The sequence below is a fragment of the Streptomyces sp. NPDC054883 genome, from assembly GCF_053610645.1.
This window is the reverse complement of the sequence record NZ_JBSGYT010000046.1, coordinates 1-57671: the sequence shown is the minus strand read 5'-3', so window position 1 is coordinate 57671 and position 57671 is coordinate 1. Positions and strand designations below refer to the sequence as shown.

The window sequence follows — 57671 nt, the reverse complement described above, 5'->3', positions numbered from 1 at the left end:
GCGTGTCCCGGCAGGAGAGCCCCGCCGGGACCAGACCGACGCCCTCGCCGGCCTTCGTCAGCGCCTGCCACAGCTCCACGGCGTGCTCGGGGGCGACGAACAGCTCGAAGCCGTCCTCGCCGGTGTAGCCCGTACGCGCGATCAGCGCGGGCACGCCGGCGACCGTGCCGGGCAGGCCGGCGTAGTACTTGAGCCCGTCCAGGTCGGCGTCGGTGAGGGAACCCAGGATGCCGGGGGACTCCGGACCCTGGACGGCGATCAGCGCGTACGCGTCACGGTCGTCGCGGACCTCGGTGTCGAAACCGGCGGCGCGCTCGGTCAGGGCGTCCAGGACGATCTGCGCGTTGGAGGCGTTCGCGACGACCATGAACTCGTGCTCGCCGAGGCGGTAGACGATCAGGTCGTCGATGATCCCGCCGTCCTCCTGGCAGATGTGCGTGTAGCGGGCGCGGCCGACGCCGACGGTGGAGATGTTGCCGACCAGCGCGTGGTCCAGGGCCTTGACCGCCTCGGGGCCGGTCAGGGTGATCTCGCCCATGTGGGACAGGTCGAAGAGACCGGCCTTCGTGCGCACGGCGTTGTGCTCGTCGCGCTCACTGGCGTAGCGCAGCGGCATGTCCCAGCCCGCGAAGTCGGTCATGGTCGCACCGAGCGAGCGGTGCAGCGCGTCGAGCGCGGTCAGGCGGGGGGCAGTGCTCATGGGTGTGGCTCCCGGGTCCCAGGGCATGACATGACGAGGACGATCCTCCCCATCTGTCATCGGAACCTGAGAGGTTCGCCGAGAGTTCCCGCACCGGGCGGGCGCGTCATCGGCTTGCACCTTGGGTGGAGCTGTCGAGCAGCCCGCTTTTCAGATCTGCCTCATCCACGCGGTACGGGGCCTGAGAGATTCAAGGGAGGAACTTGCTCCTTCGGCGCCCGGGCACGGCCTTGCGGCCTGCCGGGACTCTCCCGCGCGGATTCAAGCGGCCGGTATGCAGTTGGTGTCCAGATGGCGCACATCATTGCACGAGGCGGGCGGGTGTGGGCGGGCGGGCTCGAAAGTCCGTGCGGGGCCGAGCGGGGCTCCAGCGGGCGCGGCGGAACCGGGCGGACCGGATTACCGTCCCTTTACATTCAGTGGGCACGGGCCCGGGGGCCTGGGGTCCGGTTCGGGGGAGGCGATCACTGTGCGGAGGTTCGGTATGCCGGCTTTGACGGGGGCCCTTGAGGGCGTTCCGGTGCAGCGGCGGGCGGCCGCGCCGGCGGGACAGGTGCGGGACCTGCGGGGGGCGGGGGGCCGGGGGCCGAGGTGGCTCGGCTTCGCCGAGGGGGACATCGTGGTGGTGTCCGGCCTGCCCGGGGGCGGCAAGAGCACGCTGATCAAGCGGGCCGCGGGGGTGGGCGCGATCGACTCGCAGGACACGCGGGAGCGGTGGGAGCGGCGGATGCGGGGGGCGCTGCCGTACGCCGCGTACCGGCCGGCGGTGCGGGCGGCGCACTACTGGGGCCTGTGGCGGGTGGTGCGGTCGGGGGCGTCGGTGGTGGTGCACGACTGCGGCAGCCAGGCGTGGGTGCGGTGGCTCCTGGCGGGGGCGGCGCGGCGGCGCGGCCGGGCGCTGCACCTGGTGCTGCTGGACACCACCGCGGAGGAGGCGCTGGCCGGGCAGGCGGAGCGGGGCCGGCGGGTGTCGGCGTACGCGTTCACCCGCCACCGGGCGGCGGTGGGCCGGCTGCTCCGCGCGGCGGAAGCGGGCCGGCCGCCGGCGGGGTGCGCGTCGGTCACCCTCCTCGACCGCCCCTCCGCTGCCGCGGTCACCCGGATCCACTTCCCCTGACGGCCCCGACGGGCCGCACTCCCCGCCCCGCGGGCGTTCGAGGCGCCGGCCAAGTCCGGCCGCCGGCGCGGCCGGGTTGCGCGGGGCTGGTTTGCCCGGGGGGCCGACCCCGGGTGTGGGGGGCCGGGGGGACGGAATAGGGTCAGCGTAGGAGCGCGGAGCGAGTGGCGGAGGCGGCAGATGCACGGCGGCGGGTGGCCCGACAACGAGCTGGAGCACGTGCTCGGCGCGGCCCTGGGGCAGGCCGACGCCGGGGCCAGGATCCTGGAGGTGCTCGGCCGCAGCCACGTCTGGGTGCCGCTGCCCGCCGGCGGCAGCCCCGAGCACACCGCCCTCAACCTCCCGACCATGCTCATCGGCGGCGACGCCTACGTCCCCGTCTACACCTCCGAGGCCCAGTTCCGCGTCTGCGCCGGCCCCGCCATGGACTTCGCCGTCGCCCCCGCCGTCGAGTTCGCCCGCGGCCTGCCCCCGCAGCTCGGCATCGCCCTCAACCCCGAGGGCGCCGTCGGCGTACCGCTCCCCCCGCCCGCCGTCGCGGAACTCTGCCGCACCGGCCGCACCCCCCTCGACGGCCCCGCCGCCGGCGGCCGGGTCCGCCTCTTCGAGCCCGACTGGCAGGACGACCCGGTCGACTTCCTCGCCGCCGCCTCCGAGGAGTTCCGCGCCATCGGCGTGGTCGCCGCCGCCCACCGCTGCCTCGCCAGCGTCGAGGGCGGGGCGCCCCAGCTGTACATCGGTGTCCAGTTGATGGGATGGGATCCCGAGGCGCGGGACGCCCCGCTGGAGGCCCTCGGCCGGGCCCTGACCCGCGTACCGCCGCCCTGGCCCGTGCAGTTGATCCTCCTCGACGCCGCCCAGGACCCGGTGGTCGACCACATCCGTGAGCGCGTACGCCCCTTCTACCTTCCCTAGGGCCGCTTAAGCTGGGGCCGATACGCGTGGATGACGGGCGGACGAAGAGGGGTACCGGGTGAGTGCGTCAGGCACGGCCGCGGCCGGACAGGTCGAGCACATGCTGCGCCAGGTGACTCCCGGGCGCTATGAGAGCTACGAGTCGCTCCTGCACGCCCTCGCCGAGGGCCGCCTGTGGATGCTGCTCTGGCAGGGGCAGCCGGGGTCCCCGGACGCCCAGTACGGCGGCATGGAGGTCGACGGCCTGGGCTACGCGCCCTGCGTGACCTCCCCGCAGGAGCTGGCCGCCAGCGGCTGGAACCGTGGCTACGAGGTGGTCACCGGCCGCGACATCGCCCGCGCCCTGTACCCGGACCGCTGGGGGCTGTGGCTCAACCCGCACGCCCAGGGCGGCGGCCTCGGCCTCCCCTGGGCGGACCTGCGCCGGATCGCGACCGGCCTCGACCGGATGCCGGCCGGTCCGCTGCGGCTGTCCGAGCCGGCCCTGGAGCTCCCGCAGTTCTACGGGCTGCTGACCCAGCACGCGCACCGTACGCCCGCCGTCCGCTCGCTCCGCCGCGCCTGGGTGCAGCCGTCGCTGGGGTCGGCCTACCTGGCGGTGGGGCTGGACCTGTACGACGCCTCCGCGCCCGCGCTGGAATCCGTACGCGAGATGATGCGGCAGTCGGTCGGGGCGGTCCCCGAGGGCGTACCGGTCTGCACCGTCGCGCTCGCGGACGAGCACGATCCGGTGGCGATGTGGCTGCGCTCGCAGACCCGTCCGTTCTACGACCGCGAGGGCCAGGCCCCCTCCTACTGAGCCCTGCCCGGGCCCCGCCGCACCGGAAGGGGCCCTTCCGCAACCTGCCCGTGTTTTGAGACAGCGATAACGAGCCATTTCGAGGCCGCCGGAACCCAGCGTTCCCGGCGGCCTTCGTCTTGTCCGGATTCCGCCGCTGTTGTGGCCCGGAAAAGCGCACCCCTCTTGCGAGTTGGGGCACATGTCCGTTTGCGTACCGAACGGACGGTCTTGCTCCGCTCAGGTGTGAGCGAAGTCCGGATAACGGGAATCGGGGCGTCAGATCACGGTTGCGCATCCATTCAACTGCGGGTCTGGCGGCTGGTCGAGCGCCCGATGAAGACTCCCCACCCAAGAGCCGCTCAGTCCTCCCGTACCCGGCTCGGCACGTGTTCCGCACCCGTGGTCCCGTGCCGCGGTTCCCGCAGCACTTCCCGCACTTCCTGCACCTCACACGCGTTCAGCGTGTCCCACGCACTCCGAGCGCCACTCCGCACCAACGCCGCCACAGCGGCGGGCATGGGCCGGCACACCCGTCGGCCGAGAGGGGTCCCCACCACGATGACGGCACCACTGCACGACACGAGCGCGGAGACGCCCGCACCCGTGTCCGTAGCCGACGTCCCTGCCAAGGCCATCGAAGGCCGCTCGCCCGGCCGCATCGCCTGGATGCGGCTCAAGCGCGACAAGGTCGCGCTGACCGGCGGCGTGGTCGTGATCTTCCTGATCCTGGTGGCGGTCTTCGCACCGCAGATCGTGAGCCTGCTGGGCCACCCGCCCAACGAGTTCCACGAGGACCTGATCGATCCCGACCTCGGCACGCCGATCGGTTCGTTCGGCGGCGCGAGTTCCGACTTCCTGCTGGGCGTCGAACCCACCAACGGCCGCGACGTGTTCAGCCGGATCGTCTACGGCGCCCGCATCTCCTTGATCGTCGCCTTCCTGGCGGCCTTCGTCTCGGTCATCGTCGGCAGCCTGCTGGGCGCGCTCGCCGGCTTCCTCGGCGGCTGGGTCGACGGCCTCATCAGCCGCCTGATGGACCTGCTGCTGGCCTTCCCGCAGCTGCTGTTCACCATCGCGCTCGTCTCCGTCGTGCCCAACAGCCTTCTGGGGCTGGAGGGTTCGAGCGTCCGCATGGCGGTGCTGATCCTCGTGATCGGCTTCTTCGGCTGGCCCTACATCGGCCGCATCGTCCGGGGCCAGACGATGTCCCTGCGGGAGCGCGAGTACGTGGAGGCGGCCCGCAGCCTCGGCGCGGGCCGCGGGTACATCCTGATCAAGGAACTGCTGCCGAACCTGGTCGCGCCGATCCTCGTCTACTCGACGCTGATCATCCCGACCAACATCCTGACGGAAGCGGCCCTCAGCTTCCTCGGCGCCGGCGTCAAGCCGCCCACCGCCTCCTGGGGAAAGATGCTGTCCGACGCCATCCCCATCTACCAGGACGACCCCATGTACATGGTGGTCCCCGGTATCACGATCTTCATCACCGTCCTGGCGTTCAACCTCTTCGGGGACGGGCTGCGCGACGCACTCGACCCCAAGGGCAGCTGAACCGCTCTTTCGATTCACCCACCTATGGAGGTTGGACAACCGTGATCCGCAGAAAGCAGGCACTCGCGATCACCGCCGTGATCGCCGCCCTGTCGCTGACCGCCGCGTGCGGTGGCGACGACACCAAGAAGGCGGAGGGCGACAAGGGCGACAAGGGCTACAGCGGTGCTGCCACCGGTGTCGTGAACGCCTCCGACGCCAAGGGCGGCGAGCTCAAGCTCTGGTCCCCCCAGGACGTCGACTTCCTCGACCCGGCGCGTGCCTACTACGGCTTCGTGTGGAACATGCAGCGCCTCTTCATACGCCAGCTCTACGCGTACGACAGCAAGCCGGGCGCCGCGGGCACCAAGCTGGTCCCGGACCTCGCCGAGGGCGAGCCGGTCCTGAGCAACGACGGCAAGACGTACACGGTCAAGATCAAGGACGGCGTGAAGTTCGAGGACGGCGCGCCGATCACCTCGAAGGACTTCAAGTACGGCATCGAGCGCGTCTTCGCGCAGGACGTGCTGGCCGGCGGTCCCACCTACCTGATCGACCAGCTCGACCAGGGCCAGAAGTACGAGGGTCCCTACAAGGACACCGACCCCGACAAGATGGGCCTGAAGTCCGTCCAGACGCCGGACGACCACACGATCGTCTTCAACCTGGCGAGCGCGAACTCCGACTTCAAGTACCTGCTCGCCATGCCGTCCTCCTCGCCCGTCCCGGCGGGCAAGGACACGGGTGCCACGTACACCAACAAGCCCGTCTCCACCGGCCCGTACAAGGTCGAGAGCTTCGCCTCCGGCAAGGGCGCGACCTTCGTCCGCAACGAGAACTGGGACTCGAAGACCGACACGGTCCGCAAGGGTCTGCCGGACAAGGTCACCTTCACGGTCACCACCAACCCGGACGACATGGACCAGCGCCTGCTCTCGGGCGACATCGACCTCGCCGTCGACGGCACCGGAGTCCAGCAGGCCGCGAAGAACAAGATCCTCAAGGACGCGAACCTCAAGAAGAACGCGGACAACCCGTTCACGGGCTACATCCGCTACTTCGCCTTCCCGCAGACGGTCGCGCCGTTCGACAACGTCGAGTGCCGCAAGGCCGTCATCTACGCGGCCGACCCGAAGTCGCTGCAGAACGCCCGCGGCGGCCCGACCAGCGGTGACCTCGGCGCGAACATGCTGCCGCCCGGTGTCCCCGGCGCCGACAAGTCCTACGACCCGTGGAACCTGACCGCGGGCAAGCCGCAGGAGGACAAGGCGAAGGCCGCCCTCAAGGCGTGCGGCAAGCCCGACGGGTTCGAGACCACCATCGCGGTCCGCAACAACAAGGCCCCCGAGGTCAAGTCCGCCGAGTCCCTCCAGGCCGCGCTCGCCAAGGTCGGCATCAAGGCGACGATCGACCAGTACGACGGCAAGCTCTCCTCCTCCACCATCGGTTCGCCCGAGAACGTGAAGAAGAAGAACTACGGAATCATCGTCATGGGCTGGGGCGCCGACTACAACTCCGGCGCGGGCTTCCTCCAGCCGCTGGTCGACGGTTCGTTCATCGCCCAGACCGGCAACAACAACTACACGATGCTCGACGACCCCGAGGTCAACGGGCTGTTCGACAAGGCCGCCGCCGCCCCCACGCCGGACGCCGCCGCGCCGTTCTACACCGACATCAACAAGAAGATCATGGAGAAGGCGCTCTACCTGCCGATCAACTTCGACAAGGCGCTGGTCTACCACAACCCGCGTCTGACGAACGTCTACTTCAACGACTCCCTGGGCAAGATCGACCTCGCGGTCGTCGGCGTCGCCAAGTAGCCCCCGGGCACGGCAGCCAGTAGTCGGCGCCCAGTCGCCCGACCGTCCGGCGGTCCCGCGAGGCGGCCGCCGGACACCAGCAGGTCAGCAAGTACGTAAGTAAGTGCCTTCACCGCACGTGCGCTAGTCCGAAGGGCAGGTGAAGGCCGCAGGCGGCGGTCGTCGTCCCCACGAGGGGCGGCGACCGCCCGCCCCGGGCGGCCGACTGCAGTGCTCGTCTACCTCATACGGCGGCTGTTCAACGTCGCCGCCACGCTGCTGGTGGTCTCCGTGGTCACCTTCGGCATCTTCTTCGCGGTCCCGAAACTGACCGGCAGCGATCCCGCGCTCATGTACGCCGGCCGCGAGACCAACCCGACCGCCCTGGCGGGCATCCGCGTGAAGATGGGCTTCGACAAGCCCATCTCCGAGCAGTACTGGGTGTTCCTCAAGGGCATCTTCGTCGGCCGCGACTACGACGCCGGCACCGAGGTCACGCACTGTGCGGCGCCGTGCTTCGGCTACTCCTTCAAGAGCGAGGCCCCCGTCTGGGAGACCATGCTCGACCGCATGCCGGTCACCCTCTCGCTCGCCCTCGGCGCGGCCGTGATCTGGGTGATCGCCGGTGTGGCAACCGGAGTGGTCTCCGCGCTCAAACGCAGGACCGCCATCGACCGGACCGTGATGATCGGAGCGCTCGCCGGCGTCTCCCTGCCGATCTTCTTCACCGGCATGGTGGCCCCCGCGATCTTCGTCTACGGCCTCGGCTGGCTGGACGTGTCCAACTACAAACCCCTGACCGAGGATCCACTGGCCTGGCTCAACAGCCTGATCCTGCCCTGGGTCACCCTGGCCTTCCTGTTCGCCGCCACCTACGCCCGCATCACCCGCGCCACCATGCTGGAGGTCCTCGGCGAGGACTACATCCGCACGGCCCGCGCGAAGGGTCTCAAGGAGGGCGTGGTCATCCGCAAGCACGCCCTCCGCTCCACCCTCACCCCGGTCGTCACGATGTTCGGCCTCGACCTCGGCGGTCTCCTCGGCGGCGCCGTCCTCACCGAGACGACCTTCAACTTCCAGGGGCTGGGAACGGCGGCCGTCGCCGCCATCAGCCAGGGCGACCTGCCCGTCATCATGGGCGTGACCCTGCTCGCCGCGCTGTTCGTGGTCCTGGCCAACCTGATCGTGGACCTGCTGTACGCCGTCATCGACCCGCGCGTGAGGCTGACGTGACCGACAACCCCTCCAGCTCCGGCGGACCCGTGTTCGTACCCGAGCAGGCGAAGCCCGGATCCCGCGCCGCGGCGTCGTCCTTCCTGTCCGTACGCGACCTCCAGGTCCACTTCCCGACCGACGACGGGCTGGTCAAGTCCGTCGACGGACTCTCCTTCGACCTCGAACGCGGCAAGACGCTCGGCATCGTCGGCGAGTCCGGCTCGGGCAAGTCGGTCACCTCGCTGGCCATCATGGGCCTGCACCGCACCGGCCAGGCCCGCAGCCGCCCGCACATCTCCGGCGAGGTCGTGCTCGACGGCGAGGACCTGGTCCGGGCGGACGCCGACCACGTGCGCAAGCTCCGCGGCCGGAAGATGGCGATGGTCTTCCAGGACCCGCTGTCCGCGATGCACCCGTACTACTCGGTCGGCAAGCAGATCGTCGAGGCGTACCGGACCCACAACGACGTCGACAAGAAGGCGGCCCGCACCCGGGCCGTCGAGATGCTCGACCGCGTGGGCATCCCGGAACCCCACCGGCGGGTGGACGCCTACCCCCACGAGTTCTCCGGCGGCATGCGTCAGCGCGCGATGATCGCGATGGCGCTGGTCAACAACCCCGAACTGCTCATCGCGGACGAGCCCACGACCGCCCTGGACGTCACCGTCCAGGCGCAGATCCTGGACCTGATCCGCGACCTCCAGAAGGAGTTCGGCTCCGCCGTCATCATGATCACGCACGACCTCGGCGTGGTCGCCGAGATGGCCGACGACATCCTCGTGATGTACGGCGGCCGGTGCGTCGAGCGCGGCACCGCCGAAAAGGTCTTCTACGAGCCCCGCCACCCCTACACCTGGGGTCTGCTCGGCTCCATGCCGCGCATCGACCGCGACCAGACCGAGCGCCTGATCCCGGTCAAGGGCTCCCCGCCCAGCCTCATCAACATCCCGAGCGGCTGCGCCTTCAACCCCCGGTGCCCTTACGCCGACGTACCCAAGGGCGGCATCACCCGCACCCAGCGCCCCGAGCTGACCCAGGACGACAGCCGGCACTGGTCCGCCTGCCACATGTCGCAGGAGGAGCGGACCCGGATCTGGACCGAAGAGATTGCGCCGAAGCTGTGAGCGACATGAACGAGACGGGCGCGCAGGCAGGTGCGCGGACAGCCGCGCAGACGGTTGCGCCGCAGGCCTCCGGCGCCGAGGAGCCACTCCTCAAGGTGACCGGCCTGGTCAAGCACTTCCCCATCAACAAGGGGCTGCTGCGCCGCCAGGCCGGAGCGGTCAAGGCCGTCGACGGAATCGACTTCGACGTCCGCCGGGGCGAGACCCTCGGCGTCGTCGGCGAGTCCGGCTGCGGCAAGTCCACGATGGGCCGGCTGATCACGCGGCTGCTCGAACCGAGCGGCGGCAAGGTGGAGTTCGAGGGCCGGGACATCACCCACCTCGGGGTGGGCGGTATGCGGCCGCTGCGCCGTGACGTCCAGATGATCTTCCAGGACCCGTACGGCTCGCTGAACCCCCGCCACACGGTCGGCACGATCGTCGGAGCCCCCTTCAAGCTCCAGAAGGTCACCCCCGAGGGCGGCGTCAAGGCGGAGGTGCAGCGACTGCTGTCGCTGGTGGGCCTCAACCCCGAGCACTACAACCGCTACCCGCACGAGTTCTCCGGCGGCCAGCGCCAGCGCATCGGCATCGCCCGGGCGCTGGCCCTCAAGCCGAAGCTGGTCGTCGCGGACGAGCCGGTGTCGGCGCTGGACGTCTCGATCCAGGCCCAGGTGGTGAACCTGCTGGACGACCTCCAGGAGGAGCTCGGCCTGACCTACGTGATCATCGCGCACGACCTGTCGGTCATCCGGCACGTCTCCGACCGGATCGCGGTGATGTACCTCGGCAAGATCGTCGAGCTGGCGGACCGCAAGTCGCTGTACGAGGCGCCGATGCACCCGTACACGACCGCGCTGATGTCGGCCGTGCCGGTGCCGGACCCGAGGCGGCGCGGCGCGAAGAGCGGCCGCATCCTGCTCAAGGGAGACGTGCCCTCGCCCATCTCCCCGCCGAGCGGCTGCCGGTTCCACACCCGCTGCTGGAAGGCGACGGAGCTCTGCTCGACGCAGGAGCCGCCGCTGGTCGCCCTCAAGACCGGGCACCAGGTCGCCTGCCACCACCCGGAGAACGCCCCCGACCAGGCGCCGGGCGACAAGGCCCTGCCGGGCGCGGCGGAAGCGGTGGAGACGCCCACCGTCTAGCCGGAGGTGTGTCCCCCCCGGTGCGGACGGCCGGGGGCGGATGCGGTGCCGGGGTCCCGGGGTGGCCACGCCCGGGGGCCCCGTCACGGCGGGGTGCCGGGGCCGGGGGCCGTCAGGGCCGCGGGTTCCGTCGCCGCCGAGCCGGGGCCGGGGTCTTTGTCGGGGCCGCCGCCGAAAGCCCGCACAATGGGGGCGTGTCCCACGATCTCTTCCCGCCGGAGGTCCAGCACGCCCTGGACCTCGCGGGCATTTTTGTCTTCGCCACCGCCGGCGCGCTGCTCGCCGTCCGCAAGAACTTCGACGTCTTCGGCATCTGCGTGCTCGCGCTCGTCACCGCGCTCGGCGGGGGACTGCTGCGCGACCTGGTGATCGGCGCCGTCCCGCCGGCCGCGTTCGGTGAGCTCAGCTTCTTCCTGACCCCCCTGGTCGCCGCCGCGATCGTCTTCTTCCTGCACCCCGAGGTCCAGCGGATCAACCGCGCCATCAACGTCTTCGACGCCGCCGGACTCGGGCTGTTCTGCGTCTCGGGCACCACCAAGGCCTACGAGTACGGGCTGGGGCTGACCGCGTCGGCCGCGCTGGGCCTGGCCACTGCGGTCGGCGGCGGCGTCATGCGCGACGTGCTCGCCAACGAAGTGCCGTCGCTGCTGCGCGACCGGGAGATGTACGCGGTCCCGGCCGTGGTCGGAGCCTCGATGGTGGCCCTGTTCATCGGCTTCGACGTGCTCAACGGGGTCACCACGGGCATCGCCATCATCACCGCCTTCGTGCTCCGGCTGCTCGCGATCCGCTACCACTGGCGGGCGCCGCTGGCCTGGAACCGCCGCTCCGGCGTGACCGAAGAGCCGTGACGGGGCCGTAGCAGAACAAAGCTACCGCTTAGTAGCTTGCCGGTGTACGGTCGCCCCATGTCACACACAGCGGCCCAGGCGGCCATCGGAGACAGCGAGTTCGACCGCGACACCGCCATCGCCCCGCGCGCGGGCGAGCCCGGCGTGTACGACACGGAACTCTCGGCGGGCTGGACGATCATCAGTGCCGTCAACGGCGGATACCTGCTGGCCCTGGTCGGCCGGGCACTGGCGGCGGCGCTGCCGCACCCGGACCCGTTCACCGTCTCCGCCCACTACCTGACCTCCTCCGTGCCCGGCCCCGCCGTGATCCGCACCGAGGTGGTCCGGACCGGCCGCACCCTCTCCACCGGGCAGGCCTCGCTCTTCCAGTACGACGAGAGCGGCGCGGAGATCGAGCGCATCCGGGTCCTCGCCTCCTACGGCGACCTCGACTCGCTCCCCGACTCCGTCCACACCACGGCCCGGCCCCCGGCCATCCCGGCGTACGAGGACTGCCTCGGCACGGAAGCCGGTCCGGCGCCGATCCCGGGCAGCTCCGAGATCGTCGACCGGCTGCGGCTGCGGCTGGACCCGGCGACGGCCGGCTGGGCCGTCGGCGCGCCGTCCGGCAAGGGCGAGATGCGGGCCTGGTTCGAGCTGGCCGACGGCCGTGCCGCGGACCCGCTGTCCCTGCTGCTCGCGGTGGACGCACTGCCGCCGACCGCGTTCGACCTCGGCCTGATGGGCTGGACCCCGACCGTCGAGCTCACCGCGCACATCCGCCACCGCCCGGCGCCGGGACCGCTGCGGGTCGCCATCACCACGCGCAACCTGGCCGGCGGCTTCCTGGAGGAAGACGCCGAGGTGTGGGACTCGGCGGACCGCCTGGTGGCCCAGTCCCGCCAACTGGCCCGCGCCCCGCGCGCCGCTTCTTGACGCGGCTCTCGCGCCGCTCGGCCCTGGAGGGCCTCCCGGGCTTCGGGCCGCTGCACCGGACTCCGTCCGGCGGTGGCCGTACCCGAGGTGTACCCGTCGCGTGACACCAGGCATGGCCGGCCCCGCGAGAGGGCCCGCCAGGGGGGCGGGGGCGCGGCAGCTCGGGCGGAGCGCCTGGCGGCCTGGCGGCCCGCGGAACGGTGGAAGGGCGGGTCGCGGGGCGGCTCGGGGGCCGGAGGGGTCGGGGGTGGCGGGGGGCTCGTAGAATCGGGGGATCATGGCCTACCTCGATCACGCCGCAACCACGCCGATGCTGCCGGAGGCGGCTGCGGCGATGACCGCGCAGTTCGCCGCCACAGGTAACGCGTCCTCCCTGCACGCCGCCGGCCGCCGCGCCCGCCGCACCGTCGAGGAGGCGCGCGAGGCACTCGCCGAAGCCCTCGGCGCGCGCCCGAGCGAGGTGGTCTTCACCGCCGGCGGCACCGAGGCCGACAACCTCGCCGTCAAGGGCCTCTACTGGGCCCGCCGCGGCCAGGACCCCGCCCGCACCCGCGTCCTCGCCAGCCCCGTCGAGCACCACGCCGTCCTCGACGCCGTCCACTGGCTCGCCGAGCACGAGGGCGCCCGCGTCGAGTACCTGCCCGTGGACCGGTACGGGCGGGTACACCCCGAGGCCTTCCGGGAAGCGGTGGAACGCAACCCCGACGACATCGCCCTCGCCACGGTCATGTGGGCCAACAACGAGATCGGCACCGTCCTGCCGGTCCGCGAACTGGCCGCCATCGCCGCCGAGTTCGGGATCCCCATGCACTCCGACGCGGTCCAGGCCCTCGGGCAGCTCGACGTCCGCTTCGGCGACAGCGGCCTCGCCGCCATGACGGTCAGCGGCCACAAGGTCGGCGGCCCCTACGGCATCGGCGCGCTGCTGCTCGGCCGCGACCAGAGCCCCGTACCCGTCCTGCACGGCGGAGGCCAGGAGCGGCACGTCCGTTCCGGCACCCTCGACGTGCCCGCCATCGCCGCCTTCGCGGTCGCCGCCGTCCTCGCCGCCGAGCGGCGCGAGGAATTCGCCGCCCGGATCGGCGCCCTGCGCGACGAGCTGATCACCGCCGTGCTGCGGGAAGTGCCGGACGCCGTCCTCGGCGGAGACCCCGCCCAGCGGCTCCCCGCCAACGCCCACTTCAGCTTCCCCGGCTGCGAGGGCGACTCCCTGCTGCTCCTCCTCGACGCCCAGGGCATCGAATGCTCCACCGGATCCGCCTGCACCGCGGGCGTGGCCCAGCCCAGCCACGTCCTGCTCGCCACCGGCACCGATCCCGAGCTGGCCCGCGGCACCCTGCGGTTCTCCCTCGGCCACACCTCCACCAAGGAGGACATCAGCGCCGTGGCCGCCGCCATCGGTCCCGCCGTGGCCCGCGCCCGCACGGCAGGCCTCAGCTAGGCCTGGCCGTCTCCTCCCGCAGGGCCTCGCCGACCATGCGCAGGTACCGGTCCCAGTCCCACAGGGGGCCGGGATCGGTGTGGTCGGTGCCCGGGACCTCCGAGTGGCCCAGGATGTGCTTGCGGTCGACGGGTATGCCGTACCGACGGCAGACGTCCGCCGCCAGCCGGGCGGACGCCGCGTACATGGCGTCCGTGAAGTCCTGCGGGCGGTCGACGAAGCCCTCGTGCTCGATGCCGACGCTGCGCTCGTTCATCGAGCGGCTGCCGGAGTGGAAGGCCACGTCAAGCTCGCGGACCATCTGCTCCACATGTCCGTCCTGGCGGACTATGTAGTGCGCCGACGCCTTGTGCCAGGGGTTCTTGAAGGCGTCCACCGAGGTTTCGAAACTGCCCTGTGTGACATGGACGACTATCCGGTCCACCCGGTAGTCGTCCGGCCGGTCCGCCATCCGCCAGTTCGCCGGCGAGGCCGCCGTCCAGCTCGCGCCCGCGTGGTCCAGCTCTCCCTCCTCGCGCGGCTTGGACACCCCCGGCACCAGCCACCGCGCCCGGGCGAGCTCCTCCCGCCCGGCGACCGCCGCGACCGCGAAGAGCCCCAGCCCGCCGAACAGCACCGCCCGGCGGGTCCTGCCCCGGCCCTTGTTCCCGGGCCCGCTCCCGTCCCCGCTCCCCATGTGATCCACCCCCCGTATCCCAGAACGCGCTGGGACCCCGCCCGGTTCCCCCGTACTCTGGACGGTGCTATGACTGAGAACCTGCCGCGCACCGCCCGCCCACTTCGCGTCCTGGCCGCCATGTCCGGCGGCGTGGACTCCGCCGTCGCCGCCGCCCGCGCGGTCGAAGCCGGGCACGACGTGACCGGCGTCCACCTCGCGCTCTCCGCGAACCCGCAGTCCTTCCGGACCGGTGCCCGCGGCTGCTGCACCATCGAGGACTCCCGCGACGCCCGGCGCGCCGCCGACGTCATCGGCATCCCCTTCTACGTCTGGGACCTCGCCGAGCGCTTCCGCGAGGACGTCGTGGAGGACTTCATCTCCGAGTACGAGGCCGGGCGCACCCCGAACCCCTGCCTGCGCTGCAACGAGAAGATCAAGTTCGCGGCGCTGCTCGACAAGGCCCTCGCCCTTGGCTTCGACGCCGTGTGCACCGGCCACTACGCCACCGTCGTGCTGAACGAGGACGGGACCCGCGAGCTGCACCGCGCCTCCGACATGGCCAAGGATCAGTCGTACGTCCTCGGCGTCCTCGACGAGAAGCAGCTGGCCCACGCCCTCTTCCCGCTCGGCGACACCCTCACCACCAAGGACGAGATCCGCGCGGAGGCCGAGCGCCGGGGCCTGGCCGTCGCGAAGAAGCCCGACAGCCACGACATCTGCTTCATCGCCGACGGCGACACCCAGGGCTTCCTCGCGAGCCGGCTGGGCAAGGCCGAGGGCGACATCGTGGACGGCGCGACCGGCGAGAAGATCGGCAGTCACGAGGGCGCCTTCGGCTTCACCATCGGCCAGCGCAAGGGCCTGCGCATCGGGCACCCGGCCGCCGACGGCAAGCCGCGCTACGTCCTGGACATCTCGCCGGTGAACAACACCGTGACCGTCGGCCCCGTCGAGGCCCTCGACGTCAGTGCCCTCACCGCCATCCGCCCCCGCTGGTGCGGCTCCACCCCGGCCGCCCCGGGGACGTACACCGCGCAGCTGCGCGCCCACGGCGGCGAGACCGAGGTCTTCGCCGAGGTCGTGGACGACGAGCTGCGCGTCTCCTTCACGGAGCCGGTGCGCGGCGTGGCCCCCGGCCAGGCGATCGTGCTCTACGACGGCACGCGCGTGGTCGGCTCCGCCACCATCGCCACCACCGCCCGGGCCGCCGCGGGCGTCTGAGCCGGCTCGGGCCGCCGCTCGGTGTGCGGCCCGCCGGACCGGCTCGGCCGGCTGCTCAGGCCACCGTCAGGACGATCTTGCCGGTGGTCCGGCCCTGCTCGCCGATCTCGTGGGCCTTGGCCGCCTGCTCCAGCGGCAGCACCGTGTCGACCACCACGCGGAGCTCGCCCGCCTCGACGAGCGCGGCGATCTCCAGCAGGCCGCGGTGGTCCGGCTCCACGAGCATCCAGGCGGCGTGCACGCCCTCCGGGTCCTCCGGGAGGCCGTCCGGGCCCGGCAGGGTGATCAGGTGTCCGCCCTGCTTGAGTACCTTCAGCGAGCGCTGCCCGTGGTCCCCGCCGACCGCGTCGAGCACGACGTCCACATCGGAGACGGCGTCCTCGAAGGCGGTGGACCGGTAGTCGATCACCTCGTCGGCGCCGAGGTCGCGCAGCAGCTCGTGCTTGCCGGCGCTCGCGGTGCCGATCACGTACGCGCCGCGGGCCTTGGCGATCTGCACGGCCAGGTGGCCGACCCCGCCGGCCGCCGCGTGCACCAGGACCCGCTGTCCGGCGCGCAGCCCGGCCGTGTCCACCAGTGCCTGCCAGGCGGTCAGCGCCGCCAGCGGCAGCGCGGCCGCCTGTACGTGGTCGAGCGAGGCCGGCTTGGGCGCGAAGTGGCGCGCCGGGCCGGTCACGTACTCGGCGTAGGCGCCGGCCTGGCGCGGGAAGTGCGGCATCCCGTACACCTCGTCGCCCGGGCGGTACACCGTCACGCCCGGCCCGACCGCCTCGACGGTGCCCGAGACGTCCCAGCCGACCGCCGGGACCTCGGCCCAGTCGATCAGGGCGCCGGAGGCCCGGGTCTTGAAGTCGACGGGGTTCACACCGGCCGCGTGGACCCGTACGAGGATCTCGTTCAGACCCGGCTCGGGCCGCTCGGCCTCGACCTCGGTGAGAACCTCGGGTCCACCCCACTGGCTGACGACGACGGCACGCATGAATGTCTCCTCGGTTGCGCTCTGTGCCGGTTTTCCCGGCCGATGGCGCCAGCTTGGCCGCTCGGGGGCCCGCGTGGTGGTGGCCGGACGGCCACCATGTGACAGAATCTGGCCATGCACCGTGTAGCCGTACTCGCCCTCGACGGCGTGGCCCCCTTCGAGCTCGGCATGCCGTCCCGCGTCTTCGGCAACGCCCTGACCGAGGACGGCGGCGCCCTCTACGAGGTCACCGTCTGCACCGCGGACGGCCTCCCCGTCGCCAGCGACGCGGGCTTCACCGTCGGCGTCGGCGCGGGCCCCGAGGCCCTCGCCACGGCCGACACCGTGATCGTCCCGCCGACCCACGCGATGCCCGGACTGCTGCGCGGCGAACCCCTGCCGGACGCCCTCGCCGACGCGCTCGCGGCCATCCGCCCCGGCACCCGCATCGTGTCCATCTGCACCGGCTCCGAGGTGCTCGCCGCCGCCGGACTGCTCGACGGCCGGCCCGCCACCACCCACTGGGTGCACGCCCCCGCGTTCCAGCGGGCCTTCCCGCGCGTCAAGCTCGACGAGGACGTGCTGTTCATCGACGACGGCGACATCCTCACCTCCGCCGGGGTCGCCGCCGGCATCGACCTCTGCCTCTACCTGGTGCGCGCCGACCACGGCACCGCCGTCGCCAACCGGGCCGCGCGACTGTGCGTCGTACCCCCGTGGCGCGACGGCGGACAGGCGCAGTACATCGACCGGCCGGTGCCGGAACCCACCGTCGCCACCACCACCGCCACCCGGGCCTGGGCCCTGGAGCGGCTCGCCCAGCCGCTCACCCTCGCCGAGCTGGCCGCGCACGCGAGGATGAGCCTGCGCACCTTCACCCGGCGCTTCCGCGACGAGGTCGGCATGACCCCCGTCCAGTGGCTCACCGGCCAGCGCCTCGACCTGGCCCGGCAGTTGCTGGAATCCAGCGACCTGCCCGTCGACCTCGTCGCCCACCGCTCCGGCTTCGGCTCCGCCAACTCCCTGCGCCAGCACATGCGGGCCACCCTGGGCATCTCCCCGATCGCCTACCGGCGCACCTACCGCCCGGTCCTCATGGAGGCATGACCTCGGAGGTAATCGCCGTACCGGCCGCGGCTTGGCAGGATCGAGCCAACGGCCCGGACCACCGGGGCGGCCGAGAGGGGAAAGAGCCATGACCGCGTACGCCATCGGCCACATACGTCCCGAGACCATGAACGAGGAGATCCTGCGCTACATCGAGGAGATCCAGGCCACCATGGATCCCTTCGACGGCCGCTTCCTCGTCCACGGGGCGCAGGTCGAGGTCATGGAAGGCACGTTCCCCGGCACGCTCGTCGTGATCGGCTTCCCGGACATCGAGCGGGCCCGCGCCTGGTACGCGTCCCCCGCCTACCAGGCCCTCATCCCGCTCCGCACCCGCCACATCCCCGGCGAGATCATCCTGGTCGACGGCGTCCCGCCGGGCTACGACGCCCGCAAGACCGCCGCCGGCCTGCGCGAGGGCGCCGGCCTCTGACCGGGCGGCCCCCCCCGGCGGACCCCGGCGAGGACGACGGCTCCCTCCGGGGTGCGAGCATGGCCACATGGCTACTCACCTGATCACCGGTGCCGGATCCGGCATCGGCGCCGCCGTCGCCGCCCGCCTCCACGCGCGCGGCGACGACCTCGTCCTGCTCGCCCGCGACGCCGGCCGCGCCAGGCAGCTCACCGACCGCTACCCCGGCGCCCGCGCACTCGTCGGTGACCTCGCCGACCCCGACCGGCTCTCCTGGGCGTTCTCCAAGCAGGCGATCCCCGAGCGGATCGACTCCCTCCTGCACATCGCCGGCATCGTCGACCTCGGACCGGTCGGGGACCTGCGCCCCAAGACCTGGCACCAGCAGCTCAACGTCAACCTCATCGCCCCCGCCGAGGTGACCCGCCTGCTGCTGCCCACCCTGCGCGCCTCGCACGCCACGGTCGTCTTCGTGAACTCCGGCGCCGGACTCAACGCGCACGCGGACTGGAGCGCCTACGCCGCCTCCAAGCACGGCCTCAAGGCCCTCGCCGACTCCCTGCGCGCCGAGGAGAAGCCGCACGGCATCCGCGTCACCTCCGTCTACCCCGGCCGCACCGCCAGCCCCATGCAGGCCAAGGTGCACTCGCAGGAGGGCAAGGAGTACGACCCCGCCGCCTGGATCGACCCCGAGTCGGTGGCCACCACCATCGTCATGGCCGTCGACCTGCCCCGCGACGCCGAGGTCTACGACCTGTCCGTGAGGCCCGGCCGATGACCGCGAACGCCACCGGCGTCGGCTCGCTGCCCGGCGGCGACGCCCGCGAAGCCGCCAGGACCGCCACCGGCTCCTTCGAGGACTTCCCGTACCTCCCCGAACTGCCCGCCCGCGGGCCCGGCGCGGACATGATCGGCCGCACCCTGGGGCTGCTCGTGGACATGTACGCCCACGTCGAACCCAGCGGCTGGCGCATCAGCGACCGCCCCGGCCGCGACACCAAGCGCTCCCGGTCCTGGCTCGGGGAGGACCTCGACGCCCTGGAGGAGTTCACCCAGGGCTACCGGGGCAAGCTCAAGGTCCAGGCCGTCGGGCCGTGGACCCTGGCCGCCGCCCTGGAACTGCACGGCGGCGAGGCGATGCTCCAGGACGCCGGTGCCTGCCGTGACCTCGCCGGATCCCTCGCCGAAGGCCTGCGCGAGCACCTCGCCGACGTACGCAGGCGGGTGCCCGGCGCCGACATCGTGCTCCAGTTCGACGAGCCGTCGCTGACCGCCGTGCTGCTCGGCCGGGTCCGTTCCGCGAGCGGCTACCGCACCTACCGGGCGGTCGACCGGCAGGTGGTCGAGGGCACGCTGCGCGAGCTGTTCGCCGTCACGGAGTCCGTCGGGGGCGGAGAGGTGATCGTCCACTCCTGCGCCCCCGAGGTGCCCTTCGCCCTCCTGCGGCGGGCCGGCGCCACGGGCGCTTCGTTCGATTTCTCCTTGCTCACCGAGCGCGAGGACGACGCCATCGGGGAAGCGGTCGAAGACGGCCTGAAACTCTTCGCCGGAGTGGTGCCGGGCACCGACACCCCGTTGTCAGACCCGGGCGGTAGCGTCATGGGTGTCAGGAAGCTTTGGCGCAGGCTGGGGCTGGCTCCGGGGACTCTGGCCGAGTCCGTCGTGGTCACCCCGTCGTGCGGTCTGGCGGGTGCCTCGCCCGCCTACGCCCGTGCGGCACAGGCGCACTGCGTCAGAGCGGCGAGGTCGCTCGCCGACAACCCTGAGTGACGGTCGAGACGGGCCACGGGAGGACACGGCATGGCAGCCGAACAGAAGCAGGCAAGCGACACGACGGTACCGGCGGCGGTGCGCGAACAGCACGCTCTGCTCGCCGAGCAGGTCGAGGAGCACCGCTTCCGGTACTACGTGAACGACCAGCCGGTCGTCAGTGACGCCGAGTTCGACCAGCTGCTGCGTTCGCTGGAGGCGCTGGAGGAGGAGTACCCGGAGCTGCGCACCCCCGACTCGCCCACCCAGAAGGTGGCCGGGGCGTACGAGACGGACTTCGCCTCCGTCCGGCACCGCGAGCGCATGCTCTCGCTCGACAACGCCTTCGACGACGAGGAACTGGCCACCTGGGCCGAGCGGGTCGCCCGGGACGTGAACACCGGCGACTACCACTACCTGTGCGAACTCAAGGTGGACGGGCTCGCCGTCAACCTCACCTACGAGAACGGCCGCCTCACCCGCGCCGCAACCCGCGGCGACGGCCGCGCCGGCGAGGACATCACGCCCAACGTCCGCACCATCGCCGAGATCCCCGACCGCCTCAAGGGCGAGCGGATCCCGAAGCTGGTGGAGATCCGCGGCGAGGTCTTCTTCCCGATGGAGAAGTTCGAGGAGCTCAACGCCCGCCTCGTCGAGGCGGGCGACAAGCCTTTCGCGAACCCGCGCAACGCCGCGGCCGGTTCGCTGCGCCAGAAGGACCCGAAGGTCACCGCGACGCGTCCGCTGCACATGGTCGTGCACGGCATCGGCGCCCGCGAGGGCTTCGACATCGACAAGCTCTCGCAGGCGTACGGACTGCTCAGCGAGTGGGGCCTGCCGACCGCCCGGCACAACAAGGTGGTCTCGTCGCTCGAAGAGGTCCGCGAGTTCATCGCCTACTTCGGCGAGAACCGGCACTCCGTGGAGCACGAGATCGACGGCGTGGTCGTCAAACTCGACGAGATCCCGCTGCAGGGGCGGCTCGGCTCCACCGCGCGCGCCCCGCGCTGGGCCATCGCCTGGAAGTACGCCCCCGAAGAGGTCAACACCAAGCTGATCGACATCAAGGTCGGCGTCGGCCGAACCGGGCGCGTCACCCCGTACGCCCAGGTCGAGCCGGTGACCGTGGCCGGCTCTGAGGTCGAGTTCGCGACCCTGCACAACCAGGAGGTCGTCAAGGCCAAGGGCGTACTCATCGGCGACACCGTCGTCCTGCGCAAGGCGGGCGACGTCATTCCCGAGATCCTCGGCCCGGTCGTGGACCTGCGCGACGGCACCGAGCGCGAGTTCGTGATGCCGGCCGAGTGCCCCGAGTGCGGCACGCCGCTGCGGCCGATGAAGGAAGGCGACATCGACCTGCGCTGCCCCAACGGGCAGACCTGCCCCGCGCAGCTGCGCGAGCGGCTCTTCTACCTGGTCGGCCGGCAGTGCCTGGACATCGAGAACTTCGGCAAGGTCGCCGCGGCCGCGCTGACCAGACCGCTGGAGCCGGCCTCCCCGCCGATGCTGGACGAGGGAGACCTGTTCACTCTCACCATCGAGGACCTGCTGCCCATCAAGGCGTACGTGCTCGACCAGGACAGCGGACTGCCCAAGCGGGACCCGAAGACGGGCGAGGAGAAGATCGTCAGGGTCTTCGCCAACCAGAAGGGCGAACCGAAGAAGAACGCCCTGGCGATGCTCCAGAACATCGAGGCCGCCAAGGACCGGCCCCTGGCCCGCATCATCAATGGGCTGTCCATCCGCCACGTCGGGCCCGTCGCGGCCGAAGCCCTGGCCCGCGAGTTCCGGTCGATCGAGCGCATCGAGCAGGCCACCGAGGAGGAACTGGCCGCCACCGACGGGGTCGGCGCGATCATCGCCGCCTCCCTCAAGGAGTGGTTCGCCGTCGACTGGCACCAGGAGATCCTGCGCAAGTGGCGCGAAGCCGGTGTCCGGATGCAGGAGGAGGGTTCCGGCGAACAGGAGGGGCCGCGTCCGCTGGAGGGCATGACCGTCGTGGTCACCGGCACCCTGCAGAGCCACACCCGCGACGGCGCCAAGGAGGCCCTGCAGAGCCGGGGCGCCAAGGTCACCGGCTCGGTCTCGAAGAAGACCTCCTTCGTCGTCGTCGGCGAGAACCCGGGCTCGAAGTACGACAAGGCCGTCCAGTTGAAGCTGCCCATCCTCGACGACGCGGGATTCGCGGTGCTGCTGGAGCAGGGGCCCGACGCCGCGCGCGCCGTAGCCCTCCCGGTGGACGGCGCCACCGAAGCGGAGTAACAACCGGACGAACCCCCTGCCGGGGCAGCGGCGAAGACGAACCGAAGCGTGACGTGCGGCCGTACGGGCGGGCGCACGCCCGGCGCGGGACCGAGTGGCAAACGGCCGGTACAAGGCTGGTGGCAGGGCCGTGAGCTGTCGGATCATCGGATGGGTGACCCCGATGTCCTGGTCCAAACTCACCCGTTCGGCGGATACCGTACTGATGAGGATGGCTGGGTCGCATTCGGGCAACCACCGCCGACCGCTGCCCCTGGGACCCTCTCGCGTCCTACTGTTGAGGGGTGCACCTGTCGTGCACGGCTGCCTGATGCACTCTCAGCCGTGATGGCATGACACAGGGGCCATCGCGTGACATCGGCATCGCCGGCTGTGAGAGGGACGGGCATGAAACCCACCGAAAGCGCCGACCCGTCACCTGAATTCGGCGGGGAACCCCCGTCCATGCGGACGGGCCGGCCCGGTGTCCTGAGCGCCAGGACACCGGACACCCGCCCGCCCGACACCGGGGCGGGCACGAGCGGCGCGCGAGAGCGCACCGTGCTGCCCTTCGCCGTCGTCGGCCTGGCCGTCGCCGTACTGGCCGCAGGAGTTGTCAGCTCACTGACCGACCGTCACGCCCTGTTCCCCGGGGGCCCGGTAGGCTGGGCGCTCGCCCTGCTCACCGGTGTCATCGTCGGCCACCTCGTGGCACTCGGCCGCGACCGCTGGTGGGGTGGAACCGGCTCGGGGGCCGCGCTCACCCTCGGCGTGCTCCTCCTCTACGGATGGGTCCCCGCCGGACTCGTCTCGCTGGCGGTGGTCTCCCTCGTCGGGGCCGCCCGCCGCCACCGCTGGCGCCAGGGCCTGCTGCACGGCTCCGCCGACATCCTCGGCATCGGCGCGGGCGCCCTCGTACTGGCGGTCTTCGGCGAGACACCGACCGTGGAGGTCCCCTGGCTGCCCGCCACCTGGGGCCTGGCGGCGATCCCCGAGGTGGTCCTGGTCGCTCTCGCCTACCTGCTGGTGACCCGGACCGTGCTGTGGTTCGCCCTCGCCCCGCGCGGCGCCGGGCTGCCCACCATCGCCCGCACCGCCCTGCTGCGGCAGGCCCTGGTCGCCGCCGCGCTGCTCGGCATCGCCCCGCTGATCTGCGTCGTCGCCGGCAACCAGCCCGTACTGCTGCCGCTGTTCGCCGTACCGCTCATCGCACTGGACTCCACCCTGTGGATCGCCCGCGCCCGCGCCGAGGAACAGCTGCGCGACCCGCTGACCGGTCTGCCCAACCGGCAGTGGCTGCTGGAGCGCACCTGGTCGGCGTTGGACGAGGCTGAACGTTTGGGCACCCGCTCCGCCCTCGTCCTCATCGACCTGGACCGCTTCCGCGCCGTCAACGACACCCTCGGCCACCTCGCCGGGGACCGGCTGCTCCTCCAGATCGCCGAACGGCTGCGGCAGGCGCTCCCGCCGCACGCCGAGGCGGCCCGCCTCGGCGGCGACGAGTTCGCCGTCCTGCTGCCCCTCGCCGACTCCACCACCAGCGCCCAGCGGGTCGCCCGCCACCTGGTCTCCGAGCTCAGCTCGCCGCTCGACCTGGACGGCCTCACCCTCGTCCTGGAGGCCAGCGCCGGCCTCGCCGTCTTCCCCGACCACGCCCTGGACGCCGAAGGCCTGCTGCGGCGGGCCGACGTCGCCATGTACCAGGCCAAGCGGGACCGCACCGGCGTCGAGGTGTACGAGTCCAAGCGCGACAGCAACACGCCCGACCGGCTCGGCCTCCTCGGAGACCTCCGGCGGGCGCTCGACGCGGGCGAGGTCGAACTCCACTACCAGCCCAAGGTCCGCTTCGACGGAAAGGTGGCCGGCCTCGAAGCGCTCGTGCGCTGGGTCCACCCCGAGCGCGGCCGGGTCTCCCCGGACGAGTTCATCGCCATCGCGGAGACCTCCGGCCTCATGCCGCACCTCACGGAGTACGTCCTGGAGACGGCCCTCGCCCAAGTGGCCCGCTGGCGGGCGCAGGGCCTGGAGGTACCGGTCGCCGTCAACGTGTCACCGCGCGACGTCCACACCCCCGGCTTCGCCGGAGCCGTGGCCGCCAGACTGGCCCGGCACGGGGTCCCGGCGAGCGGCCTCCAGCTGGAGATAACGGAACACGTGCTGCTGGAGGACCCCCAGCGGGCGGCGGACACCATGGCCGGGCTGACCGGCCACGGGGTGAAGATGTCCCTGGACGACTTCGGCACCGGCTACTCCTCGCTGGTGCACCTGCGGCGGCTGCCGGTCAGCGAGCTCAAGATCGACCGCTCGTTCGTGGCGCGGCTGGCCGTGGACGCCCAGGACGCCGAGATCGTCCGCTGCACCGTGGACCTCGCGCATTCGCTGGGCCTGCTGGTCGTCGCCGAGGGCGTCGAGGACGACGAGACCTGGGAGCGGCTGCGGGACCTGGGCTGCGACGCCGTCCAGGGCTGGCTGGTCGCCGCCGCGATGCCGCCGCAGGAGGCCACGGCCTGGCTGCTGGCCCGCGGCGAACGCGGCTGGCGCCGCCCGGCGGACATCACGGCCGAACTCGCCGCCGCGGCGAGCCAGGAACCCCAGGCCTCCTGACCACCGGGGCTCCGCCCCGACCCCGGCGCCGCAAGCGCCGGCGGAGCTGGTTTTGCCCGGCGCGTCCCGGTAGGGAGAGCCGAGGGCCCGGGGCGGTAGCCGGCTTCGCCGGGAACACCGGCCCGGCGCACCCCACGGGCCGCCGGGCAGCTCAGCCGCGCCGGCGTTCGAGGCGTCGGGGGCGGAGCCCCGGGGTCTTCGGGCCCCACCGGTCAACCGCACACCCCGGCTTCGGGGGCGAGACCAGCCCCGCCGGCGATCGCGGCGCAGGGCCCGGGGCGGAGCCCCGCGCGGGCCCGGGCAGCGCCCGGCGCCGCACCGCGCAGCGGCCCGCGGGCCCCCCGGACGCCAAACCGTTTAGTGGCTCCGGCCCCCCGCCCCATAGGATTGGCAGCGAAACCTACACACTCACCACCCCCAGAGGATCGCTGCATGCCTGGCATCACGCGCGAGGAGGTCGCCCACCTCGCTCGGCTGGCACGTCTGGAGCTCAAGGCCGAAGAGCTGGACCACTTCGCCGGACAGCTCGACGACATCATCGGCGCGGTCGCCCGCGTATCCGAGGTCGCCGACCAAGACGTCCCGCCGACCTCCCACCCGCTGCCGCTGACCAACGTCATGCGCGCGGACGAGGTCCGTCCGTCGCTCACCCCCGAGCAGGCGCTTTCCGGCGCTCCCGCCCAGGAGCAGCAGCGTTTCAAGGTGCCGCAGATCCTGGGGGAGGACTAACAACCATGGCTGACACCATCATCACCAAGCTCACCGCCGCCGAGACCGCCGAGAAGATCGCCTCCGGCGAGCTCACGGCCGTCGAGGTCACCGAGGCCCACCTGGCCCGCATCGAGGCGACCGACGAGAAGGTCCACGCCTTCCTCCACGTCGACCGCGAAGGCGCCCTGGCCCAGGCCCGCGCCGTCGACGCCAAGCGCGAGCGCGGCGAGAGGCTCGGCCCGCTGGCCGGCGTACCGCTCGCCCTCAAGGACATCTTCACGACCGTCGGGATCCCGACCACCGTCGGTTCGAAGATGCTCGAAGGGTGGATCCCGCCCTACGACGCCACCCTGACGCGCAAGCTCAAGGAAGCCGACGTCGTCATCCTCGGCAAGACCAACATGGACGAGTTCGCCATGGGGTCCTCCACCGAGAACAGCGCGTACGGCCCCACCGGCAACCCCTGGGACCTCACCCGCATCCCCGGCGGCTCCGGCGGCGGCTCCGCCGCGGCCCTCGCCGCCTTCCAGGCGCCCCTCGCCATCGGCACGGACACCGGCGGCTCCATCCGCCAGCCCGCCGCCGTCACGGCCACCGTCGGCGTGAAGCCCACGTACGGCTCGGTCTCCCGGTACGGCATGGTCGCCTTCTCCTCCTCCCTCGACCAGGGCGGCCCCTGCGCCCGTACGGTCCTGGACGCCGCGCTCCTCCACGAGGTGATCGCCGGCCACGACCCGATGGACTCCACCTCCATCGACGCCCCGGTCCCGCCGGTCGTCGAAGCGGCCCGCAACGGCTCCGTCGCCGGCATGCGCGTCGGCGTGGTCAAGCAGTTCGCGGGCGAGGGCTACCAGGCCGGTGTCGTCCAGCGCTTCAACGAGTCGGTCGAGCTCCTCAAGGAGCTCGGCGCCGAGATCGTCGAGCTGGACTGCCCGTCCTTCGACCTCGCCATGGCCGCGTACTACCTGATCGCCCCGTCCGAGGCCTCCTCGAACCTGGCCCGCTTCGACGGCCTGCGCTACGGCCTGCGCGTCGGCGACGACGGCACCCTGTCCGCCGAGGACGTCACCGCCCTGACCCGCGAAGCCGGCTTCGGCGACGAGGTCAAGCGCCGCATCATCCTCGGCACGTACGCGCTCAGCTCCGGCTACTACGACGCGTACTACGGCTCCGCCCAGAAGGTCCGCACGCTGATCTCGAAGGACTTCGAGAAGTCCTTCGAGCAGGTCGACGTGATCGTCTCCCCGACGACCCCGACCACCGCCTTCCCGATCGGCGAGCGCACCGACGACCCCCTGGCGATGTACCTCGCCGACCTGTGCACCATCCCGACCAACCTGGCCGGCAATTCCGCCATGTCGCTCCCCTGCGGCCTGGCACCGGAGGACGGCCTGCCGGTCGGACTGCAGATCATCGCCCCCGCCATGAAGGACGACCGGCTGTACAAGGTCGGTGCCGCCGTCGAGGCCGCCTTCACGGAGCGCTGGGGTCACCCGCTGCTTGAGGAGGCTCCGTCGCTGTGAGTGGTAGCGCACTGTCCAAGGCCAAGGGCTTCAAGAAGTCCAAGTCCGGTACGTACCTGTCGATCGGCACCACCGCCTTCGGTGCCATCAGCGTGATCAAGCAGGCCAGGAAGGCCCGCACCGAGAACGACACGCTGAAGCTGGTCGACGCCGTTGTGTCCGCCGCCGCCATCGTCACCGGCCTCGCGATCCTGTACCGCGAGCTGAAGCGCCTCGGCGACGACGACGTCCTGCTGGGCTGAGAGGGAAGTTTCACTGTGACCGTCACCGAACTGCTGTCGTACGAGGACGCCCTCGCGTCGTACGACCCCGTCATGGGCCTGGAGGTCCATGTCGAGCTCGGCACCAAGACCAAGATGTTCTGCGGCTGCTCGACCGAGCTGGGCGCCGAGCCCAACTCGCAGACCTGCCCCGTCTGCCTCGGCATGCCCGGCGCGCTCCCGGTCGTCAACGCGATCGGCGTCGAGTCCGCCGTCAAGATCGGCCTCGCGCTGAACTGCGAGATCGCGGAGTGGTGCCGCTTCGCCCGGAAGAACTACTTCTATCCGGACATGCCGAAGAACTTCCAGACCTCCCAGTACGACGAGCCCATCGCCTTCAACGGCTTCCTGGACGTCCAGCTGGAGGACGGCGAGATCTTCCGCGTGGAGATCGAGCGCGCCCACATGGAGGAGGACACCGGCAAGTCGCTGCACGTCGGCGGCGCCACCGGCCGTATCCACGGCGCGTCCCACTCCCTGCTGGACTACAACCGCGCCGGCATCCCGCTCATCGAGATCGTCACCAAGCCCATCGAGGGCGCGGGCGAGCGGGCCCCCGAGGTCGCGAAGGCGTACGTCGCCGAGCTGCGCGAGGTCATCAAGGCCCTCGGCGTGTCCGAGGCCCGGATGGACAAGGGCCAGATGCGCTGCGACGTGAACCTGTCGCTGCGCCCGAACGGCACCGAGAAGTTCGGCACCCGCTCGGAGACGAAGAACGTCAACTCCCTGCGCTCCGTGGAGCGCGCGGCGCGCTTCGAGATCCAGCGCCACGCGGCGGTCCTCTCCTCCGGCGGCACGATCATCCAGGAGACCCGGCACTTCCACGAGGAGGACGGCTCCACCACGGCCGGCCGCATCAAGGACAACGCCGAGGACTACCGGTACTTCCCGGAGCCCGACCTGGTCCCCGTCGCCCCGGCCCGCGACTGGGTCGAGGAACTGCGCGGCACCCTGCCGGAGATGCCGCGCGTGCGCCGCAACCGGCTCCGCGAGGAGTGGGGCGTCAGCGAGCACGACATGCAGTCGATCCTCAACGCGGGCGCGGTGGACTCCATCGTCGCCACGGTCGAGGCCGGCGCCGACTCGGCGGCCGCGCGCAAGTGGTGGATGGGCGAGCTGGCCCGCAACGCCAACGAGCAGGGCGTCTCCGTCGACGAGCTGCCCATCACCCCGGCGCAGGTGGCCCGGGTCGCGGCGCTGGTCGCCGAGGGCTCGCTCAACGACAAGCTGGCCCGCCAGGTCATCGAGGGCGTCCTCGCCGGCGAGGGCACCCCGGACGAGGTCGTCGACAAGCGCGGCCTCAAGGTCGTCTCGGACGAGGGCGCGCTTGGCGCGGCCGTGGACGAGGCCATCGCGGGCAACGCCGCCATCGCGGACAAGATCCGCGGCGGCAAGATCGCCGCGGTGGGCGCCCTGGTCGGCGCGGTCATGAAGACCACCCGGGGCCAGGCGGACGCGGCGCGTGTCAAGGAGCTCATCCTGGAGCGGCTGGGCGTCTCGGAGTAGACCCCGTACGCGGACCCGCGAGGGAAGGCGGCCCCGCACCGGAACCTCCGGTGCGGGCCGCCTTTTCGGTTCAGCGCGTCAGCTGCGGGGCGGCGATCACCACGGTGCCGTTGTCGCAGCCCATGTCCACCTTGACGCGCAGCCGCAGGGCCCCGTTCACGTCCACCGATTTGGTGATCGGCTTCCCGAGCTCCACCAGCTCGGAGAAGGCGGCCGGCCGGCCGTCGAGCGAGATGGTGACCCGCCCCTTCTGCTGCAAGGAGCCGTCATCGATACCGGCGGTGAAGTCCAGGTGCTTCCACTCCCGGTTGAGGTCGAACTCCGTGACGGCCTCGTCGTTGCAGTCGGGCTGCGCGATGAAGGCGGCCCCGTACTGCTTGGTGTTGATCTTCGCCGAGCCGACCTTGAAGTTGCCCAGGTCCGATACGGGCGTCATGACGGTCAGATCGGCCGCCTTGACGTTCGCCGCGATGCCCGCCGGCGCGGTGCCGGAGGCGGTGGGGTCGGCCGTGGGCTCCGTGCTCTCGCTCTCCGACGGGGTGGGCGTCGGGGTCTCCTGCGGGGTGGTCTCGTCGGAGGCGGTGCTCTCCGCCTTGCCGGTCGAGGCCGTCTGGTCCCGCCGCTTGTCGTCGTCCCTGTTCAGCAGCTGTACGCCGATCACCGCGAGCGCGGCGATGACCAGCACGGCGGCCACCGAGCCCAGGACCAGCCCGGCCCGTCTCCTCTTCTCCGGTCGGCTGTCCGTCGGCTCCGGGGGCGGGGTGGCGTGCAGGGCGTACGCGGGCGCGGCCGCGGCGGGCACGGGAGGCGGGCTCGCGGGCTGCGGCGGGACGACCGGCGCCACCACCGGCCTGGGCGGGACCGCGTCCTGCGGGGCCGTGGCGCGCTGGGAGGTCGAGCTGGTCGTGGACACCACCGCGTGCCGGACGTCCTTCATCCAGCCGGCCAGGCTCACCGGCCGCTCGGCCGGGTCGTAGGCGTGGATCGCGGTGATCCGGCTCCGCTGGTCGGCGTCCAGCACCGCGATCTGCGGCAGCGCCTGCATGGCCCGCGCCAGCTGCTCCGGCGATGAGGGCGGCGACTCCCCGCTCAGCAGGAAGTACGCGATGGCCCCGAAGGCGTACCGGTCGGCGCCCGGGGTCCGCTTGCCGTCGAAGACCTCGGGAGCCGCATAGCCCGGGGTGAACCAGACCTCGGCCGTCTGGTGGTCGGCGGTGAGCTTGCTCAGGCCGAAGTCCACCAGGGTCGCCTGCCCGTGGGCGTCGACCATGACGTTGCCGGGGGAGAGGTCACCGTGGATGACCTGCCGCCCGGACGGGGTCGCCTTCCCCGAGTGCAGCCAGTCCAGTACGTCGGCCAGCTGCTCCAGCGTGCGCATGACCTCGCGCCGCTCGGCGGCGTTGGTGAGGGTCCGCTCGGCCCGCCAGTCGCGCAGGTCGAGCCCGTCGACGTGGTTCATGACGAGCACGAGGGCCCGCCCGGTCAGGGTCCCGGACTCCCCGGGGCGGTGGATCGGCGGCCCTTCGAAGTGTTCCCGGACGCCGACGACGCCGGGCCGGTGGACGAAGCGGAGCAGCTCGGCCTGCTCGTTCCACTTCTGGCTGATCCGGTCGAAGACGTCGGGCGTGATGGTCGTCTTGGAGTCGAGCACCTTGACGACCACCGGTTCACGGCCACCCGCGAGCTCGATCTCGGCGAGGTAGAGCACGGCCTCCCCGCCGCGCCCGATGGACCGGAGCAGCCGATAGCGGTCGGCTGCGGAATCCGGTCCGATGTGCAGATCCTGGCTGGTCAATTTCCCCCCAGCGGCACTGGTTTGCGTGGGGAGCAGTCTGGCGTGGCCTGAATCACACGGTCAATCGGAACGGTGAGTTTGCCACCGAGATGAGGCCGGTCCGGTTCCCGATTTACGTAGCGAACGCTAGTGAAACCGGGTACGGTTTAATTTGTAACGACCGCTACAGAAATTGTGAGGTGTCATCACCATGTCCGCCGTCATGCCTGTCACCGCCCCCTACGCCCGCACCGTCCGCACGGAGAGCGGTGGTCCCGGGCTGCTGCTCGCCCACGGCGGCGGGGGATCCGTCGAGTCCAACTTCGGAACGATCCTGGACGAGCTGGCCGCCGGGTACAGCGTCGTCGGGGTCGACTACCCCGGGACCGGCGGGACGCCGCGAGCCACCGAGCCGCTGGAACTCGACGTACTCGCCGATCAGCTGGTGGCGGCGGCCGACGCGGAAGGGCTGGAGCGGTTCGCCGTGCTCGGCTACTCGCTCGGCGGCAACGTCGCCATCCGGCTCGCCGCCCGCTACCCCGAGCGGGTCACCGCGCTCGTCCTCACCGCGACCTTCGCCCGCGCCGGGAACCGGCTGGGACTGGTCGCCGACCTCTGGTCGGCGTTGGCCGCGCGGGGCGAGAGCGATTCGCTCGCACGCTTCCTGACCCCGCTCGCCCTCGGTGCGCGGACGCTGGAGGCGCTCAGCCCCGAGCGGCTCGAAGAGCTGGTGCAGGCCACCGCGGCAGCCGTCCCGCCCGGCAGCGGGGATCACGTCGAGCTGATCAAGGGCGCCGATCTGCGCGCCGACCTCGCGCGGATCGACGTACCCGCCCTCGTCATCGCGACGACCGAGGACGGGCTCGTACCGCTCGGCCTCCAGCGGGAACTGGCCGACTCCCTCCCGGGCTCGCGGTACGCGGAACTCCCCACCGGCCACCTCCCCTTCGCCGAACGGCCGGCCGAGTGGGCGGCATTGATCACCGGGTTCCTGGGATCGCGTTGAGGAAGACGAGCCGGGCCTTCTTCGCGGGAAGGCAGACCTCCGGCAGGTCGATCTCGGGCAGCTCGATCTCGGGACCGAGGACGAAGCCGGAGCGCCGGAGGAAGGCGATGACCTTGGTGTTGCGGACGTCCGGCTCGCCGACCACACGACGGGCGCCCCCGTCGGAGAACAGGTACGCCGTGAACACGCCCACCAGGGCCGCGCTGAAACCGTGCTCCGGCGCGCCCTGGGCCGGACCGAGCAGCAGGTGGATGCCTACGTCGCCGGGCCGCACCTCGTAGCACTCGCTGATCCGGTCCTCGGCGCAGTCGTACGTCTGGAACAGCGCGACCGGTACCCCGTCGCGGCGGACGAGGAAGGCGTGGTGGGTGGTGCGGCGGTCCACGTCCTCGTAGATCTCCCGGACCAGTTCGCGGCTCGCCTCGGCCATGCCCCAGAAACGGGCCCGCTCCTCGGTGACCCAGCTGTGGATCAGGGCGGAGTCCGCGGCCGGGTCGAGCGGGGTGAGGGTGACGGTGCCGAAGCCCTCGACGGAGCGGGTGAACACGGGCTGCCGGGTGGAGGCGGTCATACGGATTCCTTGGTGAGGCGGGCCCAGTCGGTGACGACGGGGAGGAGGTCGCAGCGCACCCAGAAGGGGAGCTGATCGCGGTGGTGGGGAGCGCCGGTGACACCGTCCGCGCCCAGCGGGACCGCCCAGAGGCTGTCCTCGCGCCGGGCCAGGTCCCAGACGTAACGGGCGGCTGACGCGCGGGCGGTGAGGTCGGTGAGACCGGGGACGGAGGAGGTGGCGTTCACGCAGTCGTGGTCGCCGCCGAGGCCGGGCCACTCGGCGTCCGGGTCCGCGAGCGCCGCCCACGGGGTCAGCCGGTGGACCTCCGACCAGGGCGTGTCGGCGGTGTGCCCGGCCGCCGTCTCCTCCAGGGCGGCGCGGACGTGCGCGGCGCGGTCCAGCCCGGGGAGGAGCGTGGTGGTCAGCAGGCCTTCCAGGGCGTAGCCGACCCGCGGGACGAGGTAAAGCCAGGGGTGGAACACCTCGGGGCCGGCGGGCGCGCCGGCCAGGCCGGCGAAGACCGGGTCGGCGGCGAAGCGGCATACGGTCGCGGTCCGGAAGGCCGAGAAGGCGGTGGCGTCGGTGGAGTCGGCCGCCATGTGGCGGTCCCAGGCGAGGAGGCGTGCGCGCAGCCGCGCCGCGTCGGGGGAGAGGCCGTCGAGCCCCGGCAGCATGGCCAGCAGCGGTTCGGCCGAGGCCAGGTGGGTGTCCCGGTGTACGTCGGCCATCGCCGGCGGGGACCAGTCGGCCGAGCCGGAGAGCAGCTCGCGGATGCGGTTCGCCCGGTGCGGGGGTGCGAACTCCACGCCGAGCGGGGAGGCGATGCCGCGCGCGTTCGCCATGACGGCGAAGCCCCGGACCGGCTCGGCGGGGGTCGCGGCCCAGCCCTGCCAGGCGTACCGCGCGTCCCAGGCGGGCACGGGGCGCAACCGGTTGGCGGGGTCGCGCTGCGGGACGGCTCCGGCGACGCGGTGCAGCAGCCCGCCCTCGGTGTCGGCGGCGTGGACGACGTTGACAGGCTCGGCCCAGCCGTCGAGGGCGCGGTCGATGTCGGCGACGGTGCGGGCGCGCAGCAGCGCGGGGAGGGCGGCGAAACCGAGGTCGCGGCGGACGCGGGGCGGGTAGCGCAGGGAAAGGGTCTGCTCCGCCGTGGCGCTGTGGGTGATGACCGGGCCGCGTGCGGTTTCGAGCACCTCGACGGTGACGGGGTCGGCGCCGGCGACCGTGATGGTCTCGGTGTGCCGGTGGACGGCCTCCCAGGCACCGTCCGGGCCCAGCGCCTCGACGGGGGCGCCGTCGGTGCCGTCGGCGCCATCGGTGTGGGCTGCTGGCCGCAACTGCTCGACGTACAGGTCCTGGTAGTCGGCCATGGCGTTGGTGATGGCCCACGCGGCGCCGCCGGTGTGGCCGAAGTGGGCGAGGCCGGGGACGCCGGGGACGGCGAGGCCGAGGACGTCGTACTCGGGGCAGGAGAGACGTATCTGCTGGTAGACCCCGGGGTCCTCGATGAACCGGTGGGGGTCGCCGGCGATGATCGCCGCGCCGGTGGAGGTGCGCTCCCCGGGGACGAGCCAGCCGTTGCTGCCGGCGGTGCCGGGGCCGTCGGTGGCGAAGAGGGTGACGGCGTCGTCGCCGAGGGCGCGGGCGACGCGCTCGCGCCAGAGCTTGGTGGCGAAGCCGGCGAAGAGGATGTGCGTGGCGATCCAGATGGAGAGCGGTACCCAGGGCTCCCAGGGGGTCGGGCGGTGCCCGGTGCGCGCGAACCGCTCGTCGCGGGCGGCGCCTGCGGCGAGGGCTTCGTTGACGCCGTCGACGTACGCCCGTACCCAGGCGGAGGTCTGCGGGTCGAGGGCCTCGTGGCAGCCGCGCGCGGTGTCGTCGAGCCGGGCCTGGCGCGCGAACCGGTCCCAGGCGACGGCCCCGGGCCCGAGGAACGCGGCGCTCGAACCCTGGGCGCGGTGCCGCTCCACCTCCACCTGCCAGGCCCGGTCGAGGGCGGTGACGCGGCCCTGGGCGTGGGCGAGGCGGAGGTGGTCGGGGGCGCGGAGGTGGGGGACGCCCCAGGCATCGCGGTAGACGCCATGGGGGGTGGAGTCGGTGGGGGAGCCGTCTGCGGCGGTCGGGCTGGTCATGCTGGGGCTCCCCCGTGAGTGACTTAGGTAAGGCTGTCCTAACTGTCGAGCCAACTATAGGGGGTGGGGCCGGGCGCCGGGAGCGGGGAGCTGGGAGCGGGGAGCCGCAGCCGGGCCGGGTTCAGTCGCCGACGGTGCCGTCGATCGCCTCGCGGAGGAAGTCGGCGTGGCCGTTGTGGCGGGCGTACTCGTGGATCATGTGCAGCATCACGAACCTGAGCGAGACCTCCTCCTCCCACTTGGCGACGTACGCCCTGACGTCGAGGGACTCTGCGGCGGCTTCGACGGCGCGGGAGTGCTCGACCTCTGCCTCCCAGGCTCCGAAGGCTTCGGCGCGGGTGGCGGCGGAGGCGTCGTAGGCGGCCTGGAAGTCATGCCGGTCGGACCATACGTGCGGGACGTCGGTGGCACCGATCGTGCGACGGAACCAATGCCGCTCGACCTCGGCCATGTGCCGCACGAGACCGAGCAGGGACAGGGTCGAGGGCGGCGATGCCTGCCGGCGCAGGTCTTCGTCGGAGAGGTCGCGGCACTTCCCGGCGAGGATGGCGCGGTGGTAATCGAGGTAGCTGCGGAGGCTCTCGCGCTCGCCGCCGGTGAGGGGAGGATCGATGGGTTCCATGTACGGATCTTGCGGCGCGGGGGGTGGGGGGCGGAAGGGGTTTTTGGGGCTGGGGGTTGGGAGGCGGGCTTGGTGAGGTGCGCGGGGCCAGGGGGCGGGGTCCCGCTGGGCGGGGGGTGGTGGGGTGCGGGGGTCTGGGGCGCCGGGGCCAGGGCGCGGTCCCGCTGGGCGGGGGCGTTGGTGGGGTGCGGGGGGTCTGGGGCGGGGTCCCCTTGGGCGGGGTGGGGGAGGTGCTGGGGGTTTCCCGTCAGTCCACTGTCCTTTCGTGTCGTGCCGGCCCGTCAAGGGCGCTCGCTGCGCTCGCGTCGCTTCGCGATGGCCTTCGGCCACCCTTGACTGACCGTCCCGCCCCGAAAAGCCAAAGACTGCCGGGAAGCCCCCGAAGAGCGGCCGGGCCGTTCGGGTCCCATATGCAGGTTCCTCAGTGACCTCGATCCGAAGCCCCTGAACAGCCATGTCCCCTACGGGGCCCCGCCATATCCAGCGGCTACCTCCGCCAAGCCCCTCGATACCGCCCAGCGCATCCAGCCTCGCCGGCGATTGAGGCGCGGGGTCTGGGGCGGAGCCCCAGAAAGCCCCGAGCGCAGCGAGGGGGCCCACCCACCACGCCGCAGATCGCTACGCGCTCCCCCGACACGGCGTCCGCGGCCCGCCACGGGCTGGACACAAGTCGCCACCGATCGCTACACAGCTGACCTCATCTGGCGTCGACCAGCCCGTCATCCGCTGGGAATGGGCCGCCACGGCGACTGCGGCCCGTCCGGCGGCGGCACGCATTGGGCTTTCCGCCGACGGGATCCGGCCCCCATGGGTCGGAAAGCCCATTGCCGCCATGGAAGTTGACGGCTTGGACTGCCCCGGCGCCGGCAACGCACCCGGGCGCCACCGAAGCCGCGCAGAAGGAAGCGAATACCCCCCATGCTCGACGGAGCACGGACCACGGACCGCGCTGGTGCACGGCGCCAACCGGCTCACCTACGCGGCCCTGAACCGGCGCGTCGACCGCATGGCAGCCGGCCTCCGGCTGCGCGGCCTTCGGCCCGGGCGGCGGGTCGTGGTCCAGCTGCCGAACGTGCCGAGTTCGTCATCACGGTCTGGTCCCCGTGTTCTGCCCGGTCTCGCACCGTGCGTCCGAGGTGTCCCACATGGTGCAGGTCACCCAGGCGGTCGGCTACGTCGGCCCCTCGACGCACCACGGCTTCGACCACACCGCGATGGCCGCGGACATCGCGGCCCGAGTGCCTTTCCTGCGGCGGGTGTTCACCTATGAGGCGCCGGGCACCTCGTCCCCGTACGGGGGTCTCACGACGGACCCGGCGGGCTGCCAGTACAGCTCGCTGGGCGCCCTCGACGCGGCGCCCGAACCGCCGCTCGCGCAGCGCGCCGACCAGGTGGCGTTCCTCCTGCCCGGCGGCACCGCGGAGCTCCGGCTCGTCCCGCGCACCCACAACGACTACGCCTACCAGGCGCGGGCGGCCGCCGAGTCCAACCTCACCTTCGGCAGCCCCGGCATCGTCGGCACCCTCTCCGCCGGTGGTACCCGCCGTCGCCCGGCTCTGGCTCGACGCGCTTCCCAACGCCCGGGCGTCCAGCTCGGCGGCGCGACCGGGGACCGTGCGCTCGCCGAGCGGACGGGTCCCGCGTTGGGCTGCCGTTCGCAGCAGGTCTTCGGCACGGCGGAGGGGCTGCTCGTGCTCACCCGGCCGGACGAGACCGTGCCCACCACGCAGGGCCGCCCGCTCTCACCCGACGACGAGATCCGCCTCGTCGGCCCCGACGGCAAGGACGTACCCGACGGGCAGCCCGGTGAACTCCTCGTCCGCGGTCCCTGCACCCCGCGCGGCTACTACCGGGCGCCCGACCACAACGCACGCTCCTTCACCGCTGACGGCTACTTCCGCACCGGCGCCCTCGCCCGGCGCACCCCGGACGACAACCTCGTGGTGACCGGCCGGATCAAGGTCTGAGCCGGTCGGCGCGTTGACGATTCGCCTTGTTTAGGTAAACCTAACCTTGCTGGTCGCGTCCGCGTCCGTCCTGCCCCCGGAGTCTTCTCATGCTGTCCGCTGCCCCGACCGCGGTTCTGCCGTCCCGTCCCGTACGTCTGTACGACTCCTGGTGGAGCGTGGCGGCCGGGGCGTTGGTCGCACTGCTGGCGCTGACAGCGGGGCTGTGGGTATCGGTCCACGTGCACACCGATGCGACCCTGCACACCGCCGCGCTCTTCGTCCACCTCGCCTCTCTCGTACTCGGCTTCGGTGCGGTGCTCTCGGCCGACTACCACGGTCTTCTCTGGGCGACCGGCCGGTGCGACCTCTCCGAAGTGCTCGGTGCCACGTCCCGGCTCCACGTGCCCATCTGGGCCGGACTGGGCGGGCTGGTCGCGAGCGGGATGATGCTGCACCCCGACCTCGGTTCCCCGCTGACCCTGACCAAGCTCGCCCTGGTCTTCCTGCTCACCCTCAACGGTCTCCAGGCCGGCCTCCTCGGCCGCCGCCTCACGGCGGCCCGCCAGGTCGGGCGCGGGCTGCTGGTCTGGGGCGGTGCGACCGCTCTGATGTCCCAGGTCTGCTGGTGGGGTGCCGTGGTCATCGGCTTCCTCAACACCAACAGCTGACAGGCCGGCGGAACCGTGCGACGCGCCGGGGCGTCTGTCGCGGGTATGAAGGCAACGACCGGCCGCCTCATCGGCGGCCTCGGAGCGGCGACCGCGATGGTGGTGTGGGCGCCGCGGGCGGCGTTCAGTATCGACGGCGGGTTCGAGGGTCATGCGCGTGACCTGAGCGTGCTCTTCGTCGACCTGCCGCTGATCGTGCTCGGCTGCACGCTGGTTCCGTTCTCGGTCTGGAGCCTGACCACGCGGTGGGGCCAGCGCCCTTGGGTCGCGGTGTTCGCCGCCGTGGGCGCGCTCGCGCTCGGGACCTGGGGAATCACCGAGTGGTGGACCCCTCGCCAGCACCCGGACCCGGGCTACGCACCCCCCCTCTGACCCGTCCCGGCGGTCTGTTCCTGCCGCAGGAGCGTGCGGTGGTCTTGCCCGGCACATGCCGACGGTTTCGACGCCGGCGCCCGTCAGCCAGGTAGCGATCGCTGGCGCCCTACGCGCAGCCGATGACGGGCTGTTCGACGCCAGCGCCCGTCAGCCGGGTAGCGATCGCTGGCGCCCTACGCCCAGCCGATGTCGGGCTGTTCGACGCCAGATGAGGTCAGCTGTGTAGCGATCGCTGGCGGCTATGTCCAGCCCGTGGCGGGCCGCAGTCGCTGTCCTGGAGAACCGGGTAGCGATCTGCGGCGCCGTGGCCGGGCCCCCTTGCTGCGCTCGGGGCGTTCTGGGGCTCCGCCGCAGAGTCCCCGCTTCCATCGCCGGCGGGGCTGGGTCGTGAGCCCGAACGGCCCGGCCGTTCTTCGGGGGTTTCCCGGCAGTCTTTGGCTTTTCGGGGCGGGGCGGTCCGTCAAGGGTGGCCGAAGGCCATCGCGAAGCGACGCGACGAAGGAGCGCCCTTGACGGGCCGGCACGACACGAAAGGACAGTGGACTGACGGGAAACCCCCAGCACATCCCCCACACCGCCCAAGGGGACCCCGCTCCCCGAAGCCCCCGCCCCACCCCCTCACCCCTCCCACACGTACGGCACCGTCACCCCCAGTACCTGGAACCCCAGTCGCTCCAAAATGGGCCGGCTGTCGGACGATGCGTCCACCTGGAGGTACGGGATGCCGCGTTGCGCCGCCAGGCGGGCGCGGTGCGCGACCAGGAGGCGGTAGATGCCGCGGCCGCGCCACTCCGGGGCCGTACCGCCGCCCCACAGGCCGGCGAAGGAGACGCCCGGGGGCATCTCCATCCGGGCCGCGCTGACCGGGGTTTCGCCCGCCATCGCGAGTACGGCTTCGACGGTATCCGGCCGCTCCCGCAGCAGGCCGAGGATCTGCTCACGGATGCGGGGGCGCTCGGTGCCGAAGGCCCGGGCATGGGCCTCCATCATCAGGTCCACCCCCGCCTCGTCCCGCACCACCCGCAGGGTGATCCCCTCCGGCGGTTCCACCGGCAGCGCGGCGAGCCCGGCCGTCCGGGCCACCAGCAGGGTCTCCGGCGGCTCCGGCACGAAGCCCGCCGCGCGCAGTCGCTCCGCCAAGTCCGCCGGGCGGTCGTGGTCGTACAGCTTCCACTCGAATTCCGCCGGCCCCCCGGCCGGCCCCCGCCGCCCGAAGTGCGCGATCTGCGCCGCGATCTCCGCGTCCGCGTTCTCCTCGTCCAGCTCCGACCAGAGCACGCCGTTCCAGCCCCGCAGCCCGGGCGCCGTCTGCCGGACGACCGCGCCCACCCGCTCCACCCGCGCCCGGGCCGAGTCGGGCCGTGCGGCACGGCGCATCTCAGCGTCGTACAGGGCACGTACCTTCACCAGGTCGTCAAGATCCATCGCTGTCGCCATCCGCCCAGCCCACCACCCGGCCTTGAGCCCGCACAACTGCATTAACCTCCCCCCGTGACCGACCACTCGACGACGACCACCCCCACTGCCACGACCACCCCCACTGCCACGACCACCCCCACTGCCACGACCATCCCCGCGCCCACCCCCACCATCTACACCGGTAAGGCCGCACCGGATGCCGCCGCCGACCGCGGCTGGCTGCTCGGGCACTTCAAGGCCGTCGGCGATCCCCGCCACAGCGAGGACGTGGAGATCAAGTGGGGCGTCCACCCCAAGGGCGACGAGCGGACGCAGTGGGTCACCGGAGAAGAGCGCACGGCGCTCCAGGTGCTGATCAGCGGGCGTTTCCGGCTGGAGTTCCCCGGCCGCACCGTCGTCCTCGCCGAGCAGGGCGACTACGTCGTCTGGGGTCGCGGCGTCGACCACTCCTGGTACGCGGAAGAGGACACGGTGGTCCTCACGGTGCGCTGGCCCTCGGTCCCCGGATACCGGGCAGACGCGCCATCCGCAGCGGAGGTCGTAACACCGTCGGTAACACCATCCGCAGCGGAGGCCGTAACACCATCGGTAACACCACCCGCAGCACCGTAGCGCCAGATCCGAAACGAACCTCCGCCCGGCCTTCACACGTTCAGGCGTTCTTTGCGACGGGCCGTCTCCCGTGCAGATCCGAACCACAGGGAGCACGTCCGTTGGCAGCAATCGCACGGTGGTGCCTCCGCCACCAGCTGGCCACCGTCCTGATCTGGCTGCTCAGCCTCGCCGGGACGGCAGTCGCTGCCGGAGCCGCCGGATCGGTGTTCTCCAGTGACTACGAGGTACCCGGTACCGAGTCCGGCCGGGCCGCCACCCTCCTCCGCGAGGGCTTCCACGGCCAGGGCGGCGACACCGACACGATCGTCTGGCGGACCCCGGCCCACCAGACGGCCCGTACCCCCGCCGTCGAGCAGCGGATGACGGCGGCGCTGCAGGCGGTGTCCCGTCTCCCCGGCGTCGGCTCGGTGAGCAGCCCGTACGGTTCCCGCCCCGGCCCGGCCGCGCAGATCAGCCCCGACGGCCGTACCGCCTACGCCACCGTCACCTTCGACGAGCAGGCCGACTCCGTACCCACGACCCAGGCCCGGGCGGTCGTCGCGGCGGCCAAGAACCCGGCCGTCGAGACGGACGGCCTCCAGGTGGAACTCGGCGGCCGGGCGATCGGGCTGACCGAGGCGCCCCGGGGCCACTACGCCGAGGTCGCCGGCGTGGTCATCGCGGCCGTCGTCCTCTTCCTCGCCTTCGGCTCGGCCGCCGCGAGCCTGCTGCCCATCGCCACCGCCCTGGTCGGCGTGGGCACCGCCTATTCCGGCATCACCCTCCTCGGGCACGCCATGCCCGTCGCCGACTTCGCCCCGGTGCTGGGCACGCTCGTAGGGCTCGGAGTCGGGATCGACTACGCGCTGTTCCTCGTCACCCGGCACCGCACGGGCCTCGCCCGCGGACTCCCCGTCGCGGAGGCGGCCGCGCAGGCGGTGGCCACCACCGGCCGGGCCGTGGTCTTCGCCGGGGCCACCGTCTGCATCGCGCTGCTCGGCATGCTGGTGCTGCGGCTCGACTTCCTGGACGGCGTCGCGATCGCGGCCTCCCTCACCGTGGTCCTCACCGTGGCCGCGTCGGTCACCCTGCTGCCCGCCCTGCTCTCCGTCATCGGCCCGTACGCCCTTTCGCGCCGTGAGCGCCGCAGGCTGGACGACGAGGGGCCGCGGCCCGAGGCCCCGGCGGGCTTCGCCGCCCGGTGGTCCGCCTTCGTCGAACGGCACCCCAAACCGCTCGGGCTCGCCGCCGCCGCCGTGATGGTGGTGCTGGCGCTCCCCACCGTCTCCCTGCACCTCGGCACCTCCGACCAGGGCAACGACCCGGCCACTTCCACCACCCGCAAGGCGTACGACCTGCTGGCCGGGAAGCCCACCGGGGCCCGGGAGCGCGACGGAACCCCGGCGGAGGGCTTCGGCCCCGGGACGAACGGTCCGCTCACCGTCGTCGCCCGGCTCGGTGTCGCCGCAGACGGGATCGCCGCAGACCGGCCGGCCGCCAACCGCCCGGCGCCCGACCGGCCGGCCGCCAACCCCCTGGCCCCAGGCCGGATCGCTACCGACCCGATCGCTGCAGACGGGATCGCTACCGACCGGATCGCCGTGGACCGGCTCGCCGACGCGCTGCGCGCGACCGAGGGCGTGGCCTCCACCGGCCCTCCCGTCTTCAACCGGAGCGGCGACACGGCAGTCCTGACCGTCGTACCGGACTACGCGCCCCAGTCCCGCGCCACCAGCGACCTGGTCGACAGGCTGCGCCGGGACGTCATCCCGCGCGCCGAGCGGGGCAGCTCGATGGAGGCGCACGTCGGTGGCGTGACCGCCTCCTACGATGCCTTCGCCGAGGTGATCATCGGGAAACTGCCGCTCTTCGTCGGGGTGGTCATCGCCTTCGGCTGCATGCTCCTGCTACTGGCCTTCCGGTCCGTCGGCATCCCGGTCAAGGCCGCCGCCATGAACGTCGCGGCCGTCGCCTCCTCCTTCGGCGTCGTCATCGGCGTCTTCCAGTGGGGCTGGGGCAGCGAGTTCATGGGCCTGGGCCGCGCGGGCCCGATCGAGCCGTTCCTCCCCGTGATCATGGTGTCGGTGCTCTTCGGACTCTCCATGGACTACCAGGTCTTCCTGGTGAGCCGGATATACGAGGAGTGGCTGGAGACCGGCGACAACCGCCGCGCCGTCCGGGTGGGACTCGCCGAGACCAGCCGGGTGATCAACTCGGCGGCCGTCATCATGATCTCCGTCTTCCTGGGGTTCGTCCTCAGCGGGGACAGGCTCATCGCGATGTTCGGCATCGCCCTCGCGTCCGCCGTCGCCCTCGACGCCTTCGTGCTGCGGACGCTGCTGGTCCCCGCGCTCATGCACCTGCTCGGCGGCGCCAACTGGTGGCTCCCCGGGTGGCTGGACCGTCGGCTGCCGCGGATCAGCATCGAGCCGCCCGAGTGCCACGGCCGTGCGACACTGCCCGCGCAGTGGGCCGGCGCCGAACCCGCCACGGCCTCCCGCTGACCCGCCGGCCCGCCGACCGCACCGTGAAACACCAAGACCAGCCACTCACCCCCAGGCCTGCCGATCCGGAGGAACAGCCGCATGTTCTCGATAGACCTCGCCGACGACGCCCAGCTGTTCCCGCTGGAGGTCTGGCACGCCGAGGAGTTCCTGGCCCACATGGACCGCGGCCGCGACTACATCGGCGAACACATCCAGCTGCCCGACTTCGTCACGGACCCCGACTCGGCCCGAGCCTTCCTCTCCGGCTACGCGCAGAAGACGGCCGCCGACGGCGGCCGGCTCTACGGGATCCGGGTCGACGGGACGCTCGTCGGGGGTGTCCTCTTCCGGATCTTCGAGGCGGAGACCGGCAACTGCGAGGTCGGCTGCTGGCTGGAGCCGGCCGCGGCCGGCCGGGGCCTGGTCACGGCGGCCTGCCGGATCCTCATCGACTGGGCCTTCCGGGCGCGCGGGATGCACCGCGCGGAGTGGCGCGCCTCCTCCGCCAACCTCAAGAGCCTCGCGGTCGCCGAGCGCCTCGGCATGACGCGGGAGGCGGTGCTGCGGGAGAGCTACCCGCACCGGGGCGTCCGCCAGGACACCGAAGTGTGGGCGGTACTGGCCTCCGAGTGGCCGGAACGCGCCTCGCGATAGCCGAGAGCGGCGCCGGCGGGCTCCCTGACCCACGGTCCACCTGGGCGAACGGGCGGAGGTTCTCAGGAACCTCTCAGAAACGCCGCCTACGGTGCCCCGCATGGAGACCACCAAGACCCCCGCCCCCGCCGACGCCGACACCCCCGAGGGCGTGACGGCGGCAGACACCACGGCCGGCCCGGCGGAGGCCGAACCGGCCGGCCGGTCCGTCGACCTCACCAAGGACGCCGCCGCCGGGACGGAGGCGGCCACCGAGGCCGACGCGACGGACACGGCCGACGCGACCCAGGAGGCCGACGGGCGCGACGAGCTCCACGAGCGCGACGAGCTCCACGAGGCCGACGAGCGCGCCGGTGGCGTCGGGGCCGCCGCCTGTGCGATCGTCGCCGCCGCGCTCGGCACCGTAGCCCTCAGCGGCAGCTGGGTCTCCCGCGTCGCCGCTGAGCGCGAGAACCTCGCGAACCAGCTCGACCTGAGTGCCGCTGCCGACAACAACGAGAAGATCGCCGCGCTCTACAGCGCGCCGTGGCACGCGACCGCGCTCGTCAACGGCGTCCTCGCCACCATCGCGCTCCTGATCGCCGTCTTCGTCCTGGCCCGTCCGGCGTTCGGCGCCCCCGGCCGCACCCTTCCGACCTGGGTCCGGTCCGTCGCCTGGGCGGCCGTCGCCCTCGGGATCGTCGGGATCCTGGTCTTCGGGCTCATGTACTTCGACGTCCTCCTCCCCGTCCCGACCGCCCCTGCCCAGCCCGCCTAGGCACCGCCTTACCTCGCCGCGTCCGCCTTACCTTCCCGCCCGCCCGCCCCAGCCCCGCTCACCTCGCCTCAGGCGTCGACAGCCCCCGCCTAAGGCCCCCCGGTCCGCGTAGATGCGGCATGCGCCCGATGTGGCGGTACCCCCTGGGACGCGAATCTTGGATCACACCGAACGAGGTGCCCGAGAGCCGCAACCAGGGAGTACGAGATGTTCGCCTACGAGATCGCCACCGCCCACCACACCGACCTCATCCGCCGGGCCGACCGGTACCGGCTGGTCCGGGAGGCCAAGAAGGCGAGCCGCGCCGCCTCCGCACGGAGCCAGGAAACCGAAGGGGCACCGGTGAGGGTCCAACGCAGCCGCTTCACCCGGGCGGCGTGAACCGCCCGGCACCGCGGCCCACCTGACACGTGATGGGAAGCGCACCGATAACGAGTGCCGCCGGGCAGGGTCCCTGTGCGATGCTCGACGCCGTGGAGACCAGATCTGTCAGCCCGGTGTTCGTCGGCCGAGCCGACGAACTGGCCGTACTCGTGGACGCTTTGACGCGCGCCGCCGGACAAGAGCCGCAAGCCCTGCTCATCGGCGGCGAGGCGGGGGTCGGCAAGACCCGGCTCACCGAGGAGTTCCTGGCGGCGGCGGACCGCCGGGGCGCGGTGGTCGCCGTCGGAGGCTGCGTGGAGATCGGGGCGGAGGGGTTGCCCTTCGCCCCCTTCTCGACCGCCCTGCGCAGCCTGCACCGCCGGCTCCCCGACGAGCTGGCCGCCGCGGCCGCCGGCCAGGAGGACGAACTGGCCCGGATCCTCCCCGAGCTCGGCGACACCCCGCGCGGGCCGCACGACGAGGAGAGCACCGCCCGGCTGTTCGAGCTGACGGCCCGGATGCTGGAGCGGCTCGCCGCCGAGCGCACCATCGTGCTCGTCCTGGAGGACCTGCACTGGGCCGACGCCTCCACCCGGCACCTCCTCGCCTACCTCTTCCGGACACTCGCCAGCGGCCGGCTCGTCGTCGTCGCCACCTACCGGGCGGACGACGTCCACCGGCGTCACCCGCTGCGCCCCCTCCTCGCCGAACTGGACCGGCTGCGTACCGTCCAGCGGATCGAGCTGCCCCGCTTCAACCGGGCGGAAGTACGCCGCCAGCTCGCCGGGATCCTCGCCGCCCGGCCCGACGAGGGCTTCGTCGACTCCGTCTTCGAGCGCTCGGACGGCAACGCCTTCTTCGTCGAGGAACTCGTCGCCTCCCGGGCGAGCGGCTGCCGCACCGGGCTCACGGAATCGCTGCGCGACCTGCTGCTGGTACGGGTCGAGGTGCTGCCCGACGCGGCCCAGCGCGTGGTGCGCATCGTCGCCGAAGGCGGCTCCACCGTCGAGTACCCGCTGCTGCGGGCCGTCGCCGGACTCACCGAGGACGAGCTGATCGAGGCGCTGCGGGCCGCCGTCGGAGCCAACATCCTGCTCGCCACCCCGGACGGGGACGGCTACCGGTTCCGCCACTCGCTGGTGCGCGAGGCCGTCAGCGACGACCTGCTGCCCGGGGAGCGGGCCCGTGTCAACCGGCGCTACGCCGAGGCGATGGAGGCCGACGACTCGCTGGTCCGCGCCGAGGAGCGGGTCATCCGGATGGCCGCCTACTGGTACCACGCCAACGATCCGGCGAAGGCGCTCCCCGCCGTGCTCGCCGCCTCGGTGGCCGCCCGCCGCAGACACGCCTACTCCGAGCAGCTCCGGCTGCTGGAGCGCGCCCTGGACCTGTGGGAGAGCGCCCCCGCCGAGGTCCGCGAGGCCCTGCGCCCGGTGGACTACACCGACGTGTACCCCCCGTGCGGCTGTGACCCGGCCACCACCCCGCTCGCCCGCCTCGACCTGCTCGCGGAGGCGACCGTCGCGGCCCGCTTCGGCGGCGAACGGGAGCGCGCCCTCAAGATCACCAAAACGGCGCTGCGGATACTCGAAGAGGACCCGGATCCCCTGCGGGCAGCCTGGTTCTGGACCGAGCGCTCCTCCCTGGTCGCCAGCCTCGGCCGGGGCGACGGGTGGGAGGAACTGGCCAAGGCGCAGGAACTCGTCCAGGGGCTGCCGCCGTCGCAGGTCCACGCGCAGGTCCTGGTCCGGGCCGCCGGCTGGGGCATGCTCCACGACCCCGGCCCCGGCAACCTGGCGGCCGCCGAACGGGCCGTCGAGTACGCGCACATGGTCGGTGCAGAGGAGATCGAGCTCAACGCACGGATCACCATGGGCTCGCTGCTCGCCGATGCCGGGGAGCGCGAGCGGGGCCTCGCGGTGATGACCGAGGTGAAGGACCGGGCCACCGCGCTCGGCTACGTCATGCTGGCGGGCCGCGCCCACATCAACCTCAGCTCCCAGCTGGAAAGTCTGGGAAGGTCCCGGGAGGCCGTGGAACTGGCCCAGCAGGGCGTGGAACTCGTCGGCAAGGCCCGGCTCCTGGACATCCAGGCCTGGATCTGGGGGAACATGGCGGAGAGCCTGTACAGCCTGGGCCGCTGGGACGAGGCCGCCGAGGCGGCCCGGCGCACGCTGCGGGTCGGCCAGGGCGCCGCCCCGCGCGGCTCCGGCTCCGCCCGCCTGGCCTACCTGGCGCTGGCGCGCGGGGAGTTGACGGAAGCCGCGACGCAGCTCGCCGCCGCCCACGCCCATTTCGGCACCCACGACACCCAGCCGCAGCACCGGATACCGCTGTACCGCCTCGCGGTCGGGCTGGCCGCGGGGGAGGGCCGGATCGCCGATGTCCGCGCCGAGGTCGCCGATGCGATGGCCTCCGGCTTCCCGCTCGGCCACCACCGTTACGCCTGGCCGCTGCTCCTCGCCGCTGCCACCGCGGAAGCCGACGCCCGTGGCCTGCCGGTCGCCGAGGCCGGCCGCGAAGCCGCCGTGGCACTCCTGCGCGACGCCGCCCGGAACCTGGCCACCCCGGTGCCGGTGTGGGCCGCGCACGCCGAGTACCTACGGGCCGAGCTGCGCCGGGCCGAGGGCCGGGACACCGTCGGCGACTGGACCTCGGTGGTGCAGGCGACCGCCCCGCTGGACCGCCCGTACCTGCTGGCCCGCGCCCGCCACCGGCTCGCCGAGGCCCGCCTGGCGGCCGGCTGCGACCGTGAACGGGCCGCCGCCCTGCTCCGCGACGCCTACGCCACCGCCGACCGGCTGGGCGCCCGCCGGCTCCGCGAGGACCTGGCCCTCCTGGCACAGCGGGCCCGGCTCCCCCTCACCGCCGCCGAACCCGCGCACCGCCCGGCCGCTCCGCAGGCGGACCCGGTCGAGGCCCTCGGCCTGACCAGCCGCGAGCGGGACGTGCTCCGCCTGGTTGCGACGGGCAGCACGAACCGGCAGATCGCCGAGGAACTGTTCATCTCCCCGAAGACGGCGAGCGTGCACGTCTCGAACATCCTGGCCAAGCTGGGCGTCTCCGGCCGCGGCGAGGCGGCCGCGCTCGCCCACCGGCTGCGGCTGTTCGGCCCGGTCGTCCCCGTGCCCCCGCCCGCCCCGGCGGCACAGGGCCGGTAGCGCGCGCAGGCCGCCGGGCCGGCCGCCCGCTCGGCCCGGCGCGCCCGGCCGGCACGCGCCGAACGGTGCCGCACCCGGCCCGCGGCGTCGTCGGCGAGGGCCTTCGGGACGGGACCTTCGGTGAAACCGGCCCGCACACCCCGGGTGAGGTCCCCTCCCGGGGCCTGCCGGTCACCGCACGGTCAGGGTGAGGATCCTGTCGTCCCCGGCCTTCGGCGACCCCCGGCCGTCCGTCTCGCTGGTGACCAGCAGCAATCTGTCCCCGCCCAGCGCCACCACGGTCCGCAGCCGGCCGTACGTGCCCTGGAGGAAGGCTTCCGGCTGCGCCACCGGGCTCGCCCCCGACAAGGGGATCCGCCACAGCCGCTCGCCCTTCAAGGCCGCCATCCAGATCGAGCCCTGTGCCCACGCGATCCCGCTCGGCGAGGCTTCGTCGGTCTTCCACACCGCCACCGGGTCCCGCAGGCCGGGCTTGCCCGCCTTGCCCTCGGCCTCCGGCCAGCCGTAGTTCCCGCCCGGCTCGATGAGGTTGAGCTCGTCCCAGGTGTGCTGGCCGAACTCGGACGCCCACAGCCGCTTGTCCTTGTCCCAGGCCAGGCCCTGCACATTGCGGTGGCCGTAGGAGTAGACGACGGAATCAGGCTCCGGATTGCCGTGCACCGGCTGCCCGTCGGGGGTCATCCGCAGGATCTTGCCGCCGAGCGACTTCTTGTCCTGCGCCAGCCCCGTGTCACCCGTCTCACCGGTCCCGGCATAGAGCATCTTGTCCGGACCGAAGGCGATCCGGCCGCCGTTGTGTATCAGACCCTTGGGGATGCCCCGCAGAATGGTGTCGGGAGCGCCCAGTTGCTGCCCTTGGGGCCGGTCCGGGTCGTAACGCATCCGCGCGATGCGGTTGTCCGACTCGGTCGTGAAGTACGCGTACACCAGGTGGTCCGCAGCGAAGGCGGGGGAGAGGGCCAGGCCCAGCAGTCCGCCCTCACCGCCCGGGGCCACCCCCGGAACTTCGCCGATCCGGGTCACCGCGCCCGCGCCCGCACCCGAACTCGAGCCCAGCTGCACCCTGCTGATGGTCCCCTTGTCCCGCGAGGCCACCAGCAGGTCGCCCTCCGGCAGCGGTGCCACGCCCCACGGCGACTCCAGGTCCTTGGCGACCTCGCCCGTCACGGTCACCGACCCCTTGGCGGGCGGCGCCGAAGCCTCCGGAGAGCCGGACGGGCCGCCCGAGGCAGCCGTTGCGGCGGCCGCCGGGTCCGGTGGTGAGCTGCCCGGCCCGGGGGAGGCGCCGCCCGGCGGTGAACACCCCGCCGCCAGCAGGGCCCCGCACCCCGCCAGGGCGACAGCCGCCAGCACGCCACGGGGCCGGGCGCGCGGGCCCTCGTACGGCATGTGCGGTTCCCGCACGCCCCCGGCTCTCCATGCCCGCCCCTGCGCTCGACCTTGCTCCTGCGCCTGACCCTGTCCCTGCGCCGCGTCCGCCGGTCCCTGTCCGTATCGCATCGCCCTGCTCCCCTCCGGTCCTCCGACTGTGCCCTTCCATCTGACTCAACAGCCGCGGCCGTACCCGAAGTTCCACCGCTCGTACACTCGATCGAGTGGTGGGCGAGCGGCCCGAGGACGGGCCCGCTCAGTCCCAGGCTCCCACCGCCGCCGGCAACCCCGCGATCTCCGCCAGATCGGCCGCCGTCAGCCGGACCTCCGCCGCCCGCGCGTTCTCCGCCGCCCAGTGCGCGCGGTCCGCACCCGGCACGGGCACCACGTGCGGTCCCTGCGCCAGCACCCACGCCAGCGCCACCTGCGCCGCCGTCACCTCGGGCCCGTGCCGCAGGGCCACCCGGCGCAGCCCCGCCACCAGCACCTGGTTCGACGCCATCGCGTCCGCCGTGAACCTCGGGTGCCGGGCCCGCACGTCCTCCGGCTCGAAGCCGGCCCCCGGCCGCAGCGTCCCCGTCAGGAACCCGCTGCCCAGCGGCATCGCCGCCAGCACCCCCACTCCCCGCGCCGCGCACCACGGCAGCAACTGCCAGGCCGCCTCAGGCGACCACACCGACAGCTCCGCCTGCACCGCGCTCACCGGGAACACCTGCTGCGCCCGCTCCAGGTGGCGCACGGTCGCCCGGTACCCCCGGTCCCCGCGCCGCCCCGCCCCCGGACCCGCCGCCGCACCCAGCGCGCAGAATCCGAGCGCCCGGACCTTCCCCGCACCCACCAGCTCGGCCATGGCGCCCCACGTCTCCTCCACCGGGACGTCCGGATCCACCCGGTGCAACTGGTACAGGTCTATGACGTCGGTCCGCAGCCGCCGCAGGGATGCGTCACAGGCCCGCCGCACGTATCCCGGCCGCCCGTCGGCCACCACGTGCTGCTCGCCCGCCCGCAGCCCCACTTTGGCGGACACGAAGGCGTCGGAGCGCCGCTCGCGCAGCACCCGCCCGAGTACGAGCTCATTGGTGAACGGCCCGTACACATCGGCCGTGTCCAGCAGGTTCGCCCCCAGGTCCAGCGCCGTGTGCAGGGTGCGCAGCGACTCCTCGCCCCGGCGGTGCGAAGGCGCGTACCCCCAGCTCATCGGCATGCAGCCGAGCCCGATGGCGCCCACCGTCAGCGAGCCCGCCCCGATCGACCTGCGCTCCACCCCTGAGTCCCCCTCCCGGTCCGGCCCTCAAACTAACGGCTTGATCCTCTTGCCTTCACATAGCCTCGTGATCATGACTGCAACGACCGGGGACGTGTGGCTCCCCTTCCCCGCCGAAGAGGTCGACGGCCTCCCCGACTGCTTCCGCTACCGCCGCTGGGACGGTGAGGAGCGGTTCCCGGCCGACCCGGGGGCGTGCGTCTTCTACGTCACGCCCTACATGAAGTCCTCGGTAGTGACCCTGCGCCCGCTGGCCGCCATGCCCGCCATCCGGATCGTCCAGACCCTGACGGCCGGCATCGACCACGTCCTGCCCGGTCTCGACGACCTGCCCGCGGGCGTACGGCTGTGCAACGCGCGCGGCGTCCACGAGGCGAGCACCGCCGAACTGGCCCTCACCCTGATCCTTGCCTCCCTGCGCGGCATCCCCGGCATGGTGCGCGGCCAGGACCGCGAGGAGTGGCGCTCCGGCTTCTACGAGGCGCTCGCCGACAAGTCCGTCCTGATCGTGGGCTACGGGTCCATCGGCGCGGCCGTCGAGGACCGGCTGGAGCCGTTCGAATGCGGGCGGATCACCCGCGTCGCCCGCTCGGCCCGCTCCGTGCCGCGCGGTCCGGTGCACGCCCTCGCCGAACTGCCCCGGCTGCTGCCGGACGCGGACGTGGTTGTCCTCTGCACGCCGCTGACCGAGGAGAGCCGCGGCCTGGCGGATGCCGGGTTCCTCGGTCGCATGAAGGACGGCGCCCTGCTGGTGAACGTCGCCCGCGGGCCCGTGGTCGACACCGGCGCCCTACGGGCGGAGTTGGGGACGGGGCGGCTGCGGGCGGCGCTCGACGTCACCGACCCGGAACCGCTGCCCGCCGGGCACCCGCTCTGGCACGCTCCGAACCTCCTGATCACCCCTCATGTGGGGGGCAGCAGCAGCGCGTTCGAGCCACGGGCGAAGCGCCTCGTCGCCCGCCAGCTCGCCCGGTTCGCAGCTGGGGAACCCGTGGAGAACACGGTGTTGATCACGGACTGAGGGCAGGATGGTCACCAGGCGCATTCGTCCGGATGCGGGCGGTTTCCGCCCGCCGGTAGCGGTCACTGAGCGTAGATGAGCTATGTCCCTGAGTAACGAAAGTGGTGTATCGTCCGGAAGAAGGGGCTGCGCCACGAACGTCTGGCGCTGGGGAGTGATCGGACCATTTGGGGGGCGACGGGCGATGCACGGCCAATGGACGAAGGATCCGCTGCGGCACAGCCGCCGGAAGCGACGACGGGGTGCACCCGAACCAGCCGGCGAGGGGGAGCGGTGAGCGCCCCGGGGGCGGCGCTCCTGACCCGGCCGCCGAGCCGCGGCGGGGGCAGGAGCCTGGCGATGCAACTGCTCCTCGCCGCCGTCTGCGCCGGGTACGCCGTCGGTTCGGCCCTCGGCTGGGGCTCCAAGCTGACGGCCGCCTTCATGGGTGACTTCGGGCTCAGCGGGGCCGCGCTGCTCGCCGCCCTCTCCTGCTACGGCTACGCGCGCACCATCGACCGGCGCGAGCGTCCCGCATGGCTGCTGTTCGCCTTCTCCTCCCTGATGGGCGCCTGCGGCAACGCCATCTGGGGCTGGTACGAGGTGATCCTCGGCGGTGCGGTGCCCAAACACTCGCTGGCCGACTTCGCCTTCCTCTGCTTCGCGCCGCCGGCGATCGTGGGCCTGCTCGTCCTCGCCAAACGCCCGGTGACCCGGGCCGGTTGGGTGTGCCTCGGGCTCGACTCCTGGCTCATCGGCGGCTCCCTGCTCACCCTGTCCTGGAGCCTGGCCCTCGCCAACGCGGCGCGGACCGCGCAGTCCGGTACCCCCAGCAGTGTGCTGAGCGCCGCACTCACCCTCGCGTACCCGATCCTGGACATCGCGCTCGTCTCGATAGTCCTGGTCCTGCACTTCCGGCGCTCGGAGACCAACCGGTCCGCCGTCAACACCGCCATCGCGGCGCTGGCCCTGACCGTGCTCAGCGACGCCCTGTTCACCTCGCCGCTGCTCAGCGCCGAGTACAAGTCCGGGCAGCTGCTGGACGCCGGCTGGTTCGCCGGCTCGCTGCTCCTGGCCTACGCGCCCTGGGGCGCCCGGCGCAGCGCCCCGGGGCCCGTCGTCGCGAGGCACCCCCGGGGCGACCGCCCGGTCAGCCGCCCCATCACCGGGTCGCTGACCGCCCTCACCCCGTACCTGGCGGCTGCGGTCTGCACGCTGGGCATCCTGTACAACGTGGTGGACGGCCGCAAGGTCGACCGCGTGGTCGTCTTCACCGGGTGCACGGTCGTGCTCGCCCTCGTCATCCGCCAGGGCATCATGCTCCTCGACAACATCGCGCTCACCCAGGAACTGGCCCAGAAGGAGAACCACTTCCGCTCCCTGGTGCAGGGTTCGAGCGACGTCATCATGATCGCCGCACCCACGGGGACGCTGCGCTACGTCAGTCCCGCCGCCGCCGGGGTGTACGGCCGCGAGGCGGAGGAGCTCGTCGGGACCGAACTCGCGACGTTGATCCACCCCGAAGACCTGGGCCGCGTGGTCCACGAGGTGCGCCGCTTCCTCGCCGCGCCGCCCACCGAGGAACCCACCACCCGCATCGAGTGCCGGTTCAAGTCGGGCGGCGGCGAATGGCTCAACGTCGAGTCCACCGTCAACCGCCACCAGGGCGGCCTCATCCTCAACAGCCGGGACGTCACCGAGCGGGTCCGGCTCCAGGCCCAGCTCCAGCACAGCGCCGAGCACGACGCCCTGACCGACCTGCCCAACCGGGCCCTGTTCACCCGCCGGGTCCGCCAGGCCCTGACCGGCCGCCGGGCCGGCGACCACAGCACCGCCGTCCTCTTCATCGACCTCGACGGGTTCAAGGCGGTCAACGACACCATCGGGCACCAGGCCGGTGACGAACTGCTGGTCGAGGCCGCGCGCCGGCTCCAGGACTCCGTCCGGGCCGGGGACACGGCGGCCCGCCTCGGCGGGGACGAGTTCGCCGCGCTGATCCTCGGTGACGGCAGCCGTGACCGGAGCGCCCGCGAGTACCAGGTGCGCGAGATCGCCGACCGGCTGCGCGCCACGCTGTCCCAGCCGTACCGGATCTCCGGGAGCGAGGTCCGCGTCGCCGCCAGCATCGGGGTGGCATTCGCGGATCCCGGCATCACCCCTTCGGACCTGATGCGCAACGCGGATCTGGCCATGTACCGGGCCAAGGCCGGCGGCAAGGACCGCGTCGAGCTGTACGCGCCGCAGATGCAGGCCGAAGTCGTACGCAAGGCGGAGCTGGCGGGCCGGCTGCGCACCGCACTGCACGAGGGCGAGTTCGCCCTGCTGCACCAGCCCGTGGTGTCGCTGGCCGACGGGGAGGTCACCGCGGTGGCCGCGCAGGCCCGCTGGCGGTCCGCTCAGGGCATCCTCTTCACCCCGGCCGAGTTCCTGCGCGTCGCCGAGTCCGGCGAGGGCGGGCACGCCGCCTCGCCGCGGGCCCCCGGCGCCTTCGCCGCGGCCGCGTCCGGACGCGCCGCCGAGCTGGGGCGCTGGCTGCTGGAGGCGGCCGTGGAGCAGGCCGCGGAGCGGCACCGGGCCGGGCACGGCGTGCCGGTGGCCGTGCGGATGACCGCCGAGCGGCTGCTGGACCGGGCGGCGCCCGCGGCTTCGGTGGAGGCCCTGCTGACCCGGCACGGGCTGCCGTCCGGGGCGTTGGTGATCGAGCTCGCCGACAACGACCCCAGGGTCCCCTTCGACGAGCTGGAGCGGCGCCTGGCGGCCTTGCGCCGGCTCGGCGTCCTGATCGCGCTCGACGGCTTCGGCAGCGGCTACGCGGCCATCAGCGCCCTGCGCCGGCTCCCGGTGGACATGCTCAAGCTGGACCGCGGCCTGGTGGAGGGGGTGGTCGAGTCCGCCCGCCTGCACAAGATCACCGCAGGGCTCTTGCGGATCGCAAACGACCTCGGCATGCAGTCCGTGGCCGACGGCGTGGACCTGCCCGAGCAGCTCATGGCGCTGCGCTCGATGGGGTGCACCCACGGTCAGGGATTGGCCTTCTCCGGGCCACTCGACGAATACAGGCTGCGGCGCGCCCTCGTGCGCGGTACGTTCCCAGTACCGGGCGCGATGGCCCAGCCCGCCTTGGCCGGAGGCGCGCCCAGTGGCTCGATGGTCACCCGTAGAGGCTCACATAATGAGACGCCCGTCCCACCTACTTGACATCGACCTCCCGCCGGAGGGAGGGTCAATGCCATGCGCACCCGAATTCTCGTACTTGGAAAGCGCGTCGGCTGAAGCTGGGGCCAGTATGTCCCCGCTCCACAACGCCCGACGCGCTCCCCTCGCTTGCCTCCCGGCACGAGGGGTTTTTTGTTGCACTGGCACACGCCCCCGGCCACGGTCCGGGGGATCCCCGCTCCTCGTTAAACCCTCAGCTTCGAGAAGAGAATGCCGATGACCGACCAGGCCACCGGGGCCCACCATCCGCAGCCGCGGCCCCGTACGGGTGGACAGCAGTCCGCCGCAGTTGAGCACGTCACGGGTGCGCAGTCCCTCATCCGCTCTCTCGAAGAGGTGGGGTGCGACACCGTCTTCGGCATCCCGGGCGGCGCGATCCTCCCCGCCTACGACCCGATGATGGACAGCAAGAAGGTCCGTCACATCCTGGTCCGCCACGAGCAGGGGGCCGGCCACGCCGCCACCGGCTACGCCCAGGCGACCGGCAAGGTCGGCGTCTGCATGGCCACCTCCGGCCCCGGCGCCACCAACCTGGTCACCCCGATCGCCGACGCCCACATGGACTCCGTCCCGCTCGTCGCGATCACCGGCCAGGTCTCCTCCAAGGCGATCGGCACCGACGCCTTCCAGGAGGCGGACATCGTCGGCATCACCATGCCGATCACCAAGCACAACTTCCTGGTCACCAAGGCCGAGGACATCCCGCGGACGATCTCCGAGGCGTTCCACATCGCCTCCACCGGCCGTCCCGGCCCGGTCCTGGTCGACATCGCCAAGGACGCACTGCAGGCGAAGACGACCTTCTCCTGGCCGCCCACCCACGACCTCCCCGGCTACCGGCCGGTCACCAAGCCGCACGCCAAGCAGATCCGCGAGGCCGCCAAGCTGATCTGCCAGGCCAAGCGCCCGGTCCTGTACGTCGGCGGCGGCGTCATGAAGTCCGGCGCGACCGCCGAGCTGAAGGTCCTGGCCGAGCTGACCGGCGCCCCGGTCACCACCACGCTGATGGCGCTCGGCTCGTTCCCCGACAGCCACCCGCTGCACGTCGGCATGCCCGGCATGCACGGCTCGGTCACCGGCGTCACGGCGCTGCAGAAGTCTGACCTGCTGATCGCGCTCGGCACCCGGTTCGACGACCGCGTCACCGGCAAGCTGGACAGCTTCGCCCCCTTCGCCAAGGTCATCCACGCGGACATCGACCCCGCGGAGATCGGCAAGAACCGCGAGGTCGACGTCCCGATCGTCGGCGACGCCCGCGAGGTCATCGCCGACCTGGTCCAGGCGGTCCAGGCCGAGCACACCGAGGGCAACGCGGGCGACTACAGCGCCTGGTGGAAGGACCTCAACCGCTGGCGCGAGACGTACCCGCTGGGCTACGACCTGCCGCAGGACGGCATGCTCTCGCCGCAGCAGGTCATCCAGCGCATCGGCGAACTCGCCCCCGAGCACACCGTCTACGCGGCCGGCGTCGGCCAGCACCAGATGTGGGCCTCGCACTTCGTCAACTACGAGGAGCCCCGGACCTGGCTGAACTCCGGCGGCGCCGGAACCATGGGCTACGCGGTCCCGGCCGCCATGGGCGCCAAGGTCGGCATGCCCGAGCGCACCGTCTGGGCGATCGACGGCGACGGCTGCTTCCAGATGACCAACCAGGAACTGGTCACCTGCGCGCTGAACAACATCCCGATCAAGGTCGCGATCATCAACAACGGCGCGCTGGGCATGGTCCGCCAGTGGCAGACCCTGTTCTACAACCAGCGGTACTCCAACACCGTCCTGCACGCGGACGAGACCGGCCACGACACCGTCGGCTCCCAGCTCGGCGAGTCCGTCGCCCCCCGCAAGGGCACCCGCGTCCCGGACTTCGTCAAGCTGTCCGAGGCCATGGGCTGCGTCGCCCTGCGCTGCGAGGACCCGGCCGACCTGGACCGCGTCATCGCCGAGGCCAACGCGATCAACGACCGTACGGTGGTCGTCGACTTCATCGTCCACGAGGACGCCATGGTGTGGCCGATGGTCGCCGCCGGCACCTCGAACGACGAGGTCATGGCAGCCCGGGGCGTCCGTCCCGACTTCGGCGACAACGAAGACGACTGAGCCGAGAGAGCCTGAGAGAGAGAACGCCTCACATGTCCAAGCACACGCTCTCCGTCCTGGTCGAGAACACGCCCGGCATCCTCGCCCGGATCGCCGCGCTGTTCTCCCGCCGCGGGTTCAACATCGATTCCCTCGCGGTCGGCGTCACCGAGCACCCCGACATCTCCCGCATCACCATCGTCGTGAACGTCGAGGACCTCCCGCTGGAGCAGGTGACCAAGCAGCTGAACAAGCTGGTCAACGTGCTCAAGATCGTCGAGCTGGAGCCGCACAACGCGATCGAGCGCGAACTCGTTCTGGTGAAGGTCCGCGCCGACAACGAGACCCGCTCCCAGATCGTCGAGATCGTCCAGCTGTTCCGCGCCAAGACGGTCGACGTCTCCCCGGAGGCCGTCACCATCGAGGCCACCGGCGGCACTGACAAGCTGGGCGCCATGCTCAAGATGCTGGAGCCCTTCGGCATCAAGGAGCTCGTGCAGTCGGGCACGATCGCCATAGGGCGTGGCGGGCGGTCCATCACCGACCGCAGCCTGCGCGCGCTCGACCGCAGCGCCTGACCGATCGCCCCGCGGAGCGGCCTTGCGCGGTGACCCGCCGGAGACCCGGCGACGACACGCAAGCCGCCCGCATGGCGAGACCGACAAACTCACATTCCGTTCCCCGCCGTACGGTGGGAGCAACACCAGCGCACCAAGGAGATATCCCAGTGGCCGAGCTGTTCTACGAGAACGACGCCGACCTGTCCATCATCGCGGGCCGCAAGGTCGCGGTCATCGGCTACGGCAGCCAGGGTCACGCCCACGCGCTGTCGCTGCGTGACTCCGGCGTCCCTGTCGTGGTCGGTCTGAAGGAAGGCTCTAAGTCCAAGGCGAAGGCCGAGGAGCAGGGCCTGAAGGTCCTCCCCGTCGCCGAGGCGGCCGAGTGGGCCGACGTCATCATGATCCTGACCCCGGACCCGCTCCAGGCCGAGATCTACGAGGAGTCCGTCAAGGACCACCTCAAGGACGGCGACGCGCTCTTCTTCGGCCACGGTTTCAACGTCCGCTACGGCTTCATCAAGCCCCCGGCCAACGTGGACGTCGCCCTTGTCGCGCCGAAGGGCCCGGGCCACCTGGTCCGCCGCCAGTACGAGGAAGGCCGCGGCGTGCCCTGCATCGCCGCCGTCGAGCAGGACTACACCGGCAACGCCTTCGCGCTCGCCCTCTCCTACGCGGCCGGCATCGGCGGCACCCGCGCCGGCGTCATCAAGACGACCTTCACCGAGGAGACCGAGACCGACCTGTTTGGTGAGCAGGCCGTCCTCTGCGGTGGCGCGTCCGCGCTGGTCAAGGCCGGTTTCGAGACCCTGACCGAGGCCGGCTACCAGCCGGAGATCGCGTACTTCGAGTGCCTGCACGAGCTGAAGCTGATCGTGGACCTCATGTACGAGGGCGGCCTGGAGAAGATGCGCTGGTCGGTCTCCGAGACCGCCGAGTGGGGCGACTACATCACCGGCCCCCGGATCATCACCGACGCCACCAAGGCCGAGATGAAGAAGGTCCTCGCGGAGATCCAGAGCGGCGAGTTCGCCAACACCTGGATGGCCGAGTACAAGGCCGGTCTGCCGAAGTACAACGAGTACAAGAAGGCCGACGAGGCGCACCTGCTGGAGACCACCGGCAAGAAGCTGCGCAAGCTGATGAGCTGGGTCGACAACGACGAGAGCTGATCTCGTGAGGCGGCGGGGCCGGGACCGTGTCCCGGCC

At 72.3% G+C, this 57671-nt stretch carries 47 protein-coding genes, 1 pseudogene and 1 riboswitch (1 of these 49 running past the window's edge); of the genes and pseudogenes, 38 read left to right on the top strand and 10 right to left on the bottom strand.

Going from position 1 to position 57671, the window contains the following annotated elements; all coding sequences use genetic code 11:
* Positions 1-700: the 5' portion of a glycine cleavage system aminomethyltransferase GcvT gene (gene gcvT, locus ACWGH1_RS27740; protein ID WP_453356600.1), read on the bottom strand. Its footprint begins 416 nt before the window's first position; the window shows 700 of its 1116 coding nt (coding positions 1-700); its start codon is at positions 698-700; the stop codon falls past the left edge of the window.
* Between the two features lie 160 nt (positions 701-860).
* A riboswitch (glycine riboswitch) is annotated at positions 861-964 on the bottom strand.
* A 220-nt stretch (positions 965-1184) separates the two neighbouring features.
* Here gcvT and ACWGH1_RS27735 point away from each other — a divergent pair.
* The 11 genes from ACWGH1_RS27735 (at position 1185) to ACWGH1_RS27685 (ending at position 13515) form a co-directional block, all read left to right on the top strand.
* Positions 1185-1817, top strand: a complete 633-nt coding sequence (locus ACWGH1_RS27735) for an AAA family ATPase (RefSeq protein WP_453409096.1) — start codon at positions 1185-1187, stop codon at positions 1815-1817.
* Positions 1818-1997: 180 nt separating this feature from the next.
* Entirely contained in the window at positions 1998-2732 is a 735-nt protein-coding gene (locus ACWGH1_RS27730; protein WP_453355855.1) for an enhanced serine sensitivity protein SseB, read from the top strand.
* 58 nt (positions 2733-2790) lie between these two features.
* Positions 2791-3531: an enhanced serine sensitivity protein SseB C-terminal domain-containing protein gene (locus tag ACWGH1_RS27725; protein ID WP_351384798.1), complete on the top strand. Its 741-nt coding sequence runs from the start codon at positions 2791-2793 to the stop codon at positions 3529-3531.
* Between the two features lie 540 nt (positions 3532-4071).
* Entirely contained in the window at positions 4072-5064 is a 993-nt protein-coding gene (locus ACWGH1_RS27720; protein WP_453355854.1) for an ABC transporter permease, read from the top strand.
* Positions 5065-5105: 41 nt separating this feature from the next.
* Positions 5106-6863, top strand: coding sequence for an ABC transporter substrate-binding protein (locus tag ACWGH1_RS27715; protein ID WP_453355853.1), 1758 nt, complete (start codon positions 5106-5108; stop codon positions 6861-6863).
* 210 nt (positions 6864-7073) lie between these two features.
* Positions 7074-8075: an ABC transporter permease gene (locus ACWGH1_RS27710; RefSeq protein ID WP_329198490.1), complete on the top strand. Its 1002-nt coding sequence runs from the start codon at positions 7074-7076 to the stop codon at positions 8073-8075.
* 29 nt (positions 8076-8104) lie between these two features.
* Positions 8105-9181: an ABC transporter ATP-binding protein gene (locus ACWGH1_RS27705; protein WP_453356921.1), complete on the top strand. Its 1077-nt coding sequence runs from the start codon at positions 8105-8107 to the stop codon at positions 9179-9181.
* Positions 9182-9186: 5 nt separating this feature from the next.
* Positions 9187-10305: an ABC transporter ATP-binding protein gene (locus ACWGH1_RS27700; RefSeq protein WP_453356920.1), complete on the top strand. Its 1119-nt coding sequence runs from the start codon at positions 9187-9189 to the stop codon at positions 10303-10305.
* A 194-nt stretch (positions 10306-10499) separates the two neighbouring features.
* Positions 10500-11156 carry a trimeric intracellular cation channel family protein gene (locus ACWGH1_RS27695; RefSeq protein WP_453352842.1) on the top strand — a complete coding sequence of 219 codons (657 nt, stop codon included), beginning with the start codon at positions 10500-10502 and terminating at the stop codon, positions 11154-11156.
* A gap of 57 nt (positions 11157-11213) precedes the next feature.
* Positions 11214-12074, top strand: coding sequence for a thioesterase family protein (locus ACWGH1_RS27690; RefSeq protein ID WP_453352843.1), 861 nt, complete (start codon positions 11214-11216; stop codon positions 12072-12074).
* 277 nt (positions 12075-12351) lie between these two features.
* The gene (locus tag ACWGH1_RS27685) at positions 12352-13515 is read left to right on the top strand and encodes a cysteine desulfurase family protein (RefSeq protein WP_453352844.1); all 1164 of its coding nucleotides are present in this window, start codon (positions 12352-12354) and stop codon (positions 13513-13515) included.
* Here the strand turns inward: ACWGH1_RS27685 and ACWGH1_RS27680 are convergent.
* A complete protein-coding gene (locus ACWGH1_RS27680; protein ID WP_453352845.1) occupies positions 13508-14191 on the bottom strand; it encodes an N-acetylmuramoyl-L-alanine amidase in 684 nt (227 codons plus the stop codon). The two genes, ACWGH1_RS27685 and ACWGH1_RS27680, sit on opposite strands and share 8 nt — an antisense overlap.
* Before the next feature lie 69 nt (positions 14192-14260).
* On the opposite strand from ACWGH1_RS27680, the gene mnmA reads away from it, so the two are divergent.
* The gene (gene mnmA / locus ACWGH1_RS27675; RefSeq protein WP_453352846.1) at positions 14261-15394 is read left to right on the top strand and encodes a tRNA 2-thiouridine(34) synthase MnmA; all 1134 of its coding nucleotides are present in this window, start codon (positions 14261-14263) and stop codon (positions 15392-15394) included.
* A gap of 55 nt (positions 15395-15449) precedes the next feature.
* Here the strand turns inward: mnmA and ACWGH1_RS27670 are convergent, their stop codons facing one another.
* Complete coding sequence (locus tag ACWGH1_RS27670; protein WP_453352847.1) at positions 15450-16373, bottom strand: NADP-dependent oxidoreductase; 924 nt, start codon at positions 16371-16373, stop codon at positions 15450-15452.
* 114 nt (positions 16374-16487) lie between these two features.
* Here ACWGH1_RS27670 and ACWGH1_RS27665 point away from each other — a divergent pair, with 114 nt between their 5' ends.
* The 10 genes from ACWGH1_RS27665 (at position 16488) to gatB (ending at position 28465) form a co-directional block, all read left to right on the top strand.
* A complete protein-coding gene (locus ACWGH1_RS27665) occupies positions 16488-17459 on the top strand; it encodes a GlxA family transcriptional regulator (RefSeq protein WP_453352848.1) in 972 nt (323 codons plus the stop codon).
* A gap of 88 nt (positions 17460-17547) precedes the next feature.
* Entirely contained in the window at positions 17548-17892 is a 345-nt protein-coding gene (locus ACWGH1_RS27660) for a DUF1330 domain-containing protein (RefSeq protein ID WP_453352849.1), read from the top strand.
* 67 nt (positions 17893-17959) lie between these two features.
* The gene (locus ACWGH1_RS27655; RefSeq protein ID WP_453409095.1) at positions 17960-18649 is read left to right on the top strand and encodes an SDR family oxidoreductase; all 690 of its coding nucleotides are present in this window, start codon (positions 17960-17962) and stop codon (positions 18647-18649) included.
* On the top strand, positions 18646-19641 hold the full coding sequence (locus tag ACWGH1_RS27650; protein WP_453352851.1) for a methionine synthase: 996 nt from the start codon (positions 18646-18648) through the stop codon (positions 19639-19641). The genes ACWGH1_RS27655 and ACWGH1_RS27650 overlap by 4 nt, the downstream gene beginning before the upstream one ends.
* 30 nt (positions 19642-19671) lie before the next feature.
* Positions 19672-21882 (top strand): NAD-dependent DNA ligase LigA, encoded by a 2211-nt coding sequence (gene ligA / locus ACWGH1_RS27645; RefSeq protein ID WP_453352852.1) that lies wholly within the window; start codon positions 19672-19674, stop codon positions 21880-21882.
* A gap of 387 nt (positions 21883-22269) precedes the next feature.
* Positions 22270-24465: a putative bifunctional diguanylate cyclase/phosphodiesterase gene (locus ACWGH1_RS27640; RefSeq protein ID WP_453352853.1), complete on the top strand. Its 2196-nt coding sequence runs from the start codon at positions 22270-22272 to the stop codon at positions 24463-24465.
* 432 nt (positions 24466-24897) lie between these two features.
* The gene (gatC, locus tag ACWGH1_RS27635; protein ID WP_010984178.1) at positions 24898-25194 is read left to right on the top strand and encodes an Asp-tRNA(Asn)/Glu-tRNA(Gln) amidotransferase subunit GatC; all 297 of its coding nucleotides are present in this window, start codon (positions 24898-24900) and stop codon (positions 25192-25194) included.
* 5 nt (positions 25195-25199) lie between these two features.
* Positions 25200-26699 carry an Asp-tRNA(Asn)/Glu-tRNA(Gln) amidotransferase subunit GatA gene (gene gatA, locus ACWGH1_RS27630; RefSeq protein ID WP_453356588.1) on the top strand — a complete coding sequence of 500 codons (1500 nt, stop codon included), beginning with the start codon at positions 25200-25202 and terminating at the stop codon, positions 26697-26699.
* Positions 26696-26941: a hypothetical protein gene (locus tag ACWGH1_RS27625; RefSeq protein WP_453356587.1), complete on the top strand. Its 246-nt coding sequence runs from the start codon at positions 26696-26698 to the stop codon at positions 26939-26941. Before gatA ends, ACWGH1_RS27625 begins: the two co-directional genes overlap by 4 nt.
* 15 nt (positions 26942-26956) lie before the next feature.
* Positions 26957-28465 carry an Asp-tRNA(Asn)/Glu-tRNA(Gln) amidotransferase subunit GatB gene (gene gatB / locus ACWGH1_RS27620; protein ID WP_453409094.1) on the top strand — a complete coding sequence of 503 codons (1509 nt, stop codon included), beginning with the start codon at positions 26957-26959 and terminating at the stop codon, positions 28463-28465.
* A 70-nt stretch (positions 28466-28535) separates the two neighbouring features.
* On the opposite strand, the gene ACWGH1_RS27615 is transcribed toward gatB, so the two are convergent.
* Positions 28536-30260: a protein kinase domain-containing protein gene (locus ACWGH1_RS27615; RefSeq protein WP_453355356.1), complete on the bottom strand. Its 1725-nt coding sequence runs from the start codon at positions 30258-30260 to the stop codon at positions 28536-28538.
* Positions 30261-30450: 190 nt separating this feature from the next.
* On the opposite strand from ACWGH1_RS27615, the gene ACWGH1_RS27610 reads away from it, so the two are divergent.
* Complete coding sequence (locus ACWGH1_RS27610; protein ID WP_453355357.1) at positions 30451-31245, top strand: alpha/beta fold hydrolase; 795 nt, start codon at positions 30451-30453, stop codon at positions 31243-31245.
* Here ACWGH1_RS27610 and ACWGH1_RS27605 read toward each other — a convergent pair.
* The 3 genes from ACWGH1_RS27605 to ACWGH1_RS27595 form a co-directional block, all read right to left on the bottom strand.
* Entirely contained in the window at positions 31220-31816 is a 597-nt protein-coding gene (locus tag ACWGH1_RS27605) for a GNAT family N-acetyltransferase (RefSeq protein ID WP_453355358.1), read from the bottom strand. The two genes, ACWGH1_RS27610 and ACWGH1_RS27605, sit on opposite strands and share 26 nt — an antisense overlap.
* On the bottom strand, positions 31813-33930 hold the full coding sequence (locus ACWGH1_RS27600; RefSeq protein WP_453355359.1) for a penicillin acylase family protein: 2118 nt from the start codon (positions 33928-33930) through the stop codon (positions 31813-31815). Before ACWGH1_RS27600 ends, ACWGH1_RS27605 begins: the two co-directional genes overlap by 4 nt.
* A 121-nt stretch (positions 33931-34051) precedes the next feature.
* Entirely contained in the window at positions 34052-34552 is a 501-nt protein-coding gene (locus ACWGH1_RS27595) for a DinB family protein (protein WP_453355360.1), read from the bottom strand.
* An 832-nt stretch (positions 34553-35384) separates the two neighbouring features.
* Between ACWGH1_RS27595 and ACWGH1_RS27590 the strand changes: the two are divergent.
* From ACWGH1_RS27590 to ACWGH1_RS27575, 4 genes and pseudogenes are all read left to right on the top strand, one after another.
* Positions 35385-35570, top strand: a pseudogene (locus tag ACWGH1_RS27590) (hypothetical protein); the annotation flags it as partial.
* A 127-nt stretch (positions 35571-35697) separates the two neighbouring features.
* A complete protein-coding gene (locus ACWGH1_RS27585) occupies positions 35698-36519 on the top strand; it encodes an AMP-binding protein (protein ID WP_453357142.1) in 822 nt (273 codons plus the stop codon).
* Between the two features lie 89 nt (positions 36520-36608).
* On the top strand, positions 36609-37169 hold the full coding sequence (locus ACWGH1_RS27580; RefSeq protein WP_453357143.1) for a hypothetical protein: 561 nt from the start codon (positions 36609-36611) through the stop codon (positions 37167-37169).
* Between the two features lie 45 nt (positions 37170-37214).
* Positions 37215-37541, top strand: coding sequence for a hypothetical protein (locus ACWGH1_RS27575; RefSeq protein ID WP_453357144.1), 327 nt, complete (start codon positions 37215-37217; stop codon positions 37539-37541).
* 621 nt (positions 37542-38162) lie between these two features.
* On the opposite strand, the gene ACWGH1_RS27570 is transcribed toward ACWGH1_RS27575, so the two are convergent.
* Positions 38163-38969: a GNAT family N-acetyltransferase gene (locus ACWGH1_RS27570; protein ID WP_453409093.1), complete on the bottom strand. Its 807-nt coding sequence runs from the start codon at positions 38967-38969 to the stop codon at positions 38163-38165.
* 165 nt (positions 38970-39134) lie between these two features.
* On the opposite strand from ACWGH1_RS27570, the gene ACWGH1_RS27565 reads away from it, so the two are divergent.
* The 6 genes from ACWGH1_RS27565 (at position 39135) to ACWGH1_RS27540 (ending at position 46978) form a co-directional block, all read left to right on the top strand.
* Positions 39135-39575, top strand: a complete 441-nt coding sequence (locus ACWGH1_RS27565) for a signal peptidase I (protein WP_453356484.1) — start codon at positions 39135-39137, stop codon at positions 39573-39575.
* Between the two features lie 101 nt (positions 39576-39676).
* Entirely contained in the window at positions 39677-42061 is a 2385-nt protein-coding gene (locus tag ACWGH1_RS27560) for an MMPL family transporter (protein WP_453356482.1), read from the top strand.
* 81 nt (positions 42062-42142) lie between these two features.
* Positions 42143-42697 (top strand): GNAT family N-acetyltransferase, encoded by a 555-nt coding sequence (locus tag ACWGH1_RS27555; protein WP_453409092.1) that lies wholly within the window; start codon positions 42143-42145, stop codon positions 42695-42697.
* Between the two features lie 100 nt (positions 42698-42797).
* Positions 42798-43454 carry a hypothetical protein gene (locus ACWGH1_RS27550; RefSeq protein ID WP_453356159.1) on the top strand — a complete coding sequence of 219 codons (657 nt, stop codon included), beginning with the start codon at positions 42798-42800 and terminating at the stop codon, positions 43452-43454.
* A 207-nt stretch (positions 43455-43661) separates the two neighbouring features.
* Positions 43662-43835 (top strand): hypothetical protein, encoded by a 174-nt coding sequence (locus ACWGH1_RS27545; RefSeq protein WP_453356158.1) that lies wholly within the window; start codon positions 43662-43664, stop codon positions 43833-43835.
* A gap of 80 nt (positions 43836-43915) precedes the next feature.
* Complete coding sequence (locus ACWGH1_RS27540) at positions 43916-46978, top strand: helix-turn-helix transcriptional regulator (RefSeq protein ID WP_453356157.1); 3063 nt, start codon at positions 43916-43918, stop codon at positions 46976-46978.
* A gap of 171 nt (positions 46979-47149) precedes the next feature.
* On the opposite strand, the gene ACWGH1_RS27535 is transcribed toward ACWGH1_RS27540, so the two are convergent.
* Both ACWGH1_RS27535 and ACWGH1_RS27530 read right to left on the bottom strand, forming a co-directional pair.
* On the bottom strand, positions 47150-48367 hold the full coding sequence (locus ACWGH1_RS27535) for a PQQ-dependent sugar dehydrogenase (RefSeq protein ID WP_453356650.1): 1218 nt from the start codon (positions 48365-48367) through the stop codon (positions 47150-47152).
* Positions 48368-48605: 238 nt separating this feature from the next.
* On the bottom strand, positions 48606-49613 hold the full coding sequence (locus ACWGH1_RS27530; protein WP_453356649.1) for an aldo/keto reductase: 1008 nt from the start codon (positions 49611-49613) through the stop codon (positions 48606-48608).
* A 73-nt stretch (positions 49614-49686) separates the two neighbouring features.
* Here ACWGH1_RS27530 and ACWGH1_RS27525 point away from each other — a divergent pair, with 73 nt between their 5' ends.
* The 5 genes from ACWGH1_RS27525 (at position 49687) to ilvC (ending at position 57634) form a co-directional block, all read left to right on the top strand.
* Positions 49687-50634 (top strand): 2-hydroxyacid dehydrogenase, encoded by a 948-nt coding sequence (locus tag ACWGH1_RS27525; protein WP_453356648.1) that lies wholly within the window; start codon positions 49687-49689, stop codon positions 50632-50634.
* A gap of 273 nt (positions 50635-50907) precedes the next feature.
* The gene (locus ACWGH1_RS27520) at positions 50908-53811 is read left to right on the top strand and encodes a putative bifunctional diguanylate cyclase/phosphodiesterase (RefSeq protein WP_453409091.1); all 2904 of its coding nucleotides are present in this window, start codon (positions 50908-50910) and stop codon (positions 53809-53811) included.
* Between the two features lie 228 nt (positions 53812-54039).
* Positions 54040-55926: an acetolactate synthase large subunit gene (locus ACWGH1_RS27515; protein ID WP_453355237.1), complete on the top strand. Its 1887-nt coding sequence runs from the start codon at positions 54040-54042 to the stop codon at positions 55924-55926.
* 32 nt (positions 55927-55958) lie between these two features.
* A complete protein-coding gene (gene ilvN / locus ACWGH1_RS27510; protein ID WP_069922074.1) occupies positions 55959-56483 on the top strand; it encodes an acetolactate synthase small subunit in 525 nt (174 codons plus the stop codon).
* 149 nt (positions 56484-56632) lie between these two features.
* Positions 56633-57634: a ketol-acid reductoisomerase gene (gene ilvC / locus ACWGH1_RS27505; RefSeq protein ID WP_136214557.1), complete on the top strand. Its 1002-nt coding sequence runs from the start codon at positions 56633-56635 to the stop codon at positions 57632-57634.
* The last annotated feature ends 37 nt before the right edge of the window (positions 57635-57671 follow it).

Coding starts and splice junctions, on each gene's coding strand:
- ACWGH1_RS27735 (WP_453409096.1), top strand. CDS start 1,185: ATGCCGGCTTTGACGGGGGCCCTTGAGGGCGTTCCGGTGCAGCGGCGG.
- ACWGH1_RS27730 (WP_453355855.1), top strand. CDS start 1,998: ATGCACGGCGGCGGGTGGCCCGACAACGAGCTGGAGCACGTGCTCGGC.
- ACWGH1_RS27720 (WP_453355854.1), top strand. CDS start 4,072: ATGACGGCACCACTGCACGACACGAGCGCGGAGACGCCCGCACCCGTG.
- ACWGH1_RS27700 (WP_453356920.1), top strand. CDS start 9,187: ATGAACGAGACGGGCGCGCAGGCAGGTGCGCGGACAGCCGCGCAGACG.
- ACWGH1_RS27690 (WP_453352843.1), top strand. CDS start 11,214: ATGTCACACACAGCGGCCCAGGCGGCCATCGGAGACAGCGAGTTCGAC.
- ACWGH1_RS27685 (WP_453352844.1), top strand. CDS start 12,352: ATGGCCTACCTCGATCACGCCGCAACCACGCCGATGCTGCCGGAGGCG.
- ACWGH1_RS27680 (WP_453352845.1), bottom strand. CDS start 14,191: ATGGGGAGCGGGGACGGGAGCGGGCCCGGGAACAAGGGCCGGGGCAGG.
- mnmA (WP_453352846.1), top strand. CDS start 14,261: ATGACTGAGAACCTGCCGCGCACCGCCCGCCCACTTCGCGTCCTGGCC.
- ACWGH1_RS27670 (WP_453352847.1), bottom strand. CDS start 16,373: ATGCGTGCCGTCGTCGTCAGCCAGTGGGGTGGACCCGAGGTTCTCACC.
- ACWGH1_RS27665 (WP_453352848.1), top strand. CDS start 16,488: ATGCACCGTGTAGCCGTACTCGCCCTCGACGGCGTGGCCCCCTTCGAG.
- ACWGH1_RS27660 (WP_453352849.1), top strand. CDS start 17,548: ATGACCGCGTACGCCATCGGCCACATACGTCCCGAGACCATGAACGAG.
- ACWGH1_RS27655 (WP_453409095.1), top strand. CDS start 17,960: ATGGCTACTCACCTGATCACCGGTGCCGGATCCGGCATCGGCGCCGCC.
- ACWGH1_RS27650 (WP_453352851.1), top strand. CDS start 18,646: ATGACCGCGAACGCCACCGGCGTCGGCTCGCTGCCCGGCGGCGACGCC.
- ligA (WP_453352852.1), top strand. CDS start 19,672: ATGGCAGCCGAACAGAAGCAGGCAAGCGACACGACGGTACCGGCGGCG.
- ACWGH1_RS27640 (WP_453352853.1), top strand. CDS start 22,270: ATGAAACCCACCGAAAGCGCCGACCCGTCACCTGAATTCGGCGGGGAA.
- gatC (WP_010984178.1), top strand. CDS start 24,898: ATGCCTGGCATCACGCGCGAGGAGGTCGCCCACCTCGCTCGGCTGGCA.
- gatA (WP_453356588.1), top strand. CDS start 25,200: ATGGCTGACACCATCATCACCAAGCTCACCGCCGCCGAGACCGCCGAG.
- ACWGH1_RS27610 (WP_453355357.1), top strand. CDS start 30,451: ATGTCCGCCGTCATGCCTGTCACCGCCCCCTACGCCCGCACCGTCCGC.
- ACWGH1_RS27605 (WP_453355358.1), bottom strand. CDS start 31,816: ATGACCGCCTCCACCCGGCAGCCCGTGTTCACCCGCTCCGTCGAGGGC.
- ACWGH1_RS27600 (WP_453355359.1), bottom strand. CDS start 33,930: ATGACCAGCCCGACCGCCGCAGACGGCTCCCCCACCGACTCCACCCCC.
- ACWGH1_RS27595 (WP_453355360.1), bottom strand. CDS start 34,552: ATGGAACCCATCGATCCTCCCCTCACCGGCGGCGAGCGCGAGAGCCTC.
- ACWGH1_RS27585 (WP_453357142.1), top strand. CDS start 35,698: ATGGTGCAGGTCACCCAGGCGGTCGGCTACGTCGGCCCCTCGACGCAC.
- ACWGH1_RS27580 (WP_453357143.1), top strand. CDS start 36,609: ATGCTGTCCGCTGCCCCGACCGCGGTTCTGCCGTCCCGTCCCGTACGT.
- ACWGH1_RS27575 (WP_453357144.1), top strand. CDS start 37,215: ATGAAGGCAACGACCGGCCGCCTCATCGGCGGCCTCGGAGCGGCGACC.
- ACWGH1_RS27570 (WP_453409093.1), bottom strand. CDS start 38,969: ATGGATCTTGACGACCTGGTGAAGGTACGTGCCCTGTACGACGCTGAG.
- ACWGH1_RS27555 (WP_453409092.1), top strand. CDS start 42,143: ATGTTCTCGATAGACCTCGCCGACGACGCCCAGCTGTTCCCGCTGGAG.
- ACWGH1_RS27550 (WP_453356159.1), top strand. CDS start 42,798: ATGGAGACCACCAAGACCCCCGCCCCCGCCGACGCCGACACCCCCGAG.
- ACWGH1_RS27545 (WP_453356158.1), top strand. CDS start 43,662: ATGTTCGCCTACGAGATCGCCACCGCCCACCACACCGACCTCATCCGC.
- ACWGH1_RS27540 (WP_453356157.1), top strand. CDS start 43,916: ATGCTCGACGCCGTGGAGACCAGATCTGTCAGCCCGGTGTTCGTCGGC.
- ACWGH1_RS27535 (WP_453356650.1), bottom strand. CDS start 48,367: ATGCCGTACGAGGGCCCGCGCGCCCGGCCCCGTGGCGTGCTGGCGGCT.
- ACWGH1_RS27525 (WP_453356648.1), top strand. CDS start 49,687: ATGACTGCAACGACCGGGGACGTGTGGCTCCCCTTCCCCGCCGAAGAG.
- ACWGH1_RS27515 (WP_453355237.1), top strand. CDS start 54,040: ATGCCGATGACCGACCAGGCCACCGGGGCCCACCATCCGCAGCCGCGG.
- ilvN (WP_069922074.1), top strand. CDS start 55,959: ATGTCCAAGCACACGCTCTCCGTCCTGGTCGAGAACACGCCCGGCATC.